Origin of the sequence: Paenibacillus sp. IHB B 3084, from assembly GCF_001447315.1 — a bacterium.
Lineage (GTDB): Bacteria > Bacillota > Bacilli > Paenibacillales > Paenibacillaceae > Paenibacillus.
In genome coordinates, this window is the sequence record NZ_CP013203.1 from 5,030,721 (window position 1) to 5,088,391 (window position 57,671).

Sequence of the window (57,671 nt, forward strand, 5' to 3'; positions counted from 1 at the left end):
TCTCAACGAAATTCATACAGGAATAATTATGCTAACCCTCGGTTTATGTTCACTTATCAGTTCTCCTCTCGCAGGACGCTGGATCGACAAATCTGGAACGCGGCTGGCTTTAATCCTTTCTGCAGTGTTAATGACATTCGGGTCCGTATTAATCATCACCTTGAATGAAGCTTCGCCGATGTCCAGTGTAATCCTCGCCTTGGCTGTATTTGGTATAAGTAACGGATTGAATAGCGTCGGCATGCAGGCTGCCCTGTTCAAGAGCACACCAAAAGAAATGATTGGTGTCTCCTCGGGTATTTTTAATACTTCGCGATACCTCGGTACCATTTTGTCGTCACTGTTAATCGGAATCATCATGGGAGATACGTTCAGTGTAATGGGAATCCACTTGCTAGGGGTCATCCTTACGGTATTTGCCACATCTTTGATCATCATGAACTTACGTCCCCAGCGATCCTCGGGCACGCAAGCGTTATAGTTCGGACATAATCAGGATTCAACGTCGAATTAGAACCGCCGCAATGGCGGTTTTTTTGTTTTGAGCTATTTAAAACATCGGATATTCGTCCAACCCTTAGGTGTGGAAGGTAGTCACTTTTCACTTATGATGCCTGTTTAATCAAACAGTCACTTTTTTTAAACGAAATTTAAGATACGCATTAATACAGTGTAAAGTCGGACTAAAAAATATCATGTTTGCACCCAGAGAACTCGGGATATTAAATGAACGGGAAGTGCGCGATACAGCACTGCGTTTACTTGAGCGGGTTGGTACCAAGTTTGCTGTGCGTGCGATTTCTGAGGGTCTGCATAAAGAGGAGTATGCCAACAATATTCGTACAACAATTATATCGCCAGGAATGTTTACGACTGAAATAACAGATCAATCACAGATGTGAATTTCAAACCTGTCGTTGAAAAAATGTAGGAAGGCGCAATTGATGTAGAAAGCATTGCTCGTTCCATTGCATTTGCGATTGAACAACCTTCGGATGTAGCTATTAATGAAATCTAAAAAGAATACTGTCTGCTTAGAGATGAGAATTTGTATAAACGGATAAAAAATCTTTTTGAAATAAAAGGGTACAGTTTAATTTTGGAAAATCCGCACCATGCTGACTCAGCTTGGTGCTATTTGATGTTTTCAGGCGTATGGAATATTTTTCTTCCATTCTGACGACAATGGTTAGCAGCACGCGAATAGGCTGGAGGACTACATAACGGGCTCCGGTGCTTTACGCCAATATGTTGAGGAGGGAACCGATTGTGAAGAAAAAAGTGGTAGCGTTCATCCTGGCTTGTCTGGTGGCCTTGACTGCAGTCCCCGTCGGCGGTTGGGCCGAGGAAAGCAAACCTGAAAGCAAGCCCAAGGAGGGTTCTGCGGCTGAGCTTGCTCCCGAGGCTCTCTCGGCGATCCTGATGGATGCGGATACGGGTACAGTCATCTATGAAAAAATAGCCGTGAAAAGCTTCCTCCGGCGAGTATTACTAAAATTATGACCATGCTGCTGACGATGGAGGCTATTCATGATGGCAAACTCAAGCTGACCGACAAAGTACGGGCCAGCGAATATGCGGCTTCGATGGGGGATCGCAAATTTTTCTGGAGCCGGGAGAAGAAATGACCGTCGATGAGATGCTTAAAGGAGTCGCGATGGCTTCCGGTAATGATGCTTCCGTGGCGATGGCTGAGAAAATTGCGGGCTCTGAGCAGGCTTTTGTCGAATTGATGAATGCCAAGGCGCAGCAGCTTGGTTTAAAGGATACCCATTTTGCCAATTGCAATGGTCTGCCGGTAAAAAATCACTATTCTTCTGCGCATGATATTGCAGTCATGAGCCGTGAACTGCTGAAATATCCCCAAATTACGAAATATACAGGAGCGTATCAGGACTATTTACGCAAATCCTCGGCCAAGCCGTTTTGGCTGGTGAATACGAATAAGCTGGTTCGCTTTTATACAGGAGCGGACGGGCTGAAAACTGGCTACACAGGGGAAGCGAAATTTTGCCTTTCCGCTACGGCCAAGCGTGATGGTATGCGTGTAGTCGCTGTCGTACTTGGCGAACCGAATACCAAAACACGTAACAATGAAGTATCCTCCATGTTCGATTATGCATTTTCCCAATACACGATGAAATCAGTGTACAAGCCGGGTGACCTGCTGGGAAGCGTAAAAGTCGAGAAGGGAGTACTGCCGGAGCTGAAAATTCAGGCAGATCGTTCCTACAGTGTGCTGGTGAAAAAGGGTGGAACGAAAGATACGCTGCGTCATGAGCTGCAACTCGCCCCAAGTCTGAAAGCTCCTGTCCGTGCAGGTGATCCGGTTGGCAAGTTGGTTGTCTATCAGGATGGTAAACGGCTCAAGGAGTTTAACATAACCTCACCCGTGGCGGTGGAGAAGGCTGGATGGTGGAAATTGTTTAAACGTACCATGTCGAACCTGTTTTCTTTGTAGATTTTAAGGGGTTTTCTTCTAGTTTTGTCGGAGGGCAGGAATCGTCTGCGGGTGCGTAGAAATCCTTGTCCAAGACCGGGAGGAGAGTGAGTAAGCATGAACCTGCAAATTGAAATGGAGCATCACCGGGGGTGTTGATTGTAAGACTGTCCGGTGAGCTTGATCACCATACGTCGGACATGGTCCGTATGCAAATGGATGAAGCGATTCAGCGTCGCCAATGCGAGCATATCGTGCTCAGCCTGAAAAATCTTCAGTTTATGGACAGCTCCGGCCTTGGCGTTATCTTGGGACGTTACAAGCTGATTAAGCAAAAGGGCGGCAAGATGGCTGTCTGCGATGTCAATCCGCCGGTACACCGACTGCTGGATATGTCAGGCTTGTTTAAAATCATGCCTGTATATGAAAACGAGGGAAATGCGCTCACGGAACTGGAGGTGGTGTCATGAGAGAAAGTACGGGAAACAATTTCATGAGCTTGCAATTTGCCGCCAAATCCGAGAATGAAGCGTTTGCCCGCGTCGCTGTCGCTGCCTTTATTTCCCGGCTTGATCCGACGATGGACGAGCTGAGCGATCTGAAAACCGTGGTGTCCGAGGCGGTAACGAACAGCATCATTCACGGCTATGACAGCGATCCGTCCGGAGTCGTGACGATCAAGGTAGGGATTGAAATGGACGTGGTTACACTGGTGATTGAAGATGCAGGAAGAGGGATCGAGGATCTGGAGCTGGCGAAGCAGCCTCTGTATACCTCCAAGCCTGAACTGGAACGCTCGGGCATGGGTTTTACCATTATGGAAAATTTCATGGATGAGTTTGAAGCAGTCAGTGAGCCGGGCGGAGGCACGTCGGTCCGGATGAAGAAAAGGATTGAATCCAAGAAAGCTTTATATAATTAGGGGTTGATCCTATGGAAGCAGGAGGAAAAAAAACTTCGAACAGCTATTTGGAGGATGCGGAAGTCAAACGGCTCATTGCACGGAGTCAATCCGGTGATAATGATGCCCGTGAGACGCTGGTCAATAGTAATATCCGGCTCGTATGGTCTGTCGTGCAGCGCTTTATGAACCGGGGATATGAACCTGACGATCTTTTTCAGATCGGCTGCATCGGTTTGTTAAAATCGGTGGACAAATTCGATCTAAGCTATGAAGTCAAATTTTCAACGTATGCGGTCCCGATGATTATTGGGGAAATTCAACGTTTTCTGCGCGATGACGGCACGCTTAAGGTTAGCCGCTCCCTCAAGGAGACGGCCAATAAGGTCCGCAAAATGAAGGACGAGCTGTCCAAACGGCTGAACCGTTTACCTACGATCAAGGAAGTCGCAGATGAACTGGGAGTTACACCAGAAGATGTTGTTTTTGCCCAAGAGGCTAACAAGCCGCCAACCTCGATTCACGAAACGGTGTTCGAAAATGACGGCGATCCGATTACGCTTATGGATCAGATTGCAGATGAATCGCAGGAGCGGTGGTTCGACAAGCTGGCGTTGAATGAGGCTATCGGGGGGCTGACTGAGCGGGAAAGGCTCATTGTATATCTGCGTTATTATCGCGATCAGACCCAATCAGAGGTCGCAAGCCGACTTGGTATTTCCCAGGTGCAGGTATCGCGGCTGGAAAAAAAGATTTTGCAGTCGATTCGTGATCAGATTGCTCAATAATACGGTGAGGATTGCTAAATCCTTATGCTACGTAATTCAAAAGGGTATTCCCAAGCCATGTTAATGGTCAGGGGTACCCTTTTTTGCGTGGAGAAAAAGAAAGTGCACAGAATATGTTTCTTGGCTTCGCCTCATACTAACCAGTAATTACGAGGATAAGGAGGGGATCGGATGACTCATAATCCGGCTCCTACAGTGGCTCCCATAGTCTATTTACGTCTCCGCAGTCGTGTACGCATGTTAAAGGGGCATGACTTGCATTTGGGGGATGTAGCCCATCTGCTGGCAGATCCCGAATGGGAAAACGAGCTGCTGGAGCTTGTTCTCAAGCGGCCGCAGCAGCAGGACGGTAATCTGATACTAGTGGACATGCTGCAAATCATTTCGAAAATTAGAGAACGCATTCCGGGTGTCGTCGTGGAATCTCTCGGCAAGCCGCATGTGCTTGTGGAAATCGTGGAGAAGCCGCGTAAGCCATCCAGAATATTATTTGTTCTGGTGTGGGTGCTTCTGTTCTTTGGCTCTGCGCTCACGATTATGAATTTTCACGCTGACGTCAGCATGATGGAGGTACAGGTTCGGATTGTTGAGATGATTACCGGACACAAGGATGAGCATCCATATCTGTTTCAGATTGCGTATTCGATCGGTATTGGCTTCGGCATGATTGTGTTCTTTAATCATTTATTCAAAAAAAAATGGAACGAGGAGCCGACGCCGCTGGAAGTGGAAATGTATCTGTATCAGGAAAATGTGGATCAGTACGTAGTGGCGGAGGAATATGAAAAGATGGCCCGCATGCATACGAAGGATAAGCGCCGATGATGATGTATGTACAGGGTGCACTTCAGATCATTTTAGGCATCGCCGGAGGCGTTGCGGTGGGTGGTGGCGTGATCGCACTTTTTATTGTGCTGGATATGATTCCCCGGCTTGCACAGCTTACCCGTACCTATAACAAATCACGAGCATACGAAAAATCTATGATTTTAGGTTCAGTGGTGGGAACGGTATCCGATTTTTGGAATATATGCTTGCCGTTGCCGGGCGTACTTACGTGGATACCGGGGTTGTTTTGCGGAGTGTTTATCGGTTTACTCGCCGCAGCACTGACGGAGGTACTGAATCTCTTGCCTATACTCGCCAAGCGGCTCCATATGACCGTGTATATGTTTGGCCTGCTGATGGCGATGGTGCTGGGTAAGATGACGGGTTCGTTTTTTGACTGGTTCGTATACAACCGATAAAAGGAAAGTGAAGGGGGCAAGAGATATGGAGCATAGACCGGATCAAGAGCATCAGGAGGAAGGAGCCATCGGAAGGGAAGGTTACACTGCTGGGGAGGAAGAAATGAGTCCGTGGAAAAAAAGGCAGGCACAGGAGTCAGAACGTTTTAAGCACAAAAAAGAGAGTGAGCGTTCTGATAACGTAGAGGAATCCGTCCGCTATTGGCAGGGTGAGGATGATATTTCGCCGAGAATGAAGGATAATCGGGATACGCTCAAAACAGTAATCGGTCTGGGGGAGACCTTTGATGTCGTATTCAGGGAGATGACACTAGGCGGGCGACATATCGGCTATCTGTTTCTGAATACCTTTGCCAAGGACCTGGTCATGATTGAAGTGCTGAAGCGGCTCACCTATCTGACACCGGATGATCTGTCTACAGACGGACTGCAATCGTATTTTGAAAATTATATTCCGCATATTCAGGTGGAAAAGACAGACAAAATGTCGGTTGTCATCAACAAGGTGCTGACAGGCTATAGTGCCTTCTTTATGGAAGGTGAGCGCTTTTCGATCATTTTGGACACCCGTAATTACCCGGTACGTAATCCCGAGGAACCGTCACTGGAGCGCGTCGTACGTGGTGCCCGTGACGGCTTTACAGAGACGATGCTGACAAATGTGGGATTGGTTCGTCGCCGCTTGCGGGACCCCGGGCTTAAATTTGAGGCGATGCAGGTTGGCCGCCGCACCCGGACAGACGTATGCTTGGGCTATATTGATGATATCGTGGATAAAGTGATGGTGGACACGGTACGCGATAAAATTAAAAACGTCAATCTGGACGGCATCCCGCTGGCGGATAAGCAATTAGAGGAGACGATTATTAATAAAGGCTGGAATCCATATCCATTAGTGCGGTATTCGGAGCGACCAGATGTTGTGGCTTCGCATATTATGGAAGGCCGACTCGTTATTTTCGTCGATACCTCACCCAGCGTGATGATCTTGCCCACCACCTTTTTTGACCTGTGTCAGCATGCGGAAGAGAATCGGCAAACGGCTTTTATGGGGAGCTATTTGCGCTGGGTTCGCTTTATAGGGATTTTTGCCTCGATGTTTTTGCTTCCGATGTGGCTGCTTATGGTCATCAATCCCGAGCTAAAACCGGCGTTTCTTGATTTTATCGGTCCTCAAAAGGAAGCTCATCTGCCGCTGATCGCCCAGTTTATCATTGTGGAGTTGGGGGTCGATCTCATGCGCATGGCGGCTGTCCATACACCGACACCGCTGGCTTCGGCGATGGGCTTGATCGCCGCCATTTTGGTCGGGGATATTGCGGTCAAAACGGGACTTTTCGTCAACGAAGTTGTGCTGTATATGGCTGTGGCTGCTATCGGGATGTTCGCAACGCCGAGCTATGAATTGGGATTGGCGAATCGGCTAATCCGGCTGGTTTTGCTGATCGCTGTGGCTATTTTCCACGTTCCGGGTTTTATCGTAGGCACGACACTGATCATTTTGATGCTGACGCTGCACCGATCATATAATTCTTCCTATCTGTGGCCGTTCATTCCTTTTAATGCCAAGGCGATGGCTTCCATCTTGTTCCGTGTGCCTGTACTGAGTTCGACTAACCGTCCGTCATCTAACAAAACGCGGGACAATACACGCATGCCGGGTACGGATGCAAACACGGATTCGAACTCTGGCAACGGGCAGGAACATTAATATAAATGATCTGTATAAAAATCCATTCTTCTTAATGCTTTTTTTGCTATACTGGTGTTAACATTCGATGGAATATGACTTGCTTGTTCCAGAAAGAGAGGCGCCAGAACATGTATTTGCATGGAAGCAGTAAAATTAACAGCACTGGACATTTGGAGATTGGCGGATGCGACACGACCCTTCTGAAGGAGCGCTTTGGAACACCGCTATATATTGTAGATGAACAGTTAGTACGCCAGCGTTGCCGGGAGTTTATAGAAGCTTTTCATGAAACCGGGTTGAAGTTTCAAGTCGCTTATGCAAGCAAAGCATTTTGCGTAATGGCGATGTGTGCTTTGGCTGCAGAAGAAGGGATGTCGCTCGACGTCGTTTCCAGTGGAGAGCTGTTCACCGCGCTGCAAGCTGGATTTCCGGCAGAGCGAATCCATTTTCACGGCAACAACAAAACACCGGAAGAAATTGAAATGGCGTTAGATGCGCAAATTGGTTGCTTCGTGGTCGACAGCGAGATGGAGCTGCATTTGCTTCAGGCCCTTGCCTCCGAGCGGAAACAGCAGGTAAATATTTTATTGCGGGTTACACCGGGGGTTGAAGCACATACGCACGAATATATGGCCACAGGCCAAGAGGATTCAAAGTTCGGTTTTGACATTGCGAACGGTACAGCAAGCCATGCGGTGGAGCAGGCTATCAGGCTAGATCATCTGAACCTGCTGGGGGTACATTCCCATATCGGATCGCAAATTTTTGAAGTGAACGGCTTCCAAATGGCTGCCGAACGGGTTGCCGCTTTTTCCAGAGAAATCAAGGAACAGCTTCAGTTTTCTTTCAAGGTTATTAATCTGGGTGGGGGATTTGGCATTCGTTACACAGAAGAGGACACACCACTGAAAATTTCCACCTATGTACAGGCTATCGGCGAAGCGGTAAAAACTCATTTTTCCGGGCTGTATGACGAGCTTCCTGAAATCTGGATTGAACCGGGACGGAGCATTGTAGGCGACTCCGGCACCACCTTGTATACCGTGGGCAGCCTCAAGGATATCCCACAGGTGCGCAAGTATGTCTCGGTTGACGGCGGAATGACGGATAATCCGCGTCCAGCGCTATATCAGGCGAAGTATGAAGCCATGCTGGCTAACCGGGCGCACGATGCGAACGAGGAGACGGTATCCATTGCGGGCAAATGCTGTGAAAGCGGCGATATGCTCATTTGGGATGTGGAGCTGCCGCGTCCGACCAGCGGGGATTTGCTCGCTGTTGCTTCAACCGGAGCCTACAATTATTCCATGGCGAGTAATTATAACCGGATACGTCGACCAGCGGTTGTATTTGTAAACAATGGTGAGGCCGAACTGGTGGTACGCCGGGAAAGCTATGAGGATATCGTTCGGAATGATGTCGTGCCACAGCGTTTGGTTCGTGACCAAGCCAGTTCATCGGTTCATCCCAACGCCAAGATTACGGTTTCTTCCTGATTTTGAATACGTGTGACGAAACAGGCCATTCATCCGGAGTGATATACCGGGGACAATGGTCTCTTTTTTTGGACAAGGCTTTGCTAAGCGCGGCAATTCATAGTAAACTGGAACTTGATGCTATTTAGCTTTCAAAACAGGTTGAAAAGGAGCTACAAACAATGAAAAAAGGTAGAATAGATCTTGAAAACGGCGGTATCGTCGAAATTGATTTTTTTCCAGAAGAAGCGCCAAACACGGTTGCTAACTTTGAAAAGCTGGCAAACAGCGGTTACTACAACGGCTTGAGCTTCCACCGCGTTATTCCAGGCTTTGTTGCCCAAGGTGGTTGTCCTAATGGAACAGGCACAGGCGGCCCTGGCTACACGATCGACTGCGAAACAGCTACGAACACAACGAAGCATGCCAAAGGCGTTCTGTCCATGGCGCATGCAGGCCGTAACACAGGCGGAAGCCAATTCTTCATCTGCTACGCTCCACAGCCGCATTTGGATGGAGTACATACTGTATTTGGTCAAGTGACCAAAGGTATGGAATTCATTGATGCTGTAAAACAAGGCGACAAAATGAAAGAGGTTAAAGTATTTGACGCGTAATATACCGTTAAATGCATGATCTTTTTCTTAACGTTACACCTAAGCCGTTCTGTCTTTGGACAGGGCGGCTTTTTGTTGTCTTTTGTTTGACAGTTTGCTGATTTTCGCATTCACGCAGGTCTTAAAGTGAAGAAGATCACATTCGAAAAGTAAGTGTTGTGATAGCCTTTTCATAAGAATGCATTTTCCATTTTTTTATATGAGTATTCAAGCTTAGTAAGGGTTGCAAAAGAAGGGGGTTTATCACATTGTCTATTTTAACGAGCACAAATCGACTCGGATTTTTTGAAATCCGGCTGGAGTCCATTGGTGGACTCGGCGCTAATCTGGCTGGTAAAATGCTGGCTGAAACCGGGGTGCTTGGTCTGGGGCTGAATGCTTCAAATTTTTCGTCATATGGTTCGGAAAAGAAGGGAACCCCGGTCAAAAGCTTTGTCCGTTTTTGTGATCCCGGGGTGGATATCCGCGATCACAGTCCGATTGAGCAACCGCATGTGGTAGGCATTTTCCATGAAACGTTATACAAAACGGTAAATGTCATCAGCGGACTGCCAGCGGATGGGATTGTAGTGGTTAATTCTACACGTCCAGCAGAAGAAATACGGGCTGATTTGGGACTGGTATCCGGTACATTAGCGGTGGTGGATGCGATGGGCATCGCCCTGGAGGAGCGGACCAAGCTGAATACGTCCATGCTGGGTGCGCTGTTCCGCGTCTGTGATTTTTTAGATCCGGAGGCGATGAGATCGGTTATTCGCAGTACTTTTGAAAAGAAAAATCCACAGTTGGTGGAGCCTAATTTGCGTACGTTTAACCGTGGTTTTGAAGAAATGGAACTGCACGTATATCCGGTTACTGATGACGCGCAGGATCGGGTTTTTGAACGTCCGCAGCCTTTACTGGGGTACGAAACGCAGCCATTGGGGGGCGTTATTGCGACTCAGGGGAACAGCATGACGAGAGATGTTAGTGGTTCACGTCAGGGGTATGTGCCTGAATATGAAGCTGATAAATGTACCCATTGTGCCAAGTGTGATTCGATTTGCCCGGATTACTGTTTTGTATGGGAAGAGCAAGCAGACAAACGCGGAAGAATGATTCCATTTTTGCAAGGGATTGATTACCAGTATTGCAAAGGATGTCTGAAATGTGTAGATATTTGCCCATCGGGGGCATTAAGCTCGCGTCGCGAGCAATGGGGATGGGCGGAACAGAATCGAGTTGCCCACCAATTTCCGGTATATGAAGGAGGGCGTGCGTAATGGCAAAACTGGAGGAAGAACTCAAACAGACAGGCGCCGCGCAAGTGACAACGTTCGAATCCGGTAATGAAATGGCAGCTACGGCGGCTGCGCAGATCAATTATCATATGATGGGATATTTCCCGATTACTCCATCTACCGAGGTAGCGCAGTATCTGGATCAGATGAGAACGAGAGGGCAGCATAATATTAAGCTGGTTGCAGCAGACGGAGAACACGGATCGGCAGGGATTTGTTATGGAGCAGCCGCAGCGGGAGCGAGGGTTGTGAACGCCACTAGTTCGCAAGGTTTCCTGTACATGCTGGAGCAGTTACCTGTTCAGTCAGGTACTCGTTTTCCAATGGTTATGAATCTGGTGACACGTGCTGTCAGTGGTCCCCTGGATATTCGCGGGGATCATTCGGACCTGTACTATGGTTTGAATACAGGCTGGGTCATTTTGACGGCAAGTACACCACAGGCTGTGTATGATATGAACATCATGGCACTAAAAATCGCAGAGCATAGCGATGTTCGGCTGCCTGTAATGGTTGCATATGACGGTTTTTATACGTCCCATCAAAAACGTAAAGTGCAATATTTTGCCGATGCTGAGACCGTGCGCGGTTTTGTAGGTCCTAACCCGAACTTAAATTATCCGAATATTACGGATTTTGATCATCCTGTTACCGTGGGCGCGCATATGAACGGCGATGACCTGACGAATAATCATGTTCAGCTGTCCGAAGCACTGAAGCTGTCAGAAGGAGTATATGAGCAGGTAGCAGCAGAATATGCCGCTTTATCCGGTCGGGAATACCCGATTTTGGATCTGTATCATATGGAGGATGCTGAGGTCGCGGTATTCCTGTTGAATTCGGCGGCTGAATCGGCCAAGGATGTGGTGGATCAACTCCGCGCGCGCGGGATTAAAGCTGGTGTGATACGTCCGAATATCATCCGACCGTTTCCTGCCGAGCAGCTTCGCGAGGCATTGCGCCATGTCAAGGCGCTGCTGGTGGGTGAACGTGCGGATTCGTACGGCGCCGATGGCGGTAATTTGACGCACGAAATCAAGGCGGCCTTACAGGAGGACCCGCTGAATCGGACACTCGTGTTGAGCCGTATCTTTGGCTTGGGGGGCAAGGATTTTTATGCGGAAGATGCAGAGGCGTTCTTCCAGCTTGCGATTGAGGCGGCAGAGGCCGGACGAGCGGAGAAGCCCTTTGATTATTACGGAATTAATCTGGGTTCACCGGACAAGGTGATGCCGCAAGTTATGCAGCCGCCACGGGGCGATGCGTACCGTACGGGTCTCATTCAGGTTACGCCGGATGAGGTGACCGGGAAGCTCAAGGTCAAGGTACCGCCGCTGCGTTCGCTGACGACCAAACCACGCCGTCTTACGCCGGGTCATGGGGCGTGTCCAGGCTGTGGAGCGCTGTCTGCGCTGGAGCTGTTTTTCAAAGGCATCGAGGGAGATATCGTCGTGCTGTTCCAGACCGGTTGTGTATACGTGGTCACGACAGGTTATCCGTATACATCACACAAACAGCCGATGATTCATAATCTTTTTCAAAATGGGGCTGCTACGCTCTCTGGAGCGCTGGAGGCTTACATGGAGATGAAGCGCCGCAATGAAATTAAGATGGCGGATGATCCGACCTTTATCATGATCAGCGGTGACGGTGGGATGGATATTGGTATGGGTTCTGCGATTGGTGCGGCTCTGCGTAATCATAAGCTGATCATGCTGGAATATGATAACGAGGGGTATATGAATACAGGTTCACAGCAATCGTACTCCACTCCGCTCGGTCACATGACCAGTACGTCGGGTGTAGGCAAAATGCAAAAAGGCAAGCAGGGGCATCACAAGGATACGGTGCAAATTATGGCTGCCTGCAATATTCCATATGCCTTCACGGCAGCCGAAAGCCATCCGCAGGATATGCTGCGTAAAGCGGCCAAAGCACAATGGTATGCAAATAACGTGGGGACCGCCTATGGTAAAATCCTGTGCGCCTGCCCGCTGAACTGGAAATCCGAGGATAGACTGGGTACCAGCATTGTGGGAGCTGCTGTGGAGTCTTGCTTCTTCCCGCTGTACGAGATTGAGCAAGGCAGTACGACGATTACGTACAATCCGGAGGACAAGGGAAAACGGATTCCAGCCGCAGAATGGCTCAAATTAATGGGCAAAACAAAACATCTTCTTAAGGAAGAAGCCACGCTGGCTACCTTTGAGCAGGAGATTGAACGCCGATGGAATATTCTGAAAAAGAAACATGAAATTTCGGAGCTATAATCCAGTTTTTTGCATAATACACTTTGAACATTGTTATAAGATGTTGCGGTACCGGTTCGATCAAGATTCTTTGCGCTTGTTGCGCGAAGAATCTTTTTTGTCGTTTATGGGATGAAGCATAAAAAATCAGGTAATGATTTCCGATATAGGAGTGGAGGCCTACGTGAAACATGTTGAATTAGTGCTTTCTCTGAATTTTAAGATGCAATGAGGTGCAGGTATGATTAAGCTGAATACAGTTGAGATAATCGAAATTATAAAGAAGCAAATACCCAAGGTCATGAATATCACGCCAGTGGAATTGAAATTTACGGATGACTTTGGACGGACTTCGCTGGCAGCGACAGATCACAAATTTACGCTGACGAACCAGCACTATTCAGCCAAGGTGATGGATTGTGTGCTGGAAACGCAGGTGCGTCCCATTTTAATGTGCGAGATTATTTATTTTCTGAAATGCGAGTTTATCGACGGGCATGTTGATGTACGGCTGGATTACGATATATGCACGGAGGGTGGCCGCGGACCAACCGCTTCAGCGGTCATTACGTTCGATCATGCTACGCAGCTCGGGATCGAAGAACTGGCCGATCTGATTGATCTGGCGCTTCACATGAATGATAGAGCCTGGTTTGAAGAGCTTTCCAGCCAATATGTCAAAACAAAAGCAGAAGCGTCTATCAGATAACTTGCTTTTTTTAGAAGTCGGTGCTAATATACGTAACAAGTTTAATGCTAATTCAATTGAATAAAGCAAGATCCTTCGGGGCGGGGCGCAATTCCCCACCGGCGGTGATGACGTGTCTGTAAATCGCTTCTGCGATGAACAGCGCGGCTTAGTCCGTGACCCGGATGCTGAGCGATCAGCAGAAGGTGGACCTGGTGCAATTCCGGGACCGACAGTATAGTCTGGATGGGAGAAGGATACGAAGCGCATGTGCATGACATGTGCCGATTTTTAGCATACGTAATGGTACGTACGGCTTATTTCGTTGCAGGTAGCAAACGGAAGATTGCTTGTTCTACAAGCTTTCGTTTTCGCACGCGCTCTGAGCGTATTTAGTTGTATGGTCAGTCATGCTTTCTATTGGCAAACTTATCATTCATGTGGTCTCAGGATGTATATGGACTGCGCTTGTATACTGAAAATTCGACTCTCATCACCCCCATGACGGATATTATCCGGACTGGGGGGTTTTTGCGCTTATGCCTGATGAATTAGGGATAAACTGAACTTTAGATGGGAAGGAGTGAAGGCATGTTTACCGGATTGGTCGAGGAAGTGGGACGCATTCAGCAGATTTCCAGAAGTGGAGAAGCGATGGTGCTGGGCATTGCGGGTTCTGTGGTATTGGGCGATTTGAAAATAGGAGACAGTGTTTCCGTGAATGGTGTTTGTCTGACCGCAACACAGGTGGGTACTAAGGATTTTAAGGTTGATGTGATGCCTGAAACCTACCGCAGCAGCAATCTGAAAGAGTTGAAATCCGGTAGCCGGGTCAATCTGGAACGGGCTATGGCGGCGAATGGCAGGTTCGGAGGGCATATCGTGCAAGGACATGTGGATGGAACGGGCACGATTCGTCGGGTGACATCAGACCAGAATGCGGTTGTGTACGAAGTTGCACCTACAGATCAGGCAATATTCAAATATATTCTTCTCAAAGGCTCGATTACACTCGACGGCATCAGCTTGACGGTTGCCCAGCGCACAGGAGATACCTTTGCCGTATCTATCATCCCCCATACCTTATCTGAGACGGCCTTGCAGGCCAAACGTGAGGGAGACACCGTCAATATTGAATGCGACATTTTAGGTAAATATGTGGAGCAGCTTTTGAATTACGGAAGATCAGCGGCGATGGAGGAAACGGAGAAAGCTCCTATGAGTCTGGATTATTTGGCGAAACACGGCTTTGCCTGATGCCACAAGAAATAAGGAGGAAAGCGTAATGGAAAGCGGAAGAAGTGAGAGCCATTCAAATATAGTGGCTGACGTAGTGGAATATGGTGTGTTGGAGCAGGAAGTGGAAATTCGTCTGGATTCCATTGAAGAAGCGCTGGAGGATCTAAAAAACGGTAAAGTCGTGATCGTGGTGGATGATGAGCAACGGGAAAACGAAGGCGATTTTATCGCTCTGGCTGAAAAAGCGTCCCCCGAGGTCATTAATTTCATGATTACCGAAGGCCGCGGGTTGGTCTGCGTACCGATTACAGGGCAAAGAGCCGAGGCACTGGAATTGCAACCGATGGTGGAGCAAAATACAGATTTCCACGGCACAGCCTTTACGGTGTCGGTAGATCATAGAGAGACCACAACGGGGATTTCAGCAGCCGAGCGTTCTTTGACCGTGCGTGCGCTGGCCGACGAGACAGCCACAGGGGGCGATTTTCGCAAGCCTGGTCACATGTTTCCGCTGATCGCCCGCGATGGGGGTGTTTTGCAGCGTGCGGGTCATACCGAGGCGGCTGTCGATCTGGCCCGACTCTGCGGCTCCAAACCCGCCGGGGTCATTTGCGAAATTATAAAGGAAGATGGGTCCATGGCCCGAGTACCCGATTTGGCAGTGATCGCCAACCGTCATCATTTGAAGCTGATCAGTATTCAGGATTTGATTGATTATCGTCGTCGTATGTCATTGTAAATAATTTAAAAAAGAGAGGTTGATTCATATGGCACGTTTTCTGGAAGGTAATCTCGTATCGGATGGTTTGAAGTATGGTATTGTGGTAGGCCGGTTTAATGAGTTTATTACAAGTAAGCTGTTAAGCGGTGCAATCGATGCGCTTCAACGGCATGGAGCGCAGGAAGATGAGATTGATGTAGCCTGGGTGCCAGGTGCTTTTGAAATTTCACTGATTGCTCAAAAAATGGCTGCAAGCGGTAAATACGATGCCGTTATTACGCTGGGTACGGTGATCCGTGGTTCTACCTCGCATTATGATATCGTCTGCAATGAGGTAGCCAAGGGTGTGGCGGCAAGCAGTCTGAAAACAGGCGTGCCTGTTATTTTCGGTGTAGTGACGACGGAAAACATTGAGCAGGCTATTGAGCGTGCAGGTACGAAGGCTGGTAATAAAGGCTGGGATTCTGCACTGGCTGCGATTGAGATGGCGAATCTGGGCAAGCAGTTTTAATTTTGCGAATACCTGAATTGAACGACATAACTATAGCAGGAAAAAGGGATTGGATTGTTAAGCAAGGCGATGACGTATATACTACAGAAAGAGGGATTGATAAAGTCGAGCATAAGTGCTAACGGGGAAAGGTATTGTTGAATGATGATTGGAGTAAGGCAGGGGGAAGCACATTGACAGTCGTAAATTACAAGCTGGAAACATTCGAGGGTCCGCTGGACCTGCTGTTGCATCTGATTGATAAGGCCGAGATCGATATTCAGGATATCCCGATTAGTGATATTACCGATCAGTATATGGCTTTTTTGCACAGTATGCAGGAGCTGGAGCTGGACATTACGAGCGAGTTTCTGGTGATGGCGGCGACGCTCTTATCCATTAAGAGTAAATTGCTGCTTCCCAAGCCACCTGTAATGGAATATGATGATTTGGATTTTTATGAAGAAGAGGATTATGATCCACGGGATGAACTGGTTCGCAAGCTGGTGGAGTATCGTAAATATAAAGGGATTGCCCGCCATCTGAGTGAGCGTGAATGGGAACGAAGTCTGATCTATGGCAAGGAGCCGGAGGATTTGAGCGCATACCTGCCCACCGAACCCGCCAATCCGGTGCATGGGCTGCATGCAAGCGATTTGGTCGCGGCTTTTCAGCGTGCGCTGCGCAAAGCAGAACGACGTACGACGGTAACCCGTATTCACCGGGATGAGATTTCGGTCAAGGACCGTATTCGGCAGGTCATCGGGGCGTTGGAGATGGTAGGAACGGGGGGACGGCTTCTGTTCTCCAAGCTGATGCATGAGGATATGTATCGGCATGAAGTGGTAGTCACCTTTTTGGCTATCCTCGAATTGATGAAAATGAAGCAGATTTTCTGCTATCAGGAGAAGCTTTTCGATGATATTGTAATGGAGTGGAGAGGGGATTTACGGGTTAATGGATTATCTGAAGCTGAAATCAATTATTGAGGGGCTGCTGTTTCTCGCGGGAGAGGAAGGGTTGTCCGCCAAGCAGATCGCCGACATTGTAGAGCAGCAGCAAGAACTGGTTGAAAAGGGTCTGGAGGATATGAAGCAGGACATGGAGCAGGGAGGAAGAGGTCTGCAAATTGTCCGTATCGCCGGGCACTATCAGCTTGCAACCTTATCCGAACATGCACCTTATTTTGAAAAGCTCGCCTACTCTCCGGCACGTGCCTCGCTGTCGCAAGCGGCCTTGGAGACACTTGCCATTGTGGCCTACCGCCAGCCCATTACAAGAGTTGAAATCGAAGATATTCGCGGTGTCAAATCTGAGCGGGCCATACATACTCTGGTCAACAAGGAGCTTATTGAGGAAAAAGGTCGGGCTGAGGCTATCGGACGGCCGATTTTGTACGGTACGACGAAGTCATTTTTGGATTATTTTGGTCTGGGCTCTTTGGCGGATTTGCCGCAGCCTGAGCAGTTTGAGGACTCGGATAATTTGGAGGAAGAGACACAATTGTTGTTCGAACGTTTGGAGAGTAATCACCCGGATATGAACGATACGGAATCTTGATGCCTGACAGGAGCTTGTTTTACAGGTTTCTCTTCATTGTTAAAGGTTCGAAATTTAGAAAACAGCCAGTCCTTGCGTAATGGGGCTGGCTGTTTAGCGTTTCAGGATGCATGTTTTCCGGGTGAAGGGTCATACTATTTTTGCCATGGTATATCTATGTAGAAAAAAGGAAGGGAGGACTCGCCAGTGTGGAAATGGATCGGTATCGCCATCATCGTCGTCTTGTTACTTGTGCTGGCTGTTCTGCTCTCCCGTATCCGATTGAAGCTGGATATTGCCAAGCATGATAATGATGACCGGGCGCATCTGGAGATCAGATTTCTGTACGGGTGGATTAAAATAAACTATGACATTCCGGCTATTCTGCTGGCAAGTTTGCAGAAAGGGCTACTCTATCGACTCGATCGCAACAAAAACATACATAAAACCGATGCTTCTATTGACAGCGGCACCATCGATAAAGAGAAAATCAAGCTATTTATACACGATATTCGGATTCTGCTGAAAGGAACACGCTCCTTTCACCGATGGATACGTCATACGCTATCCCATGTGAAAATGTCGAAAATGGAATGGTCCACCAATATCAGTCTTGCTGATGCTGCTTATACGGCTACCTCTACCGGTATTCTCTGGGGACTGAAAACGTCACTGATCGGTTTTGCCTCCAGCTTTGTGCGCATGAACTGCACGCCCAAGCTGTTTGTTGTGCCCTATTGGGTAGATCGCCTGCGTTTTACTACCACTTTGACCTGTGAGGCAAGTATTTCACTAGGTTATGTCGTTTATTCGATGCTCATGTTGGCTTACCGCATATGGCGCGTACCGGGCGGTCCAGAGGCGTGGAAGCGCGTATTCTCCAAGAAACCTGAGAATCGTCAGGTCAGCAGTGAAGAGTAAAGAGCGATGGAATCCATCCTTCTCTGAACTTAGGGTAGCACAAAAATACTCTTGATAATATTGTCGAATTTTATCGAATATCTTGATTTATTTATATAATGTCGATAGAATTAGTCGTAATTATAGCAGAGAGATTGTGCGTAACAAGAGGAGGCAGTAAAGGTTGGGCGATTCATGGAGATTAGGGATTGATATTGGGGGAACATTTACGGATTTAACCATATTGGACAATCAGAACGGCAAGCTATGGGGAGTGAAAACTCCAACCATTCCGTTGGACCCTGCACAGGGGATTGCAAATGGATTAGCCTTGTTGAAAGAGCGTGGCATCAAGCCGGAGGACATACATTACTTCGTGCACGGCACTACAATAGGTCTAAATACGTTACTACAGCGTCGCGGTGAGGCGATTGCACTCATCGTAACCGAGGGATTCCGGGATTTGCTGGCTCTCCAGCGTTTACGGCTGCCGATACCATATGATTTTCGTTCCAGACTGCCTGAGCCGCTTGTGCCGAGAGAACGGGTCTTTACGGTAAAAGAGCGCATGCTGCATGACGGTACGGTACATACCTCATTAGATTCTGATAGTCTGGATCAAGCGATTCGCGGGGCGCTGGATTCCGGGGTGAGCGGGGTAGTGGTTTGCTTCCTGCATAGCTATAAAAACCCGCAGCATGAGCAATTGGCTGTTCAGCGGATACGTGAGATCGCTCCCCAGTTGGGTGTGAATGCGTCTTCCGCCTTGTGGCCTCAGATGAGGGAATACGAGCGGGCGGCTATGACGTCCGTTAACTTGTATATTCAGCCAAACGTCCAGCGTTACTTTGAAACGCTTCGTGAACGTTTGAATGAAGAAGGAGTTCAGACGCAACCTTTTATTACGCAATCGAATGGCGGTATTATGGATATTGGCACAGCTGCACAGGCGCCAGTACGAACTTTGTTTTCCGGACCCGCCGCAGGGGTAATCGGTGCAGTACAAGCCGCAAAATCTGCAGATATTGCCAATGTCATCACTTTTGATATGGGGGGCACGAGTGCCGATATTTCCATTATTGAAGCCGGTAAGCCTACATTCACACAAACCAATCAGTTGGCAGGGATGCCGATTATGCTACCTTCCGTTTCGATGTATTCGGTAGGGGCAGGCGGCGGTTCCTTTGCCTGGATTGACAATGGAGGGCTGCTTAAGGTAGGACCGGAGTCAGTCGGTTCGTCTCCGGGGCCTGCCTGTTACGGCACGGGGGAAAGAGCTGCTTTGACGGATGCGTTTCTTTTGTGCGGATATTTGAATTCGGATAGGTTCGCCGCAGGGCATGTACAGCTTTTCCCTGAACGTTCTGCGCAAGCAATTCGTCCCATTGCCGAGCACTTGGGAACAGATGAACGAATGGCCGCCGACCGAATGATTCAGGTAGCTGTGGCGAATATGTATGCAGAGCTAAGCGCGGTGATGGAGCAGCACGGCTTTGATCCACGGGAATTCAGTCTGCTTGCCTTTGGCGGCGGCGGACCGGTAACGGCTAATTTTTTGGCAGAGGAAATTCAGGCACAGAGTGTTCTGGTTCCACCGAATCCCGGTACGTTGTGTGCGCTAGGAGCACTGTCGGCTGATTTTGCCTATGATGCAGTATTATCTTTACAGCAGCGGTTTGATGAGTATCCTTCCGATTCGCTCGCACGTGAATTTGATGTTTTGGCAGAACAGGCGCGGCAGTGGCTTGATCAGCAGCAGGTGGAGGGGCTGGAAGGGATCGCACTTCATTACTCGATGGATGCACGTTACAGCGGACAAGCCTTTGAAATTGAGCTTCCGCTGGATCGCTCCATGCTGGAAGACGGAAACGGTGAACGGATTGTCACCGCTTTTCACGAACTGCATCATCGTCAATACGGGCACAGTGATCCTTCTGCCGTATTAGAGTTGATTAACCTGCGGGTACGGTTGGCAGGCCATACGATTAAACCTCAGATTGCCTCCATTCCAGAGGCGACGGATCAAATTCAGCCTTCGGGAACACGACGTATTGTCTATGGCGGAACGGATTATACCGCTGATGTATACGCTCGTACCGAGCTGCGTGCAGGCCATCGGTTCGAAGGACCAGCTATCGTCGAACAGGATGACACAACCGTTCTTGTGCTGAACGGCTGGTATGGCGTGACGGATCCGTCCGGCAACCTGATTTTGAAACGAAAAGAGGTATGCGGATGAAGACAGATCCGGCAACACTGGAAATCATGCGAAGTTATTATAATGCGATTGCGGCGGGAATGGGCCACATTATTGAACGGACATCGTTCACGACATTTGTGAAGGAGTCGGCGGATTTTGCCACTGCCTTAGCGACGCCGTCGGGAGAGTTTTTTGTTTACCCAAAAACTGTTGGTGTAACTATATTTTTGGGTTTAAGCTTACAGCGTGCAGCAGAGGCGTGTGAGCCGCTGGAACCGGGCGATATTATCATTACCAATGAGCCGTATTCCACCGACGGATTGGCGACACATTTGCCAGATGTTCATGTATTCAAACCTATTTTTGTGGACGGTGAGCTGATATCCTACGCCTGGGCATTTGTTCATTGCAGTGATGTAGGCGGCCTGGTACCCTCCAGTATTTCGCCCGAGGCCACGGATATTCACCAGGAAGGTTTACGTATACCTCCGGTGAAGCTTTATAAGCGTGGTCAAGCCAATGCGGACGTCCATTTGTTTCTGAATGCGAACAGCCGGGCGCCACAGCTCAATCTGGGTGATTTTAATGCGATGGTGGCTGCTGTCAATACAGCCGAACAGCGGATGCATACGCTGGTGAACAAGTTTGGTGTCCAAGCCGTGAAGGACAGTATGCAGGACCTGATGGATCAGGGGGAGCTTCGTGCCCGCAAGGTCATCGAACAAATTCCCGACGGCACTTACAGCTTTGCTGATTATCTGGACGATGATATGGTTTCGGATACCCCTGTGCGTCTGGCCGTGTCGGTTGTGGTCAAGGATGGAAGCATTACGCTTGATTTTTCCAACTGTGATCCACAGGTGAGAACGGCATTTAATCTCGTGACGAACGGGAAAAAGCATTCGTTTCTGTTCCAGGGATTAATCAACTATATTATTAGTTCTGATCCGTTTATTCCGGTTAACGGAGGTATTACACGACCCATTTCGGTCATTGCACCGGCGGGTACGCTGGTTAATCCGGTATATCCGGCTGCGGTGGGCGTGAGGCATACGATTACGATGCGGTTGTATAACGCTGTGCTTGGGGCGCTTGCAAAAGCTATTCCAAATGAAATCCCGGCGGCGGGTGCCGGGCAATCTGCGATTGTGGTGTTGTCCACCCCTGACGTTTTGAGTGGTTCGCGTAATATGGCTGTAGTTCAGCCGATGGGCGGTGGAGGCGGAGGTCACAGTGACATGGAAGGAGCGGACGGAATCGATCATGCTTCCGGTTTTCTCCGAAATACCCCGATTGAAAGTCTGGAGCAGCACATTGAAGTGCTGGTTCATCGCTATGAATTGTTGGAAAACACGGCAGGTGCCGGACTGCATCGCGGGGGTCACGCCATCCGACTTGATTTTGAGATTCGGGAGGAAGGTTCGATAGTAACGGCTAGAGGCATGGAACGTCTCCGCTTTCATCCTTGGGGACTGGCAGGCGGACAAGCCGGTTCCTTGGGACAGGTCACATTGAACCCCGGCCGTGCGAATGAACGAAAACTACCCAAAATTAGTGTACTTCATCCGGAGCCAGGCGATGTGGTCAGCATTCAGTCTCCAGGTGGGGGCGGCTGGGGCAGTCCGTTCAAGCGCGATCCCCAAGATGTATTGGAGGAAGTGTGCGCTGGTCTACTCGGGGTGCAGCAGGCAGAGAACTTATACGGCGTTACCGTTCAAATACAAGATGGTGCGTGGGTAGTGGATGAAGCATTGACGCGCCAGTACCGGGCTGGCAAGACTGCGGAAGTCACGGACTTGTGGGATTTCGGGAGCGCAAGAGAAGCCTATGAAGCTGTCTGGACATCCGAAGCAAGCGACCGCCTAGCGCAGTTGCTCCAACAACTTCCGCCGACTCAACGTGCTATTCGCAAGCAGTTGGTTCATGAACGTGCTGAACAGATTTATCCGCAGCAGAAGCTGTCCGCCGAGTCGATTGAGCAATTGTGGCAGGATTTAATGTAGAAGGTATTTTATTATTCATAAAAGGTGGTTATGTCCATGAAAAACAAGAGAAATTTACATTTGCTTCCCTATTCCTTAGCTTGGCGGTCCTCATTTCTGCTTGCGGCAATCAACAGAGCGGAGCGGGAACCGATAATCAAGCCAGCGGCGAGCTGCCGAAAACGAACAAAGTGGTCATTGGTGTGTCCGGTGGAGATTGGGAAAAAATATCCGTAAAGCAGCATTGGATCAATTTCAAAAGGATACCGGGATTGAAGTGGAGGTTGTCACGGGTACGGATGCCGAATGGTATCCAAAGCTGAAAGCGGGCAATGGTAAAAATGCAGCTTATGACGTGCTTGTTCTGCAACCGGACACCATTCAACGGGCAGCAGATTCCAATTTGTTGCAGCCATTGGACACTAAAAATGTTCCTAATCTGGCTGATTTATACCCTTCTGTTGAGGAACGGTTCACGAAAGACGGCAATGTATACGCGGCAGGCTTTAGTATGGGGCAATTAGGACTTATTTATCGTAAAGATTTAGTTAAAACCCCGCCGACCAGTTGGCTGGATTTGTGGAATCCGGAATATAAAGGCCATGTTGCAATATCCTCGCCGACTTATTCTGCTGGTTTGCAGTTCTTCTCCGGTCTTGTTAATGCCTTGGGTGGCAAGGAGAGCAACCCTGCTGACGTCGATAAAACCTTTGCCAAACTTGCAGAGCTAAAACAGAATGCTACCGCGTTCCCGGATAACTCCGGTTCCATTCAAACCTTGCTGGAGCGTGGGGATGCGTGGGTTGTACCGTTTTGGGACGGTCGCGCGTTTGCTATGCAAAAAGCTGGCTTGAATGTTGGCTTCACGTATCCGAAGGATGGACCGGTTGCTGCTGTGGCGAGCTGGGTTATTCCGAAAGGAAGCCAGAACCTGGCAAATGCCTATAAGCTGGTTGACTATTTGTCCAGTCCTGATGCACAGAAATCATTCTCTGATCTGTCTCTGTACGGTATGACCAATAAAAACGTAAAGTATAGTGATGACTTGAAAAACAAAGTACAAGTCGGCGAAGAAGCCTACAAAAAGCTGAAATGGGTTGATTATACGACAGCTACCCCTAACTTGGCAGATTGGACCAATCGCTGGACACAGGCATTGGGGGCAGCAAGTGAGTGGGATTCACATTGATGATGTGAGCCGCCAATTTGGAGATTTCACGGCTCTGGAAGAGGTCCAGCTACAGGTTCGGGAAGGGGAGTTCTTCTCCCTTCTCGGACCTAGCGGTTGTGGTAAAACGACGCTGCTGAATATGATTGCGGGTTTTCTGGACCCCTCCACGGGACGAATTCTTATTGGAGAACAGGATGTGACTGGACTGCCTCCTTATCGACGGGGTTTGGGTATCGTATTTCAGGATTATGCGTTGTTTCCCCATCTTTCGGTGTTTGATAACGTGGCCTACGGCCTGCAAATACGCAAGCTGCCTAAAAAGAAATAAAGCGCCGTGTCGACGAGACACTGGCACTTGTCCAGCTCTCATCCATGGCAGACCGCAGACCTCATCAGTTAAGCGGAGGACAGCGGCAACGGGTGGCGATTGCGAGAGCCTTGGCTATTGAACCCTCTGTATTGCTGCTGGATGAGCCGTTAAGCAATCTGGACGCAAAGCTGCGCAAGGATATGCAGACAGAGCTGCGGACGATTCAACGCCGGACCGGAATCACTACTATCTTGGTCACACATGATCAGGAAGAGGCGCTCAGCTTGTCCGACCGTATCGGTATTTTGGGGCATGGACGTCTTCAACAGGTTGGTTCTCCACTGGAAATATATCGACAGCCAGCTAATCGGTTCGTAGCAGATTTTATCGGACAGGTGAATCTGTTTCATACCTGTTCAATGGGGGATGCAGCTTCGGGAGGCAATATACGCCTTCAGGTCGAACATTATGAGCTGGCCAATGGTTCTCCGTTAATTCTGGAAACGGCTGTGCCGGATTCTGTGGAGGCAGCTACGTATATGCTGCGTCCAGAGAGGATACGGATTTCCTTCATACCCGGAAGTGAAGCTCAGCCCAATCGCACACCGGGAATCATTCAGCATGTCAGCTATGCGGGAGATCAGGTAAGGTTAAAAGTAGCTCTTCCCGGTAAAGGGGAGCTGCTAGTCGTTGCTCCTGATCCTGTATTCCCGACTCTTCCGGTACAGGGAGACCGGTGTGAATTATACTGGGCTGCTGAGGATGTCATTCCTCTTCCGACGGAAGGAGGGTAACCATGGCACGTACAACTGCTGTTCGACGTACGAACTCATTTTATTGGCTTTTGCTTACCCCGGCGCTGCTCTTTCTGACAGCTTTTCTGGTTGCTCCGTTCATTATGCTGATTGTACTCAGTTTTCGGGAAGTAGATAGTTTATTAAATGTGCTTCCTACGTATACGTTGAATCAGTATATCCAGGTGTTTACGACAGGCGCATATATGACAACCATCCGGTCAACATTGGGTGTTGCGTTGCTGACGACAGTCATTTGTATTGTCCTGGCTTATCCGGCGGCATATCTGCTGGTACGAACCGAGAAACCGGGCATACGCACATTCTTTTATATTCTGCTGATTTCGCCCTTGTTGACCAGTGTGGTGATTCGTACGTTCGCATGGATTGTCATTCTGGCTCAAAATGGTCTGCTGAATGCGGTGCTGCTCAAGCTGCACCTGATTGATCAGCCGTTATCGCTTTTATGGAGTATGAAGGCTGTCATTATCGCTTATGTGCAGGTTATGCTGCCATTCGCAGTACTGCCTATTGCAACGTCCATGGGAGATATTCAGCCCAAGCTGCGGCAGGCATCCATGAGTTTGGGAGCTGGGCGGATTCGAACCTTTTTCCGGGTGACGCTTCCGCTTACGTTGCCGGGAATGTTGTCTGGTGCGGCTATTGTTTTCTCGCTTGCAGCGGGTAGCTATATCACGCCATTGCTCGTAGGCGGTCGTCTACAGCCCCTCCTCCCGCTGGCGATTTATCAGCAGGCCGTGCAGGTATTCAATATGCCATTCGCTGCCGCCCTGTCTGTAACGCTGTTGCTGCTGGTCGGTATTGTGGTTGCCCTGATCGGCTGGATATCGAAGAGATGGGAGGCCAGGCTGCATGACTGATTCTTCAAGCAAGGCCTCAGCTCCTGTCGTTAACAACATGAACAAGGCCGATCGACCACCGCAGCGAAAACGCAAAATATCGGTGCTGACAACTCTAATTTGGGCGGCTGGTATTCTGGTGTATCTATTTCTGATTTCACCCATTCTGGTTATTTTCCTGTCTGCCTTTAGTCCGACGGAGTATCCGCAATTTCCGCCGACCTCTTTTTCAGTAAGATGGTTTCACTCGTTGTTTACAAACAGCGACTGGGCATCGGCATTACAGGTGAGCGGTGTGCTGCTACTTATCGTCACACCGTTAACCGTCATTTTGGGAACGGCTGCTGCTTATGCTCTGGGTCGATTAAAGTTTCGAGGTCGGGAAGCCATTCAGTCTCTTATGCTGTCACCGCTTATGATTCCGCAGGTTGTGCTGGGGATTGCGTTGCTGTATGAGTTTACATCCCTGGGGCTTATTAACTCTTTAACCGGGCTGGTCATTGGGCATATGGTTGTTGCCTTTCCATACGTAGTCCGCACGGTGAGTGTCAGTGTATCCGGGCTTGATCCCAAACTGGAATCGGCTTCGATGAGCTTGGGAGCGGGAAGACTGAAAACTTTTGTAAGAATCACGATTCCGCTGATCAAGCCGGGGATTATCGCAGGTACGGTGTTCTCCATCGTGGAGTCTTTCGGGGAAGTGTCGATCAGTTTATTTGTATCCTCACCTGGAAATATAACCGTGCCTGTGCGGATTTTTAACTATATTGATCAGACATTTGATCCATCCGTCAACGCCATCTCCGTTTTGTTCATAGGAGTTGCCGTGCTGGCTATTATTATTATGGAGAAGACAGTCGGATTAACGAAAGTGATGTAAGCATGAAGAAAAGGAGGGCAGGCGAAGGGCGTAAAGCCCTTGAGCTTGTCCTCTTGCTATGTAGAAATGAGAAATGAACAGTTGAAGGAGTGGAGAAACTAACATGGAACATGAAACATGGATTGCACAAGCAGAAGCCATAAAAGAACAGGTTGTGGAGTGGCGCAGACATTTTCATCGTCACCCGGAGCTTTCTTTTCAAGAGGTTCAAACGTCTGCATACATTGAAGAACAATTGAGAGGCTTTGGAAACCTGCAAATTTCACGTCCGACTCCAACAAGCGTCATGGCCCGACTTAAGGGTGAACAGCCTGGCAGAGTACTGGCACTGCGCGCTGATATTGATGCATTGCCATTCATGAGGAGAATCAATTCGAATTCGCCTCTCAGACCGACAATGTGATGCATGCCTGCGGACATGATAGTCATGCGTCCATTTTGCTGGGCGTGGCGAAATTCTTTCAGGGGAAAACAGTCTATCCGTGGAGAGGTGCGCTTTATATTCCAGCATGCGGAAGAACAAGTACCAGGTGGGGCAGAGCAGTTGGTAGAAACAGGTGTCATGGACAATGTAGATGCCATATTTGCCCTACATCTGATTTCCTGGCTGGATACGGGAAAAATCGGGTTGCTGGCAGGCCCGGTCATGGCGGGTAACGATGCCTTTGATATAACGATTACGGGCTCGGGGGACATGCGGCTTATCCTCATCAAGCAGTTGATGCAATTTCGGTAGCAGCACAGGTCATTGTCAATCTTCAGCATGTGGTGGCCCGCCATATTGATCCGCTGTGCCCTGCGGTTTTGTCGCTCACACAAATTCATGGGGGTTCCGGCTACAACTCATTTCCCGAGCAGGTGAAGCTTGGGGGTACATTCCGCTCCTTCGATCAGTCAGAACGGAACCGTATGCCGGGATTGATTCATCAGATTATAGATGGGTAGCAACTGCCCATGGAGCAACCTGTGAGCTGGATTACCAGCCGGGGTATCGGCCACTGTATAATGACACGAAACTGGTGGAATTCGTGCGTGAGGCGGCTGTCGATTACTTTGGTGCTGATGTGCTGGAACAAATACAACCTACACTGGGAGCCGAGGATTTTTCTGCCTATTTGCGGAAGGCACCGGGAGCCTTTATTTACATCGGATCACGCAATGGGGCAAAAGAAAGTGACTTCCCGCATCACCATCCGCGATTTACTGTGGATGAGGACGCTATGGAAACGGGATTAAAGATGCTCCTGTTGTTGGTTGATCGGTGGCAGAACACACAGAATCTTCTTGACTAAGGGATTACGAATCGAATGACATGACGTACATATTTCCTTGAACCCCTGCGCACACTAGCGAAAGAAAAGGCAGTCTACACTTGAACAAAGCAGAGGAGGAATAATCATGTCAGATCACCCGATTCAAGGGCTCATGCAAATCGCGATGGAGAACATCAAAGCCATGGTGGATGTGAATACGATTGTGGGAGACGCGGTGGAAACACCCGATGGTTCCGTTATTTTGCCAATCAGTAAGGTAGGATTTGGTTTCGCAGCTGGGGGAAGTGATTTTAACGTAGATGAAGAGGCGCTTCATACTTCCTCGGCGTCGGGTAATCATAGCGGGAAGGAAGGACATCCTTTTGGTGGCGGTAGCGGTGGTGGTGTATCTATTCACCCGATTGCTTTTCTGGTTGTCGGCAAACAGGGGGCACAAATCGTTCCATTGGACAATCAAACGCATCTGATTGAGAAACTCATCGACTCCACACCATACCTGATTGATAAGGTTCAGTCTATCTTCCGGAATGCAGGCGGAGACTTGCATACTCCACCCCCACAGGTACCTGTAGATGTCACTACTGATCACAGTCACTCTGGCCCGGCTTATTTGTAACAGTTATTGAATAGGATTATTTGCACAGGAGGGTATTCCAAAGTCAGCTATTGGCTAAGGAACACCCTCTTTTTTACATACACCCAGCCATCATAATTTTATGCACGAATATACTGTCTTCCACCGATGCTCGCATGTATACGAGGAGTGTGCACGTGTAAAGGGCTCAGCTCAAGTTCTTCTTCCCGGTTTCCCTCAGGGGCAAACTGTGACAGATAGACAAAATCGGGGTATATCACTTCATTTGTCAAATAAGCAGAAGTGGTGGACCCAGGTCGCCGATGATGATTGAGAGAGTCGATGATGCCTTCCGCTGTGTGGATGCCAATCCCGTGACCATAAAACGAGTTTTCCCTTAGCTTGATAACGTTTTCTCCTTTCCACTCCGGCGTTTTGGGTGATACATCGGGATTGTTAAAATACAGGATATCACCAGGAACGGCCTTGTGAATCCCCTGCTCCTGTATGAGTCTGAGATCACTGTCATAGTGCCAATCATACAGCAGCATATCGGCAAAAATCCGGTTAAATTCACTTTCCAGAATGGAATCCAGCACTCCTTTGTAGAGCACAATGACCATAGCTGTCGCACACTCAAAGGCATATTTATGCCCATTTACAAAAATATCCCTGATCCCCTGCGCTGGTGTAACACCTGCTTTAATCTGAAATCCGCCATTTTCCGTCAACTCCCAAAATTGCGCGTTGCTGCGTGCGGTATCAAAGGCGGCAAAGGATACACCGCTTCGATTCAAGGCTTCCGCTGCCTCGACAATTCGGCTTCTTAAGATCGTTTCAAACTGTTGCCGCTGCATGTTGTACCTCCATTCATTCATTCATTCATCATGTTTAGTAACTATTATATATATGTAAGCAGGAGTGGAAGTTGCCTAGTTTGCTTCAAAAAGTATGCGGAAGAGAGGGACGATACACCATATCCCTAGAGGGATTTTCTGCTATAAAGGTGGACATACTTTGAACAGCTTGGACATAGAATGGTACAAGACTTGTTCAAAACCGGAGGAATCCAAATGTTTAAAAGAATGCCAAAAATCCACGCGGGTAGCATCCGATTTTTTTCAAAGACACACACATTTGTGTTGCCGCTGGCACTGCTGCTCGTCCTGACATTGCCGCTCACATTGCTGAATCCTCAGCCTGCTCGGGGAGCAGTGAAGAAGGAGGAAGTTCCACCAGCTTTGACTACACATGCTCAAGCTTCCTCTCTTATTGATGTCACATCAGGAAGAATCATATATTCCGCCGAGGGTGACCGGGAGCTACGCATCGCCAGTCTAACCAAAATCATGACCGCGATCGTAGCCATTGAACATGGACGCTTGCAGGATCGGGTAAAGGTGAGTCCGACGGCTTATGCCAAAGAGGGTTCCTCGCTTTTTCTCCAAAAGGGTGAACAAATGACACTGGAAAATATGTTGTACGGCTTAATGCTTCGTTCCGGTAACGATGCGGCTTCCGCCATTGCGGAGCATGTGGGGGGGACGGAAGAAGGATTTGTTCATTTGATGAATGAGAAGGCGGTTCAGCTTGGACTAAGCCATTCTCACTTTGCTAATCCGCACGGACTGGATGCCGAGAGACACTATTCCTCTGCCAATGATATGGCCCGGCTTACCGCTTATGCACTGCATAATCCAACCTTTGCTCGCATTGTGAAAACGGAGTTGAAAAAAGCACCCAATCCGAATGAATCTTGGGATTATTCATGGCATAACAAGAACAAGATGCTGAGGCTCTATGAGGGAGCTGATGGTGTGAAAACGGGTTTTACGAAAAAAGCGTTTCGCTGTCTGGTCAGCTCAGCCACACGGGACGGTCGCCAGCTTGCCGCTGTTACCTTGAATGACGGAGACGATTGGAATGACCATGCCCGCATGCTCGACTACGGTTTCCGATACTATCCGCTCATTCCGATTACGGACAAGCAACAGCCGATTGATGGTTACCCGCTGCTTACAGGCGCAAGCTTTGCCTATCCTTTGCATGATGGGGAGAAGGTGCAGCTGCACAAAAGACTGGTCCTGTATAAAAAGTCCAAGTCTAACAGAGCTGACGTATCCTTCGGTTTGCGGGGACGTGTCGAGTTCCTGCTGGAAGGTAAGCTTATTGGCTCCGTTCCTGTGTATGAAAAAGGCAGTAAGCTGCCCGCCCGGAGCACAGTACAGCCACAACAGGAAATTCCGACGGCACAAGCTCCTGCAAGCCGTGGTAACCAAGAGCGCACCTGGGCGAGCGGATGGAGCGATATTTTAAGAAAACTGTTCAGAGCATAGGGATTGCGTCACATTCATCGGTGAAAGGGAGGGATCGGTCTTGATTCATCTCATATGGGTGGCCCTGATTTGTATTGGATTTGTGTTTGCCGCCGCACAGGGAAATATTGAAGTGGTGACCAAGGCGGCATTTGACGGGGCGGCTACGGGTGTCACGGTATGCTTTGGACTGATTAGTGTGCTTGTGTTCTGGATGGGCATGATGAAGCTGGCGGAAGATGGGGGGCTTTTGCAGAAAATATCCAAACTGCTCGCCCCGCTAGTTGCTTTTCTGTTTCCTGATGTCCCGCGTAATCATCCGGCTATGGGGTATATCTTGTCCAATATGAGCGCTAATCTGCTCGGCTTGGGAAATGCAGCGACCCCGATGGGCATCAAGGCGATGCAAGAACTGCAATCGCTCAATCCCGACAAGCAGACCGCTACGCCCGCTATGTGTACGCTGCTCGCGTTGAACACGGCCAGCATTACGCTTATTCCGACCACACTGATTGCAATTCGTCTCAATTATCATTCCGCCAATCCGACCGAAATCGTCGGGACGACGCTGGTGGCGACTGCGATAGCCACCTTTGCCGCGATTGCGGCGGATCGCTGGTACCGTAGCCGGGAGTTGCGCCGCCCTCCAGCCAGTCCACCGTCCACATCATCATTGCCGTCGCAGAAAACACAGGCACCACAAGCTACGCCAGTATCTGCGTCCTCTCCGGCTACGCCGCCCGTTTCTTCACCTGCCGTTCCGCGATCAGGAATGACGGCTGCCAAGGGCAGAAACACCACTTGGAAAGGATGAGGGAGGCATGCTTTATTTCATTAATCTCGTATCGACTTGGGCCATTCCGGTTATTCTTGCCTTTATTCCTTTATATGCATATGCCAAAAAGGTGCCAGTCTACGATTCCTTTGTGGATGGAGCCAAAGACGGCTTCTCCACGGCCATCAGCATCATTCCTCATCTCGTAGGCATGATGGTGGCTATCAGCATTTTTCGGGCGTCCGGCGCTCTGGATTACTTGATATCCTGGGTAACGCCCTGGATCAAAAGCTGGGGCGTACCCGGTGAGGTACTGCCATTAGGACTGTTGCGCCCGTTGACGGGCACCGGCTCGCTTGCGTTTACAACGGATCTGATCCGCACGTATGGCCCGGATTCCATGATCGGTCGTATTGCCTCCACGATTCAGGGCAGCACGGACACGACACTCTATGTGCTGACTGTATATTTTGGCGCGGTAGGTATCCGAAATGGACGGTACGCCTTGAAGGTGGGACTGTTTTCAGACGTAGTCGGTTTTGTGGCAGCGATTGCGATTTGCCTGCTTGTATTTTGATTCCTGCATTGATTTGTGAACGGGGCTTGTGATTTTGTTCATGGATGGGTATCATTAGCATGAGGTGAATTAGCGAACATGGAAAGATTGCAGAAAATATTGGCTCAGGCTGGCGTAGCTTCCCGACGTAAATGTGAGGAGCTTATTCAGGCGGGCAGCGTGGAAGTGAACGGGGTTACCGTAACAGAGCTGGGAACGAAGGCAGACCCTGATCAGGATATAATTACAGTAAAGGGCAGACCGATCAAAACCGAGAAAAAAATCTACTTAATGATGAACAAGCCTAAAGGCGTAATTACGAGCGCTTCCGATCCGGAAGGCCGTAAAATCGTGTCCGACTATCTGAAAGGCGTTAAGGAACGCGTCTATCCGGTAGGTCGTCTTGATTACGATACTGAAGGGCTGTTGTTGCTCACCAATGACGGCGAGTTCGCCAATCTGCTCACCCATCCGAAGCATCATGTGCCCAAGACGTATGTGGCGACAGTCAAAGGCGTTCCACACGGAACCGAGCTGGACAAGCTGAAAAAAGGAATCGTGCTAGAGGACGGTATTACCGCGCCTGCTGAGGTGGAATACAAGGATGTGGACCCGAACGGCAAGGAGTCTGTGATCCAGATTACTATTTATGAAGGCAGAAACCGTCAGGTCAGACGGATGTTTGAGGCCATTTCCCATCCGGTTATCAAGCTTAAACGGATTGCTTTCGGCGATCTTCTGCTGCAAAACCTGAAGCGCGGTCTGACGAGGCCCCTTACTAAGGACGAAATCAACCGTCTCATTCAACTTGCACAGTCAGACAACACGAAAAAGAAACGGACAGGACGGGGGTCATAACCCCGGCCTTTTTGGTGTAAAGAGAGCTGAATGAACAGAGCAAGGTTTGACCGGACACGGGAAAATAGTAAAATAGAGAGAATGCTTTTTTTAGCGAAGGGGCTGGGAATATGTCAGAACATAGCAACCGCATATTAATTGTAGATGATGAAGAACGCATTCGCCGCCTTCTGCGGATGTACCTGGAAAAAGAAGGATACGAAATTGATGAAGCTGAGGATGGCGAAATTGCGCTCCAGAAAGCGACTGCAAGCGATTACAGTATTATTCTGCTCGATGTGATGTTACCGGGCATGGATGGAATTGAAGTTTGCACACGTCTGCGTCAGACCAAAGCTACACCTGTAATCATGCTGACCGCCAAAGGCGAGGAAGTAAACCGCGTACAGGGCTTTGAAGTCGGAGCCGATGATTATGTGGTCAAGCCCTTTAGTCCGCGTGAGGTGATTTATCGGGTGAAGGCGATTTTGCGCCGTTCGTCGGAAACTGCTTTTTTGACCAAGGAGACGGTGCCGAGCAACAGCATTGTTTTTCCGAATCTTATTATTGAGCATGATGCGCACCGTGTAAGTGCAGGCGGGATTGAAATCAGTCTCACACCTAAAGAGTACGAGCTGCTGCATTATTTGGCTGTGTCGCCGGACAAGGTGTTTTCGCGCGAAGAACTGCTGAAAGACGTATGGAATTATGAATTTTTGGTGATCTACGAACGGTGGATACGCATGTCAAGCGGCTTCGTGAAAAGCTGAACAAAGTATCGCCGGAGGCAGCGGCTATGATTACGACGGTTTGGGGCGTGGGCTACAAGCTGGAGGTTCCAAAATAACGTGAGCTTCTGGAGATCGCTGGTAGGCAAGCTATGGATCACCATCATTTGTCTTGTAGGCTGTGTGCTTATTTTTCTGGGACTTTTTTTGTTGCCGTATATCAACAGGAATTTTGCGGCTTATGAATCGACGGAAATTAAGCATTTGTTCACCTATACATGCATTGTCGGATTTTTACTGACGACTTTTTTTGCTCTGTTTCTTTTTACTAAAATTACGCAGCCCATGCAGCTATTGATTCAGGCGGCGAATGCGATCCGTGAGGGAAGGTATGATACGCGGCTTTCGCTGGTAACGAGTGACGAGATTGGCGAACTGGCGAAAACTTTCAATCATATGTCTACGGAGCTGGAGGCGACGATCCGCAGTCTGAATGAGGAGAAGAATCATCTGTCCAGCGTGCTGAGAAGCATGTCTGATGCTGTTATGACCTTCGACAGAAGCGGGCAAATCATTTTGACGAATCCGCCTGCGCAAAGTCTGTTGGATAGATGGAAAACCTGGAGTGGCAAGAGCACGACCAGGAGGAATTCGGAGTGTCTGTACCCGGGCCATTGCTGCCGTTGTTCCATACCGTTATGGACAGGGGAGAGGACGGCGGCGACTATATTCATGTAAAACAGGGCTCCTGGTCGGTGCAAATGGCACCGTTGTACACAGATAATGTAATTCGTGGCGCTGTGGCTGTGCTCAGAGACATCACGGAGGAAGTCAAGTTGGAGAAAATGCGGAGCGATTTTGTGGCCAATGTATCCCATGAAATCCGTACACCGCTTTCCATGATGCAGGGCTACAGCGAGGCCTTGCTCGATGGAATGGCTGGCTCACCGGAAGAATCCGAGGAACTGGTACGCGTCATCCATGATGAATCGTTGCGTATGGGAAGGTTGGTCAAGGATCTGCTTGATCTGGCCCGAATGGAGGCAGGTCATACAGACATGCATCGTCAGGAAGTGGATGTGAATGAACTGATCGAGCGTGTTCATCGTAAATTTACGGTGCGCTCAAAGGAACAGGGGCTGACGCTCGATTATCATGAGCAAGGCCAGCATTTACTGCTGCCCGAAGCAGATGAAGACCGATTGGAACAGGTACTGACCAATTTGCTGGATAATGCGTTCAGGCATACGCCCGGTGGAAAAAGTGTTACCATTAGTGCCGATCGGATTTTGGGGGAACGGCATGAGCTGATCCGCATTCGGATTAAGGATGAAGGTGTGGGCATTGCCAGCGAGGATCTGCCTTATATTTTGACCGCTTTTATAAGGCGGACAAGGCCAGAGTGCGGGGAGTGGACAAAGGAACCGGTCTGGGGCTTGCGATTGTCAAAAATATTGTGGAGGCTCACGGAGGCTCTGTCACTGCTGCCAGCGTATTGGGAGAAGGGACGGAGTTCACTATTTTGCTGCCGACCTCCAAAAAATAAAGTCGGGCTCTGCAACAGGGCTTATAAGCCAACAGCAGAATATACCCCGGTTCGCAGGCATCCTCGGAAGAGGGTGCTTTTTGTTGAAAAATCAACATTTATCTTGTTCAACGTGGAACATTCAGCTTCTCAGAACAGGTAGGTCTAATGCTGGTCACGGATATGGGGCGTGAATATATAAAAAAAGACGCCCGGTTCGCCGGGCGCCTCTCTGATTAGGCAAAGCATGTTAACATTATTCAGCACTGCTGATAGCTTAATCGAGTACCACTTCTTGAGCGGTATTCAGTTCCGGCAAGCCAACCAGTTGGATCAGCACGTCTTTAGGAACGGCTTTATCAACAGTCAGAATCATGATGGCTTCACCACCGACAATTTTACGTCCTACCTGCATGGAGGCGATATTCACGCCGTTCTCCCCGAGCAGAGTGCCGACACGGCCAATAATGCCGGGTTTGTCATTGTGGGAGATAAGCAGGAAATGCGCTTCTGGTGCCACGTCCACCGGGAACTGGTTCAACCGGACGATACGTTCGCCATAGCCTGCGAGCAGGGTACCCGCTACGCGTTGCTCCTCGCCGCTTTGCGTTTTGAGCGTGACGGTAATCAGGTTGGTAAAGCCCTTGGTAGCCGGAGCCTGAGACACGACAAGATGGATGTCACGTGTTTTGGCAAGGTGGACCGAGTTTACAATGTTAACATCGCTGCCCAGATGACGACTGAGCACACCTTTCAAAATATAACGTGTCAGCGGCTGTGTATCTACAGAAGACAGATCACCTGCGTAATCCACCTGGATTTCACGTACAGCCTGATTTGTCACTTGAGCGGCAAAGCTGCCCAGCTTCTCGCCAAGCGAGAAATACGGCTGCAATTGCGTCATCACGTTGGATGGCACCGGAGGCATGTTGACCGCATTTTTGAACGGCTCATCACGCAAAATGTGCAGCACCTGCTCGGATACGTCGATCGCTACATTTTCCTGAGCCTCTACTGTGGATGCACCCAGATGCGGTGTAACGATAATTTTCGGATGGCTCAGGAAAGGGTGATCCTGTGCTGGCGGCTCCGATTCGAATACGTCAAAGGCTGCGCCGGCAACGATGCCTTCATCAATGGCTTCAACGAGAGCCATTTCATCGACAACGCCGCCGCGGGCACAGTTGATGATACGCATCCCTTTTTTCATCACTTCAAACTGCGGACGGGCAATCATATGCTTCGTTTCCGGTGTTAACGGTGTGTGTACCGTCATGAAATCTGCGTTGCGGATAATTTCGTCCACACTTGCCAGCTTGATGCCCAGCTTCTCAGCGCGCTCTTCCGTCAGAAACGGATCATAGCCGAGAATGCTCATGCCGAAGGCTTTGGCACGTTTGGCTACCTCGCTGCCGATGCGTCCCATACCGAGTACGCCAAGCGTCTTGTTACGCAGCTCAACACCGAGAAACGTTTTACGATCCCATGTACCGCCGATGGTTTTAGCATACGCCTGTGGAATATGACGCGCCAGAGCCATCATCATGGCAAAAGTATGCTCACATGTCGTAATCGTGTTGCCGTCAGGGGCGTTAATGACGATAATTCCGCGTTGTGTTGCTGCTTCCAGGTCGATGTTATCCACTCCGACACCGGCACGTCCGACAACCTTGAGGTTCTTGCCTGCTGTCATGATACGTTCGGTTACCCGGGTTTGGCTACGAACGAGTAGTGCATCATAGTCACCAATAATTTGAACCAATTCGTCCTCGCTAAGACCTGTGTTCTTGTCCACCGTGACATCGTCTGCATCCATCAGTTGCTGGATGCCCAGGTCACTGATCGGATCGGATACTAACACTTTAAACATTTTGGTTTCCTCCTCAAAGTTAACTTCTTTTATGGACAGGATGTACTTCAAACTGAAATACATTCCATAAAGAACGTGGAAAAACTTGAAATGCTTCTGAAAAAAACAGAAGATCGCGGACAGCACTAACGTGATAACGCATTGACGCAGAAAAGGGATGAAATAGCATTATGCATCTAACTGACGGTTAAAAAGGTCATATGCAGAACCGCTTGGCGGTTTCCGGGCATCAAAAAAACTCCCGTATCACATACTATCTCCATAGTAAGGGACGAGAGTTTATCGTGGTACCACCCTAATTCGCAGCCGTTTCGCAACGGACTGCCTTCAGCGGTCATAAATATGACCGAAAGGATAACGGTTTTCTGCCGATTGCATCTAATGCCGGGATATCATCCCAAGGCTTCGGTGCAATAACTCAGGAGCGCTGAAAGTAGTTACTTCGCCACCGGCTTCCACCCAAGCACCGGCTCTCTGAGGACGAAATCAATACCTTTTCTCCATCATTGTTGTTGTCGCTAATAATTTTTTCATAATGTATCATGGCTTACATGGACATGTCAATAGGACATGTGACATGTGTGGACACCGGGCTAGATACATAGCTATAGAATGCGGAATAATAAGATTTAAGCCTTCTTGAATCCGTCCGACTTTTTGGCTATGATGCTTAAGAAGACTATGCAGAGGACTAACTAACTATGAAAAAGCTTAAAGTGAAATGGAAAAGAGCGCATATTCATGAATTGAATGACCGCTTGCTGCTTTACAATTTGTATCTAACCCAGGGGCTGACCCTGTTGGTCGGCGCCATCTGGATTATTTTTCAGAAAAGAAATGTGCTTGAGCTATTTGTGTGGCCAAACAGTTTGCATGTTTTATGGTGGGGACTGGGACTGGCAGCGGCTATGCTGCTGGTGGACCTGCTCCTGTCGCGGGTGATGCCCGAGGATGCTATGGATGACGGGGGCATTAACCAGATGCTGTTTCAAAACCGCCCGATCTGGCATATTGTATGTATAGCAGCCATCGTTTCAATCTGTGAAGAACTATTGTTCAGAGGGGCGATTCAGTACAGCTTTGGACCTTACTGGACAAGTATCTTGTTTGCGGTCATTCATATCCGGTATTTGCGTCATTGGATTCCGACAGGCTGGGTTTTTCTGAGCAGTTACGGTTTGGGCTACATATACATGCAGACCGGTAGCCTGTGGGCGCCGATCATTTGTCATTTTGTGATCGACCTCATATCCGGTTTGGCGCTACGTTTTCGGAGGTATGAAGCATGAATCAGGAACTTAGCAGAGTGCAGACTTATGGCAGCCGCCGAAATGGACGCAAGAGCAAGGAAGAAAACAGTCCAAAACCGGTTCGCTCCCGTGCTTCACGGCCCGCACCGGAATTAGTTCAAGTTGCTGCTGCACCGGAAGTTGCTGTGACCGTGGAGGATGATGCTCCTGTCAGCGAGTACCGGACACGGGCAGAAATGTTTCCGTCCCGTCGTATCCGGGTGAGCAAGTGGTTTTTGAATTTTTTGAGTACACTTTTTGTGCTCATTACAGCAGCATTGCTGTGGTGGGGCATCAAAGGGGCACCTTCCATTAGTGAAATGTTCTGGTAATGATAAGCCTGTGTCATCGCTTGTACTTACGCCAAAAGAGCCTCCTTACCCGCTTGTGACTTGCGGGAAATGGAGGCTCTTTTGCAATCGTTCAGGATCGAAAATAGAAGTACGAACACAAGGGCCTGTTAGCTGGCAGGGACCTCAATGCTTTGGGGATCGACAAATTGGTAACCCTTTTGCTCCAGACGAGTCAACAGACTATCCAGCGCTTCTACGGTCCAAGGTAGCTCATGCATCAAAATATTGCTGCCCGGATGTAATTGTTCTGTCACATTTTTGAGAAGTGCATCGGTTTTATTCGGCTGACTCTTTTTCATCGTCCAATCAAGCGAACCGACGGACCATGTCATGTACAAAAGTCCGTTTTCTTTGGCAACTTTGCGGCTGACATCCCCACCTGCGCCATGAGGAGGACGGAAGAACACCGGCGTTTGACCCGTTGTATCCTTAACAATTTTTTGCACCGATTCAATTTGTTTCTTCACTTCGGCCTCGGATTTGTTCTTTAGCACGATGTGATCCCAGCTATGGTTGCCGATGGGCTGCCCACGGTCATGAATGAGCTTGAGCAGCTCAGGGTGCTCCTTCACGCGGTAACCGTTTACGAAGAAAATGGCTTTCGCCTTGTGCTTGTCCAGTATGTCAATGATTTTGTTGATCATGACCGCTTCCTTGGGACCGTCGTCAAAGGTCAGCAAAACAACCCTTTTCTCAGCCCCTTGCTGGTTAGGGATCACGTTGTAAGCCTTGTCCAAATGGTACGTTTTGTTAACGTTAGCCGTAGCCGTTGCATTTGTAGCCTCGTTGCTGTCGGCGACGGTCTTGCCAGTTTGCGGCGATGTTTGGGCCGTTGAGTTGTTACCATGATTACTGCCTGCTTGCACACTGCTGTTGGTTGGGGAAGAAGCTGCGCCCTGCCCTTTGTCTGTGTTGTCACTGGTTTCAGACGTTGCCGGGGTCTGGTTATTGCTTGTGGCTGCCGATTCCGGCTTGGCCGCAGTGCAAGCACTTAGCAGCAGACATGCGGTCAACAAAATGGCTGCTGTTTTTGTACCCATTAATTCATCTCACCTTCCTGTATTTATACCGTATGAGTTTGTCTCTGCTGACGAACACTATGCTTGATTCTACCACAAAGGGAGGTTCTAATTGTGAAAACATCTTCATTTTTCCTGGGAATCGTTTTGGGCGCAGTGGCGAGCACTATGATCTCCCGTAACCGCAGTATGTTAGGCTTATCTATGGACATGGATGGGAAGAAAGGCGGTAATCTGGTACAAAAAGCCCGTACCAAAATGATGGACGCGGCGTTCCCCGGAATGGGTGATATTACGCTTAATAAGCAAGACACCCATAAGGATCACGATCACCGTTCCACAACAGATAAAACAGCTCATAGCGCCCATACAGCCCAAACTAAAGAAGAGAATATGAAGCTGATTAAAGATTTTATCAGCACCAGTCCCGATGTTAAGCGTGAGGTCGAGCAAATCCTGAAAGAAACTCATACAGCCGTACCGGGTTTGTAACCCGGAACCCTCTATCCCGAATCATTTTGCGGCTTTTTTGTAAAAGCCGTTCAAATGATTCTTTTTTTTATCATTTTTATTGCGTGCATTTACGATTATAAAATGATAACATGATTACATAGAACCATTTTCATCACAGGCACCATAAATGCATCATAATCTGTTAATAACACTCGGCTGCCAGGAGGAGGGTCCAGTATGAAAATAGAAAGATTAAGCCAGGACAAGATACGGATTTTCCTTACCTTTGATGATTTGAGCGAACGCGGTATTCAAAAAGACGACATGTGGCAAGAGATTCCAAGAGTCCATGAGCTGTTCACCGAAATGATGGATCAGGCATATAGTGAGCTGGGCTTCGACGCCACGGGACCTCTAGCTGTCGAAGTATTTGCGCTTCCTGCTCAGGGCATGGTAGTTATCGTCACTCGGGGGAAATACGATCACCAACAATATGGCTCGGGTCCTGATGATGAGCTTCCGGAGGAAGTATATGAAATGGAAGTTACGCTGGAGCACAGCGATTCCATCGTCTACGCGTTTAGCGATTTCGAAGTACTCATAGAAGCGGCTCACATGCTCCGTAGCAACACCACGGATGCAGGTAAGCTGTATCATTATAGAGGAAAATGGATTCTGCATTTGGAACCGGAAGAAGTGGAAGAGCCCAAGCTTGCGGCCTTGATCGCGGTTCTTGCTGAATTTGGGGAAGGCTCATCCGTAACACCGGCAATGCTGGAGGAGTATGGCAAGCTGGTCATTCCTGAACAGGCGATTGATGTCATCTGCACTCATTTGACAGCCGCTCTTAATGAGGCTTAAAGAAAAGTAATATCGAAGTGACTTTGTCGGCTCTGCGCTGAATGCAGGGCCGACTCATTTTATGGAGGGATGATCGGTGCTTCTGTTTCTGTTTTAGCGGCAGCAACTGCGCCGGGTCTCGCCTTATTAATGTATTTTTACTTGAAGGACAGATATGAATCCGAGCCGCTGCACATGGTCATCAAAGTGTTTTTGCTCGGCTTTTTGGTGGTACTGCCTGTCATGATTTTTCAACGCGGGCTGCTGCTTTGGCTGGGGATCACACGTTGATCCAGGTGTTCGGCATTTCGGCCGGAGTAGAAGAGTTTTTCAAATGGTTTTTGCTGTACCACATTATATATAATCACACCGAGTTCGATGAACCTTATGACGGTATATTGTATGCCGCCGCAATCTCGCTTGGATTTGCAACCGTTGAAAATCTGCTGTACGCATGGGCGGGCCACGCTTCTGTTAGTATGATGCTGATGAGATCATTGCTTCCGGTATCTGGTCATGCAATGTTTGGAGTCATGATGGGCTATTACATGGGGAAGGCCAAGTTTGCAGAGGACTGGAAAAGCAAATATATGTTGCTTCTGTCATTGGTGCTTCCATGGTTCTGGCATGGAATATACGACCTGATTCTGACGACAATTTCGCATGACTGGATCTGGTTTATCATTCCTCTGATGGCATTTCTCTGGTATGGAGGGATGGCGAAAATCAGTCGGGCCAACAACCGATCTCCATTTCGACTATTCAAACGGGAGGAAAAGGTTAACATGTAACAATTTGGGGCACACTGATCTGACAAACCTGTTAGAGAAAGAGGTGTCTTTTTTTTGCGTATTAAAGTGAGAATACATTGTAAAAGGTGTGGTGAACGTTTCGTGCTGAGAGGACGGATGGAGCAAGGGCGTGTTCAGACCGGCTTTAAGCGCTGTATCTGCGATAACTGTGAGTTTATTGTCGAAGTTATGGAAAACCATGCATAAGAGAGCATTCTTCTTGTCACACTATCGGTAGTGTACTTGAAGAAAGGAGACTCCCAATATGTATAGACGACTTAGTACTGTAATGTTTCCGATTGTTACCCTGATTATGATAGGAGCATTTGTGTGGGGTTATCGGGAAAGCCAGATGAGAAAGAGGTGTCTCTTCAGGCGAATAGCATGTCCATTAAAGCGGAAAATCAATATCAGCGTGCGTTTCATGATTTGTCGTTTCATATGGATCAGTTGCATTCACAACTCGGGAACGCTATTGCAGTTCACAACACGTCACACGCCATGCACCGCAAATGTCTGATGAATGTATGGAGAATTACGAGCGAGGCTCAAAATGAGGTCAACCAGTTGCCGCTCAATGTGATGCCTTTTAATCATGCCAAGGATCTGTTGTCGCATCTATCTGCATTTGCGTATCAGACATCTGTCCGTGATTTGGATCACGAGCCTTTGAATGAGAAAGAATTATCGAATCTGAAAACGTTATACACTAATTCCAAAGAAATTTCGAAAAATATGCACGAAGTACGGCAAAAAGTCCTCAGCAAAAATTTGCGTTGGATGGATGTCGATACAGCGCCAGGCTCCCAGACCGGGCCTAAGGACAACACCATTATTGACGGCTTCCAATCCGTAGACAAAAAGTAGAGAATTATAAGGAGCTGGATTGGGGACCATCCGTAGCTAGCATCTATGACAAGCGTTCTGTGAAGAAGCTGAGTCTTCCTGCTGTGAACGCGGAGCAAATTAAGCGGAGTGCGGCTGAATTTACCGGGAAACCGGAAAGCCAAATTCGTGTCCATGAAAATGGTAAAGGCACGGAATGGGCATCTTATACAGCTACCCTGTATAACAAACAGAAACCCGTAGCCACCATGGATTTTACCAAAAAAGGCGGCAAGCTTATTTCTTACCATGATATGAGAACGGTTGGGCCGAAGAAATCAACTCGCAATGAGGCGGTTCGCTATGCGAGTGAGTATCTCCAACGTAAGGGATATCCAGGGATGAAGCCTGTTTCTTATGATGAAAGTGGAAATTTAGCCAACATCACATTTGCCACTCAAAAAGGGGATGTGATCATCTATCCAGAAAAAATCACAGTTAGATCCGGTCTCGATAACGGGCAAGTGATCGGTTTTCAATCGAGTGACTACGTGTACGAGCACAGCCATCTCCGCCGTATTCCGAAGGCTAAGCTGGATGTGAAGGCAGCACGTGCGAAGCTGAACCCTGAGTTTCGTGAAACTTATCACCGGAAAGCACTGATTGAAAATGAACTGTCCAAAGAGGTTCTGTGTTACGAATTTGGCGGGAAAATCAACGGTTCCATTTACCGAATCTACATTAACGCTGATACGGGGATGGAAGAAACGATTGAACAAGTTAAAGATTCGGACGAACCGGCTTCAGCAAGTCATGTTTAATTGCAAATAGGATAAATACGTAAAAATGAACCATTAGTCACGCTAAACCTCCTTTATGAAGGAGGTTTTTTGTGCTTTTGACATAGGTATAACAAATATAATGTTTAAAATGGGTACAAAGTCGTGGTATTATATACCTTATTACAGCTTTTAAATGGACAAGGATGGTGGGCGGTTTGTTTCCTGAAATTAATGATGTGCTATACATACAAGTGGCTGGTACCGATCATACGGACGAACATTTTGAATTTAAGTCGCGTATTGCGGAAGAGGAGTCCCAGAACTTTCTGATAGAAGTACCCATGTCTCAAACGAGCGGCCATCTGAAAAAACTGTTTTTGGGAGAAGAACTGTCGATATTTTTTATGAGCGAGGGCGGGATAAAAAACTATTTCAATACCCACGTTACCGGCTTTAAAGAGGATGTGCTCCGGATGGTCCGCATTCACAAGCCTGCCCCAGACAGTATCAGTAAAATTCAGCGTCGAAATTTTCTACGGGTCCAGGCCAACCTGGAAATAGCGGTGAAGTATGGATCAAACGAATCAAGGTTTGTAGCTGAGACGCATGATGTCGGCGGTGGAGGCGTTTCTTTTCAGACTCAAGGCTCGCATCATCTGGAAGAAGGTGAATCATTGTCCTGCTGGATTCTGGTCCCTTATAAAAATGGAACTCAGGAGCATGTCCCGTTCCAATCCGAAATTGTACGTATTCAGCAAATGGAAAACGGTCGCAGGATGATCATGCTGAAATATGAGGAAATTGCTGACCAGGAGCGTCAAAAACTGATTAAATATTGCTTTGAGCGTCAGTTGGAATTCAGGGGGAGATAGCATTCATCCCGGTTTATTCTTTTTTTGTTAACCTGCCGTTCATTTTGCATCAACTCTGAATGTGTGGTATAATTTTCACGTCGCAGGCAATGCCTGCTTTTTTCTTGAGGTTAGGTTAGGAGGAATTACCCGTTGGCAAGGCAGCATGGATCTTCAAGTAATAAAATAAATGTAGCCATTGATGGACCTGCTGGTGCAGGGAAAAGTACGGTGGCCCGCTTGGTAGCGAAAGCACTTTCTTATGTTTATGTAGATACCGGAGCGATGTACCGGGCAGCAACGTGGTACATGATGTGCAAGGAAATTCCGGCGGAAAATGTAGAAAAAGTGCTTCAATATGTGCCTGAGTTGGTGATTGAATTAGTACCGGACCCTACAGGCCAAAAGGTTTATTGTAACGGGGAAGATGTAACGACAGTGATTCGTTCGATGGAAGTGACAGGCAAGGTGTCACAGTATTCGAGTATTGCGGGGTTACGTTCGCGTTTGACTGAAAACCAGCGTGAAATGGCCGCACGTAAAGGTGTCGTTATGGATGGTCGCGATATTGGAACTACTGTGCTTCCTGATGCTGAAGTCAAGGTGTTTATGACCGCAAGTGTTCAGGAACGTGCCTCTCGCCGGTTTAAAGAACTGAGCGGAGCTGATGATATCACTCTGGAGCAGCTCGAACGTGACATTGCGGCGCGTGACAAGCTTGATGAGGAGAGGGAGGTATCCCCGCTTCGTTGCAGTGACGACGCTATCGTGCTGGATACGACCCATATGGGCATTCATGATGTCGTCGATACCATTGTATCTTACTGCACCACGGCGAAGGATGGAGAGATCAGACAATGATATATGCTGTATGCGTCCGTATTTTGCGTCTCATATACCGCTTTCTGTTCAGACTTGAGGCGGTAGGCAGGGAAAATGTTCCTGCTGAGGGTGGAGTACTGTTGTGTTCTAATCATATTAGTAATCTGGACCCTCCTACAGTTGGCATTTTGCTGGATCGAAAGGTTCACTTTATGGCGAAAGCCGAGCTATTTAATACTCCTGTACTTGGTCCGTTAATCGACAAGCTGGGAGCTTTTCCGGTCAAACGCGGTGGTGTGAGCAAGGAATCCATTAAGCTGGCTTTGACCATTTTGCGTGACGGCAAGGTTATGGGGATCTTTCCCGAAGGCTCCAGAGGAGCCGGGGGAATCGGTAAAAAGGGTGCTGCCAGCTTTGCGCTGCGTAGTGGAGCGGCTGCCGTTCCGGTCGCCATTGTTGGTGATTACAAGCTTTTCCGTAAAACGAAAGTGATATACGGCAAACCTGTTAATTTGGATGCTTACCAAAAAAGTGCTGTTATCGAAGGAGATCCGCTTGAGCTGGCAACAGAAGAGATTATGTCTCGTATTCGTACAATGCGAGAAACCGGCGAGCCTACGAATAACTGAAAGGCTTGCATGAATTGTGTCTAATCTCGGAAAACTAGAACAGAAGTTTAACAATGTTTTGAACTCTGCCATGCGCAGGTTTAAATAAATGGGTTTTTTTGAATTGAGGAGGGTATTGACATGTCGGAAGAAATTAAAAATCAAGAAGCTGCTGAAGCGGCAAATCAAGACGAGCTCGATCAAATCGTCTCCCTGAAAAAAGGTGACACCGTTAAAGGTACAATCGTGAAATTGGAAGATAACCAAGCGGTAGTAAGCATTGGATATAAATACGATGGAATTATTCCAATTCGCGAGTTGTCTTCTGGTTTGGACAACGCAGAAGAAGCAGTACAAGTAGGCCAAGAGGTTGAAGCTAGAATTATTAGCATCGACGATGGCAAAGAAAAACTTGTCCTGTCCAAACGTGCAATCGACAGTGAAAATGCTTGGGAAAAGCTGGAGCAACTGTTTGAAAGCAAAGAAGTATTTGAAGTGGTTGTTAATGATGTCGTTAAAGGCGGCATCGTTGTAGACGTGGGTCTGCGCGGATTTATCCCTGCATCCATGGTAGAACGCCATTTCGTTGAAGATTTCAGCGATTATAAAGGCCGCACATTGCGTGTTGTCGTAAAAGAGCTGGATCGTGAGAACAACAAAGTGATCCTTTCTCAAAAAGACGTTCTGGAAGCAGAATTCGAAGCCAACAAGCTTAAAGTAATGGCTGAGCTGAAAGAAGGACAAGAAATCGTGGGTACGGTTCAACGTCTCACTCAATTCGGTGCTTTCGTTGACGTAGGCGGCGTGGATGGTTTGGTTCACGTATCTGAAATTGCGTGGACTCATGTCGACAAACCTTCCGATGCGGTTTCTGAAGGAGAACAAGTAAAAGTGAAAGTCCTGAAAGTGGACCCTGAAAAAGGAAAAATCAGCCTGAGCATGAAAGCTGCACAGCCTGGTCCTTGGGAATCTGCTGCTGGACAATTTAACAATGGAGACGTTGTAACAGGCGTTGTTAAACGTCTGGTTAACTTCGGTGCATTCGTTGAAATCGCTCCTGGCGTGGAAGGTTTGGTTCATATCTCCCAAATTTCCCACAAACACATCGGAACTCCACAAGAAGTTCTGGAAGAAGGACAAGAAGTTAAGGTTAAAGTTCTTGAAATGAGTCCTACTGAAAAACGTGTTAGCCTGAGCATTAAAGAAACTGAGGAAGCTCCAGAAGCTGCTCCAAGAGCAGAAAGAGCGCCACGTGCATCCCGCGCGCCTCGTGAGGAACTGAACAATCCGAACGTTTCTTTGAACAATTCCGGTCTGAGCATTACGCTTGGCGAACGTTTTGGCGATAAACTGAACAAATTTAAATGAGTTTGAATCAATACACTTTATAAGCATAACGTACACCATCGGCGGACCCAGAGGGTTCGCCGATTGTTGTTACGTGACAATATCGCTAACAGGCATGTTTTTTGCTATGATGATAGCGGAAGAATTGACAGGAGGAGTGAATTTATGGCAAGACCCGTTGTGGCTATTGTCGGTCGTCCGAATGTGGGTAAATCCACGATTTTTAATCGGATTATCGGGGATCGTTTATCCATAGTGGAAGATAAGCCTGGAATCACCCGTGACCGTATTTACGGTATATCGGAGTGGAACGGTAAATCCTTCAGTATTATTGATACTGGCGGCATTGAGATTGATGGAGAAGATGAAATCTTGAAATCCATCCGGATGCAAGCTGAACTGGCTATAGAAGAAGCAGATGTGATCGTATTTATGAGCGATGCGAAGGCAGGGATTACGCAATCTGATGAAGAGGTAGCCCAAATGCTGTATCGTTCGGGCAAGCCTGTTATTGTGGCTGTAAACAAGGTGGACAATCTGGAACGTGCGGATCTGATTTATGAGTTTTATTCCTATGGATTCGGCGACCCCATTGCCATTTCCGGTAGCCACGGTATAGGTATTGGTGACCTGTTGGATGCGATCACGTCCAATTTGCCTGAGCTGGAAGAGGACATTTATGATGAAGATGTTATCCGTGTTGCCTTGATCGGCCGCCCGAACGTAGGTAAATCCTCGCTCGTTAATGCCATTCTGGGAGAGGAACGGGTTATTGTTAGTGACATTGCAGGTACAACGCGTGATGCAATTGATACGCCTTTTGAAAAAGACGGTCAGAAGTATGTACTGATCGATACGGCGGGTATGCGTAAACGTGGTAAAGTATATGAGACAACAGAAAAATATAGTGTGATGCGTGCCATGCGTGCTATTGAGCGTGCAGATGTCGTGCTGGTCGTTATTAACGGCGAGGAAGGCATTATTGAGCAGGATAAGCACATTGCCGGTTACGCTTATGAAGCGGGTAAAGCTTCGCTGTTTGTTGTGAACAAATGGGATGTCGTGGACAAGGACGACAAAACGATGCGCCAGTTTGAAACAAAAATTCGCGATCACTTTCTGTTCATGACCTATGCTCCGATTGTGTTCTTGTCTGCGAAAACAAAGCAGCGCTTGCAAAAGCTGCTCCCTGTTGTTCAGCATGTGGCGCAGCAGCATGTCTTGCGTATTCAGACGCATTTGCTGAACGATGTTATTTCCGATGCGGTTGCGATTAATCCTCCGCCAACTGACAAAGGGCGCCGTCTGCGTATTAACTATGTGACTCAGGTTGCTGTTAAGCCGCCTACGATGGTTGTATTCGTCAATGATCCGGAAATGATGCACTTCTCTTACGAGCGTTATCTGGAGAACAAAATTCGCGCCGCCTTCAACTTTGAGGGAACTCCAATTCGTATCTTTACACGGCGCAAGTCTGACGAAAGTTAGGAGCGAATAGGTTGATTTTACAGATCATTGCCATCGTACTCAGTTACTTGCTTGGCTCTGTCAGCTTCAGTCTGCTGTATGGGAAATTAAAAGGAATCGACATTCGCCAGCATGGAAGTGGTAATGCCGGCGCGACGAATACGCTGCGTGTGCTAGGAAAAGGCCCTGCCATTCTGGTACTGCTGCTGGACGTACTTAAAGGGATTGTTGCGGTGCTGATAGGGCATTGGCTTGGCGGAAATTCATCCTGGTTACCGGGTTTGTGTGGCATTGCGGCGATTGCAGGCCATAACTGGCCGGTATATTTCCACTTTCGCGGAGGAAAAGGTATTGCTACCGCTATTGGTGTATTGGTCTCAATTGCCTTAGTCCCCGCATTGTATGCCGGAATTATTGCGATTCTTGCAATCGTAATTACGCGCTATGTATCCCTTGGCTCGCTGATTTTTGTCATTTTGACACCTTGGATTTTACTGGTACTTGGTTATGCATGGCCGCTCTTCTGGACGGCTCTGGTCATTTGTGTGTTTGCTGTGTGGAGACACCGCACCAACATTGCCAAGCTGGTACGGGGGAAAGAAAACAAGCTTGGCTCCAAAGGAGGAGATCGTCTTGTCTGAGAAAATAGCTGTGCTGGTCGCGGGCAGTTGGGGAACAGCTCTGGCTTCCGTCCTTGCGGCCAATAACAACGATGTCTCTGTCTGGACGAGAAACGAACAGCAAGCTGCTGAAATCAATGAGAAGCATACAAATGAGCATTATTTACCTGGTTCTGTCCTGTCTGAACGGATTACGGCTACAACTGATATGGAAGCTGCGGTGTCTGGTTCCAAAGCGGTCATAATCGTAGCTCCTTCCGCTGCTGCGCGTCAGGTGGCGCGTAGTCTGAAAGCATTCTTTACCAAGGATATGCTGATTGTCCATGCCATAAAAGGCTTTGAAACGGAAACACTTAAGCGTATGTCCACGGTGATTTCAGAAGAGTTGGAGGTCGTGGAGGGTGATATTTCCGTATTGTCCGGTCCGAGCCATGCTGAAGAAGTGGTGCGGAAATGCCCCACGACGGTTGTAGTAGCCTCGTCTAATGAGAAGGCAGCACAGGCTGCACAGGAGCTGTTCATGAACTCCTATTTCCGCGTATATACGAACCGGGATTTGTTGGGTGTGGAGCTGTCCGGGGCGTTGAAGAACATTATTGCTTTGGGTGCGGGTATGTCGGACGGACTAGGCTTCGGAGATAATGCAAAAGCGGCTTTGCTGACCCGTGGGTTGGCAGAGATTACCCGTGCCGGAGTGGAAATGGGAGCCAATCCTTTGACCTTTGCCGGGCTTGCAGGCATCGGCGATTTGGTTGTTACCGCAACAAGCCGTCACAGTCGTAACTGGCGTGCAGGCTCACTGCTTGGGCAGGGGCGAAAGCTTGATGATGTGCTAGAGTCTATGGGCATGGTGGTAGAAGGCATTCGGACGACAAAGGCAGCCTATGCGATCTCGCAAAAGCTGGGCGTTCAGATGCCTATCACGGAAGTGCTGTACGGGGTACTGTTTGAAGGGCGTGATGTCCGTAAGGCCGTCGAGGCGCTCATGGGTCGCGACCCGAAAACCGAAATGGAAGTCATGCCCTTGCAAACATGGGAACAGTGGCATTCGTAAGGGCTTAGATGCACATATAAAACTTACAAAAGGCTGTCTCGAAAGTAGATTTTATCTACGATTGAGACAGCTTTTTTCAGTTAGGCATAAGGCATGTCTTTTGTAAGCTTAATCACCTTTGACCTCCATCATTCATACACTGAGTTGAGTAATGGCGGAGGAGGGGAGAATGTGAATAAAAACTTTCCGAAAGATGCGTTGAAGGCCATTAACAAAAAAGGTGGCAAAAACATATCTGAAAATGCGGTGAAGAAGCTGGCAGGTACCGTGAAGGCGGACACGCTTCAAAGTGAAGCGCAGTTGCGTCAGCTGATAAAGCAGGTATCTGCGATGGCCAATATTCCGGTGTCGGAAGATACAGTAAGGGATATTGTCGGTGCCGTCAAAAAGAGCGGAATGAATCCTTCCAATATGGAAGCGTTGATGAAAATGATGATGAAAAAATAAAATTCACACTCGTTTACCGGCTGGTTGTATTCTCCGTGAACCGGACAGGTTCACGGCTTTTTTTATTATTTCAGCAGATTCTCGGCTGTTCTCTTATGCATAAAATGTCGAACTGCCATACGTAACATGTTATAATGGTGCCCAATAGGAAACGGGATGATGGACTGAAAGGGAGGAAACAATGTGAAGGAGGCTATATCTTCGCTGCGATTGAACAAGCTACCTCACGAGCTGACAGCTGCGCTGAGCAGCTTGGCGGACGGCTGGGCGTCTATTGCTGTTCCGTGGATGCTGGGAGGAAGCTGTTCGCTGCTTGTGCAGGAGGTTGAGCTGGATCGACTGCCCCGAGATATTGATATTTACGCAGATATTCACGCAGCGAAGCAGCTCCATGCGAAACCACCGGGTGTAATGATCGACCGACAGCAGGTGGATCGTAGTGGTTCGTACGTTTCATTGCTGAGCCATTATGAACTGGAGGGATTTCCAGTTGAGCTTGTGGGCGGTTTCGAGGTGCTGTGTGATGGAGCTTTATATCGATTGGAGGTCGAACGGTTGCTGTGGTCGGCTGGAATCCGGCTTGATCTGGGGCACTCTTCACTGCGTCTGATGCCACTCAGTCATGAGTTGTTATTTAATCTATTACGAAATCGCTCCGACCGATATGAGGCGATAGCGGACGCCATGAAGCGTGATCCGCAGCGACATATAGCGGTGCTGAATCAACTGCTGATCAGCAACATTTGGACAGATGACCAACTGGGTAAGCTGCAAGAGCTTTTGCCTTGGCCCGAGCTGCATTCCAAAAGCTGAATAAGGCTAATTGGCAGATTTCGTGGTTGCTACAAGAATGGAGGACCGTTCATGGATGTGCATATTACGTTTAAGCCGTCAGGCAGGCGCGTACAGGTCGGTCAAGGCACGACATTGCTCCAGGCCGCACGTAAAGCGAACGTGTATATTCCAACCCGTTGTGATGGAAAAGCGGCCTGTCTCATGTGCAAGGTGCATATTTCACAGGAATGGGCTGTACACGCAGGCCAGCCAAGTGATGCAGAGCGTCGCAAGCTGGGACCTTTGCTGGATGAAGGCATCCGCTTGTCCTGTCAGGCTCGCGCCCAGAGTGATGTTGAGGTGACGATACCGGAGGATAGGCTCAAGGCGGCTGTTCGGCGACAGCTTGAGCGTCAGGCGCAGGAAGACGAACTATGGTGAAGCTTTCATCCTAAAGCCTAAACTCAAAAGAATAAGAAACAAAGGATGTTATCCGACGACTTTGATGCTTATACCCCTAAGTGAACGCTCAAAAAAGTGTTCTCAAAATGGGTATGAGTTGCTTAGAGAGTCAGAGAAACATCCTTTTTTTATTATAAATCTAGCGTCGAAGTCATGGGGAAACCCTGCTACGCATATATTAGGTGAGTGGACCCAAACGTAAAATATCGTTTTGCAGTAATCGCTGTGACGAACTCTATTTTTTTCAAAAACCTGAACATATTTTACGGAGGGGATACATATGATGGTATCAGTCCAAATGCATGTACGAGTTTACGCCGTTTCGCCGATTCCATCAGTCTCCTGAATCTCGGCGGCGGACGACTTCCGGGCATTTTAAAGGCTGTTCTGCCGCATCTGGGATCAAGCAGTTGGTTGAACACGAAGCGGATGCTCTTTAAGCATTTTTCCTTCGGAGACTTTTGAGGAGGGGATTTCATTGGAGAAAGTGGACATTTTTAAAGATATTGCCGAACGCACCGGAGGAGATATTTATCTAGGGGTCGTCGGCGCAGTCCGAACAGGTAAATCAACTTTTATCAAGCGGTTTATGGAGACAATTGTTCTGCCGAACATCACAAGTGAGGCGGACCGTGCCCGCGCCGTAGATGAGCTGCCACAAAGTGCGGCAGGGAAAACAATCATGACGACGGAGCCTAAATTCGTACCGAATAATGCTGTCCAGATCAAAGTAACGGAAGGACTGGATGTGAATGTCCGTCTGGTCGACTGTGTAGGATACGCAGTAGAGGGTGCGAAGGGGTACGAGGATGAAAATGGCCCACGGATGATCTCCACGCCATGGTTTGAAGAACCGATTCCGTTTCAGGAAGCGGCGGAGATTGGCACGCGCAAGGTCATTCAGGAGCATTCGACGCTCGGTGTTGTCGTTACGACAGACGGCACGATTGCGGAAATCCCGCGTAGCTCTTATGTAGAGTCGGAAGAGCGAGTCATTGAGGAGTTGAAAGAAGTAGGCAAGCCGTTTGTGCTGGTCATCAATTCCACGCATCCGCGCAGCGATGAAACACTTCAACTTCGCAGTGAGTTGGCGGCCAAGTATGATATTCCTGTCATGACGCTCAGTGCGGCTACGATGACAGAAGATGATGTTACAGGCGTGCTTCGTGAAGTATTATATGAATTCCCGGTGCATGAGGTGAATGTGAATTTGCCGAGCTGGGTTATGGTGCTGAATGAAGATCACTGGCTGCGCAGCAATTATGAGAATTCCGTCCGCGATACGGTAAAAGACATTCGACGCCTGCGTGATGTAGACCGGGTGGTCGGCCAGTTTATGGAGTATGAATTCATCGACAGGGCCGGTCTGAGCGGGATGAATATGGGTCAGGGTGTGGCGGAAATTGATCTGTTCGCACCGGATGAGCTGTACGATCAGATTTTGGTTGAGGTGGTCGGGGTAGAGATTCGCGGCAAGGATCATTTGCTGCAAATGATGCAGGATTTTGCCCATGCCAAACGGGAGTATGACCGCTTCGCCGAGGCGCTGGAAATGGTCAAGACAACGGGATATGGCATTGCTGCGCCGTCGTTGTCCGAGATGGCACTAGACGATCCGCAGTTGATTCGTCAGGGTACAAGGTTTGGTGTGCGGCTCAAGGCAACAGCACCTTCCATACACATGATCCGTGTCGATGTGGAATCGGAATTTGCTCCGATTATCGGAACAGAGAAGCAAAGTGAGGAGCTTATGCGCTATCTGATGCAGGATTTTGAGAATGATCCAATCAAAATTTGGGAGTCAGACATTTTCGGACGTTCTCTGCATTCCATTGTACGGGAAGGCATTCAGGGCAAAATCGCCATGATGCCGGACAATGCACGCTACAAGCTTCAGGAAACGTTGGGCCGCATTATTAACGAAGGCTCAGGCGGTCTGATTGCCATCATTCTTTAAGTGTAAGTAAATAAAAATCGTGTAAGAAACAATAACGCAGAGAGCTAACCGCTCTTTGCGTTATTTTGATATGTAATTGTCGTATTTTGTCATAAGAGATCGGAAAATATTTTATATTCATAAAACCTATTTACATACTTGGTTTAACGCGATATATTAAGTATCAAATTTGAATCATTTTGTTGAATGAACGAGGGGGAAACGAAACATGAATATCCAAAAAAACAAGAAGCTAGGACTAGGAGCTATGATGCTGCTGGTGCTGGTTTTGCTGGTCACTGCATGTGGCGCGCCGAAAACAGAGAGCGGTGCTCAAGGGACAAGCAGTACAGGCTCGAACACAACAGATGCCAAAACAGACAGCTTAAATTTAAAAGGCAAACGGGTTGCATTAATTATGGAGTTTAACACAGGCACGTTCTCTCAGCAGTATGTTCAGGGCGTGGAAGAGGAAGTTAAGAAATTTGGAGGCACACTGACCAAGTTTGTAGCAGACAACGACAAGGCAAAAATGGCCTCCTTGCTTGATAGCGCGATTAACCAGCAGTTTGATGTCATTTTGACAGATCATGGTGATGCGTTACTGGAAACAGGGTTGAAAAAAGCGGTTTCCCGCAATATCCCGGTTATCGTCTTCGATGCTGCGGTCAACGTTCCGGGGGCTGTCGTGCTTTCACAGGATGACCAAAGCATGGCTGAGCTGACGCTGGAGCAAATGAAAAAGGATATCGGCGGCAAAGGTAACATTGTAAAAGTGTGGGTTGCTGGGTTTGCACCGATGGAGCGTCGTCAGGTTGCTTACGATAAGTTCTTAAAAGCCAATCCGGATATTAAAGAAATTGCAACTTTTGGCTCAGCTCAGAATCCGGCTTTGGACACACAAGCCAAAATGGAAGCTGTGTTGAAACAATATCCTAAGGGTGAAATTACAGCGGTCTGGACTGCTTGGGATGAATTTGCTAAAGGGGCAGCACGCGCCATCCAGCAAGCTGGACGCACGGAAATTAAAGTCTACGGCATTGATATGAGTGACGAGGATCTGCAAATGATTCAGGACCCGAAAAATCCTTGGGTAGCTTCGGCGGCTGTAGATCCGACAGATATCGGACGTGTACAAGTTCGCTATGCATACCAGAAGCTGCACGGGGATAACCCGGAGGAGCAAGTGGTACTGAAGGCGGTATACGTGCAGCGTGAAGCATTGCCAGATAAGCAAATTTCCACATCCGAGCTGTCTCAATATGTAAAGGGATGGGGCCAAAGCGAGCAAGGCTACAAGGATTGGATGAAAGAATATGAAACGGCCAAATAAACTTTAAGATAAAGCACAAGGCGCGCTTCGGCGCGCTTTTATCATAAGCAGGCGTGAGGGAGGTACCATGAGTTCACAAGTGTATACACTGGAAATGAAGAAAATCAGCAAACAGTTTGCTGGTGTGGATGCGCTACGGTCCGTGGATTTTACGGTGCATGGCGGCGAAATTCACGCTCTGCTGGGCGCAAACGGAGCAGGTAAAAGTACACTGATGAAAATTTTATCCGGCGCGTATCGTTCCGATCAGGGGAGCATTGTTGCAGGAGGCAAGGAACTGAGCATTGGTTCGCCGTGGGAGGCGAAGAGAGCGGGAATTCACTGTGTCTATCAGGAAATTGATTCAGCGCTTGTGCCGCAACTGAGCGTTGCGGAGAACATTGTCCTGGATGATTTGTCTGCACCTGAAGGACGCTGGTGGGCTGCGCCGGGTTCCATGCGCAAACGTGCGCGCGAGGCGTTGAAACGGCTGGAGGCAGATATTGACGTAAGGCAATACGTATCTGAGTTGACGTTGGCAGAAAAGCAGCTTGTGCTTATTGCACGTATTTTGACTCAGCAAGCGAATACGATCATCTTCGATGAGCCTACAGCGCCACTCAGTGAAGAAGAAACGCGGCGTTTGTTCCGCACTATTCATACGCTCAAGGCAGAGGGCGTTGCATGTATTCTTATCACCCACCGATTGCCAGAGGTCATTGAACACAGCGACCGCGTTACGGTGATGCGTGATGGAGAGCGAGTGTTCACCGGTGCATCCTCCGATTTAAATGTAGGCGACATCGTTACCTATATGCTTGGTAAAACATTTGAGGAAGAATTTCCGAAAACAGATGCTCCTATCGGTGAAACGGTGCTGGAAGCCAAAGGGCTTCACAAGGGATTACGTGTTCACGGTGTCGATTTGGAGGTCAGACGCGGGGAAATCTTGTCTATCGTAGGTTTGGTCGGTGCGGGCAAAACGGAGCTGTCCCGGCTTCTTACAGGCGCGGATAAGCCCGATAAGGGGAAACTGGTCTTCAAAGGCCGTTCCATTCGTCTGAGAGAGCCTGCGGACGCGATAGTTCAGGGGATTGTGTCCATACCTGAGGAACGGCGCAAGCAAGGTGTATTCATCGAAGAGACGGTAGAACGAAACCTTAGTCTTCCGCTATTAGGCAAGTTGAGTGTACTTGGTTTTATCAGTCGTCGCAAAGAACGTACGAACGGTAGCGAAGTCGTTGCTTCCCTTGGCATTAAGACGCCATCTCTGCGTCAGAATGTTAAATATTTGAGTGGCGGGAATCAGCAAAAGGTTGCGATAGGTAAATGGTTGCATTCCGGGGCAGATGTGTTTGTTTTTGACGAGCCGACCAAGGGTGTGGATATCGGGGCGAAAAGTGATATTTTCCGTATCATTGGTGAATTGGCTGCTCAGGGAAAAGCGGTCATCTATTTAACCTGTGAATTTGCTGAGGGTATCGGCATTGGTGATCGAATTGCAGTGATGTATGACGGAAAAATAATAAAGGAATTTGCGCGGGGCGAAGTGGAGCAGGAAGAGCTTCTGTTGTATGCCAGCGGCGGTGAAGAGGTGCATTCATGAAGGAAAAATGGTTAAACGTCTCATTTCGTTATGGGGCTGTAGTCGTAATTATGGGTGTGTTGGCGTTTTTTTCAGCCACATTGCCCTATTTCTGGACGTACGACAATTTGATGGACATTCTTGGCTCTATTGCGATTGTGACTTTTGTCGCAATTGGTGTGACATTGTCTCTCATCGTGGACGGTTTTGATCTTTCCGTCGGTGCTACGGTATCTCTGACTACCATTGTTTCAGCTTCGCTGATGGTCTGGTATGAGCAGCCCGTTGCGGTGGTCATTATTGTATCTCTGGTTGTCGGTGCAGTCGTGGGACTACTGAACTCATTACTGATCGTAAAGCTTCGTATTCCCGATTTGCTGGCAACCCTTGCAATGATGTATATTGTAAGCGGGATTCATAAAACGTACGCTCAAGGCTACACCATTTATAATCATATGCAGTTTCCTGATGGCAGCAAGGCGCCAGGGGAAATATCTCCTGCTTTTCTTATTTTGGGACAAGGCAAATGGTTGGGGATCCCGATTTCGGTTATATTGCTTCTACTGGCGGTAGCGGCGGTGCATATTTTCTTAACTTACACAAAGCATGGGCGTCAAATGTATGTGACCGGAGGGAATGAGGAAGCTGCTCGTTTGTCGGGCGTACGGGTAAAAAAAGTTCGTACACTGGCCTACGTCGCTTCAGGCGTATTTGCAGCCATTGCCGGTATTTTGTATGCTTCGCGAGTAGGATCGGGCCAAATTGATGCGGGTTCTCCCTTGCTGATGGAGGCGGTGGCGGCAGTTTTTGTCGGCTTTTCGGTTTTGGAGCGGGGAAACCGAATGTCATCGGTACATTTATCGGTGCGGTTTTGATCGGGGTATTGGTGAACGGTCTGACTATGATGAATGTGCAGTATTTTGCTCATGATATCGTCAAAGGAATTGTGCTGGTGCTCGCGCTGGCCGTCACTTTTTATGTGCTAAACCGTCGCCGTACTTGAAATTGTCTGTGGACTGTATTACTATAAACCTTGTTCCACGCAAGAAGGGTGCCATAAAACGCCAGTTTCGGCGATATTGTCTCTATATTGCGGAGGTTAGGTATATTCTATGT

The 57,671-nt window shown here is 48.4% G+C and carries 47 protein-coding genes, 11 pseudogenes, 1 riboswitch and 1 other annotated feature (1 of these 60 only partly in view); of the genes and pseudogenes, 55 read left to right on the plus strand and 3 right to left on the minus strand.

Features of this window, described 5'->3' with window-relative positions; genetic code table 11:
• From ASL14_RS23550 to ytfJ, 28 genes and pseudogenes are all read left to right on the plus strand, one after another.
• Nucleotides 1-481: pseudogene (locus ASL14_RS23550) on the plus strand (MFS transporter) (it extends 904 nt beyond the left edge of the window).
• 202 nt (nucleotides 482-683) lie between these two features.
• A pseudogene (locus tag ASL14_RS29685) lies at nucleotides 684-1,018 on the plus strand (hypothetical protein); the annotation flags it as partial.
• 251 nt (nucleotides 1,019-1,269) lie between these two features.
• Nucleotides 1,270-2,461 (plus strand): annotated as a pseudogene (locus ASL14_RS23560) (D-alanyl-D-alanine carboxypeptidase family protein).
• A 96-nt stretch (nucleotides 2,462-2,557) separates the two neighbouring features.
• Nucleotides 2,558-2,910: pseudogene (gene spoIIAA, locus ASL14_RS23565) on the plus strand (anti-sigma F factor antagonist).
• Entirely contained in the window at nucleotides 2,907-3,362 is a 456-nt protein-coding gene (gene spoIIAB, locus ASL14_RS23570; protein ID WP_134913783.1) for an anti-sigma F factor, read from the plus strand. The pseudogene spoIIAA and the gene spoIIAB overlap by 4 nt, the downstream one beginning before the upstream one ends.
• An 11-nt stretch (nucleotides 3,363-3,373) precedes the next feature.
• Nucleotides 3,374-4,129: an RNA polymerase sporulation sigma factor SigF gene (gene sigF, locus ASL14_RS23575; protein ID WP_134913785.1), complete on the plus strand. Its 756-nt coding sequence runs from the start codon at nucleotides 3,374-3,376 to the stop codon at nucleotides 4,127-4,129.
• Nucleotides 4,130-4,300: 171 nt separating this feature from the next.
• Complete coding sequence (locus ASL14_RS23580; RefSeq protein WP_134913787.1) at nucleotides 4,301-4,954, plus strand: stage V sporulation protein AA; 654 nt, start codon at nucleotides 4,301-4,303, stop codon at nucleotides 4,952-4,954.
• Nucleotides 4,954-5,376: a stage V sporulation protein AB gene (locus tag ASL14_RS23585; protein ID WP_134914619.1), complete on the plus strand. Its 423-nt coding sequence runs from the start codon at nucleotides 4,954-4,956 to the stop codon at nucleotides 5,374-5,376. Before ASL14_RS23580 ends, ASL14_RS23585 begins: the two co-directional genes overlap by 1 nt.
• 25 nt (nucleotides 5,377-5,401) lie before the next feature.
• Nucleotides 5,402-7,087, plus strand: coding sequence for a spore germination protein (locus ASL14_RS23590; protein ID WP_134913789.1), 1,686 nt, complete (start codon nucleotides 5,402-5,404; stop codon nucleotides 7,085-7,087).
• A 110-nt stretch (nucleotides 7,088-7,197) separates the two neighbouring features.
• Nucleotides 7,198-8,565 (plus strand): diaminopimelate decarboxylase, encoded by a 1,368-nt coding sequence (gene lysA / locus ASL14_RS23595; RefSeq protein ID WP_134913791.1) that lies wholly within the window; start codon nucleotides 7,198-7,200, stop codon nucleotides 8,563-8,565.
• Nucleotides 8,566-8,726: 161 nt separating this feature from the next.
• Nucleotides 8,727-9,161, plus strand: a complete 435-nt coding sequence (locus ASL14_RS23600; RefSeq protein WP_014282150.1) for a peptidylprolyl isomerase — start codon at nucleotides 8,727-8,729, stop codon at nucleotides 9,159-9,161.
• 248 nt (nucleotides 9,162-9,409) lie between these two features.
• On the plus strand, nucleotides 9,410-10,423 hold the full coding sequence (locus tag ASL14_RS23605; protein WP_134913793.1) for a 2-oxoacid:acceptor oxidoreductase family protein: 1,014 nt from the start codon (nucleotides 9,410-9,412) through the stop codon (nucleotides 10,421-10,423).
• Nucleotides 10,423-12,711, plus strand: coding sequence for a thiamine pyrophosphate-dependent enzyme (locus ASL14_RS23610; protein ID WP_134913795.1), 2,289 nt, complete (start codon nucleotides 10,423-10,425; stop codon nucleotides 12,709-12,711). Before ASL14_RS23605 ends, ASL14_RS23610 begins: the two co-directional genes overlap by 1 nt.
• A 220-nt stretch (nucleotides 12,712-12,931) precedes the next feature.
• Nucleotides 12,932-13,399 carry an IDEAL domain-containing protein gene (locus tag ASL14_RS23615; RefSeq protein WP_134913797.1) on the plus strand — a complete coding sequence of 156 codons (468 nt, stop codon included), beginning with the start codon at nucleotides 12,932-12,934 and terminating at the stop codon, nucleotides 13,397-13,399.
• Between the two features lie 67 nt (nucleotides 13,400-13,466).
• A riboswitch (FMN riboswitch) is annotated at nucleotides 13,467-13,640 on the plus strand.
• A gap of 329 nt (nucleotides 13,641-13,969) precedes the next feature.
• Nucleotides 13,970-14,635: a riboflavin synthase gene (ribE, locus tag ASL14_RS23620; protein WP_134913799.1), complete on the plus strand. Its 666-nt coding sequence runs from the start codon at nucleotides 13,970-13,972 to the stop codon at nucleotides 14,633-14,635.
• A gap of 28 nt (nucleotides 14,636-14,663) precedes the next feature.
• Nucleotides 14,664-15,356, plus strand: a complete 693-nt coding sequence (ribB, locus tag ASL14_RS23625) for a 3,4-dihydroxy-2-butanone-4-phosphate synthase (protein WP_269465361.1) — start codon at nucleotides 14,664-14,666, stop codon at nucleotides 15,354-15,356.
• 28 nt (nucleotides 15,357-15,384) lie between these two features.
• Nucleotides 15,385-15,849, plus strand: coding sequence for a 6,7-dimethyl-8-ribityllumazine synthase (ribH, locus tag ASL14_RS23630; protein WP_044646811.1), 465 nt, complete (start codon nucleotides 15,385-15,387; stop codon nucleotides 15,847-15,849).
• 173 nt (nucleotides 15,850-16,022) lie between these two features.
• Nucleotides 16,023-16,817 carry a segregation and condensation protein A gene (locus ASL14_RS23635; protein WP_025685827.1) on the plus strand — a complete coding sequence of 265 codons (795 nt, stop codon included), beginning with the start codon at nucleotides 16,023-16,025 and terminating at the stop codon, nucleotides 16,815-16,817.
• The gene (gene scpB, locus ASL14_RS23640; RefSeq protein WP_134913801.1) at nucleotides 16,786-17,388 is read left to right on the plus strand and encodes an SMC-Scp complex subunit ScpB; all 603 of its coding nucleotides are present in this window, start codon (nucleotides 16,786-16,788) and stop codon (nucleotides 17,386-17,388) included. Before ASL14_RS23635 ends, scpB begins: the two co-directional genes overlap by 32 nt.
• A 186-nt stretch (nucleotides 17,389-17,574) precedes the next feature.
• Nucleotides 17,575-18,288 carry a DUF2953 domain-containing protein gene (locus ASL14_RS23645; protein WP_134913803.1) on the plus strand — a complete coding sequence of 238 codons (714 nt, stop codon included), beginning with the start codon at nucleotides 17,575-17,577 and terminating at the stop codon, nucleotides 18,286-18,288.
• A gap of 163 nt (nucleotides 18,289-18,451) precedes the next feature.
• Nucleotides 18,452-20,506 carry a hydantoinase/oxoprolinase family protein gene (locus ASL14_RS23650; RefSeq protein WP_134913805.1) on the plus strand — a complete coding sequence of 685 codons (2,055 nt, stop codon included), beginning with the start codon at nucleotides 18,452-18,454 and terminating at the stop codon, nucleotides 20,504-20,506.
• Complete coding sequence (locus ASL14_RS23655) at nucleotides 20,503-22,470, plus strand: hydantoinase B/oxoprolinase family protein (protein ID WP_134913807.1); 1,968 nt, start codon at nucleotides 20,503-20,505, stop codon at nucleotides 22,468-22,470. The genes ASL14_RS23650 and ASL14_RS23655 overlap by 4 nt, the downstream gene beginning before the upstream one ends.
• A 196-nt stretch (nucleotides 22,471-22,666) precedes the next feature.
• Nucleotides 22,667-23,638, plus strand: a complete 972-nt coding sequence (locus tag ASL14_RS23660) for an ABC transporter substrate-binding protein (protein WP_223264098.1) — start codon at nucleotides 22,667-22,669, stop codon at nucleotides 23,636-23,638.
• A pseudogene (locus tag ASL14_RS29010) lies at nucleotides 23,619-24,724 on the plus strand (ABC transporter ATP-binding protein). The gene ASL14_RS23660 and the pseudogene ASL14_RS29010 overlap by 20 nt, the downstream one beginning before the upstream one ends.
• A gap of 2 nt (nucleotides 24,725-24,726) precedes the next feature.
• The gene (locus tag ASL14_RS23670; RefSeq protein ID WP_134913809.1) at nucleotides 24,727-25,605 is read left to right on the plus strand and encodes an ABC transporter permease; all 879 of its coding nucleotides are present in this window, start codon (nucleotides 24,727-24,729) and stop codon (nucleotides 25,603-25,605) included.
• A 37-nt stretch (nucleotides 25,606-25,642) separates the two neighbouring features.
• Nucleotides 25,643-26,464, plus strand: coding sequence for an ABC transporter permease (locus ASL14_RS23675; protein WP_134914621.1), 822 nt, complete (start codon nucleotides 25,643-25,645; stop codon nucleotides 26,462-26,464).
• A 103-nt stretch (nucleotides 26,465-26,567) separates the two neighbouring features.
• Nucleotides 26,568-27,756 (plus strand): annotated as a pseudogene (locus ASL14_RS23680) (amidohydrolase).
• A gap of 106 nt (nucleotides 27,757-27,862) precedes the next feature.
• On the plus strand, nucleotides 27,863-28,354 hold the full coding sequence (gene ytfJ / locus ASL14_RS23685; protein WP_134913811.1) for a GerW family sporulation protein: 492 nt from the start codon (nucleotides 27,863-27,865) through the stop codon (nucleotides 28,352-28,354).
• Nucleotides 28,355-28,452: 98 nt separating this feature from the next.
• Here the strand turns inward: ytfJ and ASL14_RS23690 are convergent, their stop codons facing one another.
• Complete coding sequence (locus ASL14_RS23690) at nucleotides 28,453-29,169, minus strand: protein-glutamine gamma-glutamyltransferase (RefSeq protein WP_134913813.1); 717 nt, start codon at nucleotides 29,167-29,169, stop codon at nucleotides 28,453-28,455.
• 216 nt (nucleotides 29,170-29,385) lie between these two features.
• On the opposite strand from ASL14_RS23690, the gene ASL14_RS23695 reads away from it, so the two are divergent.
• The 6 genes and pseudogenes from ASL14_RS23695 to ASL14_RS23720 form a co-directional block, all read left to right on the plus strand.
• Nucleotides 29,386-30,648 (plus strand): D-alanyl-D-alanine carboxypeptidase family protein, encoded by a 1,263-nt coding sequence (locus tag ASL14_RS23695; RefSeq protein ID WP_134913815.1) that lies wholly within the window; start codon nucleotides 29,386-29,388, stop codon nucleotides 30,646-30,648.
• A gap of 40 nt (nucleotides 30,649-30,688) precedes the next feature.
• Complete coding sequence (locus ASL14_RS23700; protein ID WP_134913817.1) at nucleotides 30,689-31,441, plus strand: nucleoside recognition domain-containing protein; 753 nt, start codon at nucleotides 30,689-30,691, stop codon at nucleotides 31,439-31,441.
• A gap of 7 nt (nucleotides 31,442-31,448) precedes the next feature.
• Entirely contained in the window at nucleotides 31,449-31,979 is a 531-nt protein-coding gene (locus ASL14_RS23705) for a spore maturation protein (protein WP_025685820.1), read from the plus strand.
• Nucleotides 31,980-32,057: 78 nt separating this feature from the next.
• On the plus strand, nucleotides 32,058-32,816 hold the full coding sequence (locus ASL14_RS23710; RefSeq protein WP_025685819.1) for a pseudouridine synthase: 759 nt from the start codon (nucleotides 32,058-32,060) through the stop codon (nucleotides 32,814-32,816).
• A 110-nt stretch (nucleotides 32,817-32,926) separates the two neighbouring features.
• Nucleotides 32,927-33,642: pseudogene (locus tag ASL14_RS23715) on the plus strand (response regulator transcription factor).
• A gap of 1 nt (nucleotide 33,643) precedes the next feature.
• A pseudogene (locus tag ASL14_RS23720) lies at nucleotides 33,644-35,086 on the plus strand (ATP-binding protein); the annotation flags it as partial.
• Between the two features lie 239 nt (nucleotides 35,087-35,325).
• Here the strand turns inward: ASL14_RS23720 and serA are convergent.
• Nucleotides 35,326-36,918, minus strand: coding sequence for a phosphoglycerate dehydrogenase (gene serA, locus ASL14_RS23725; RefSeq protein ID WP_134913819.1), 1,593 nt, complete (start codon nucleotides 36,916-36,918; stop codon nucleotides 35,326-35,328).
• Nucleotides 36,919-37,182: 264 nt separating this feature from the next.
• Nucleotides 37,183-37,434: a binding site (T-box leader), on the minus strand.
• Between the two features lie 185 nt (nucleotides 37,435-37,619).
• On the opposite strand from serA, the gene ASL14_RS23730 reads away from it, so the two are divergent.
• Both ASL14_RS23730 and ASL14_RS23735 read left to right on the plus strand, forming a co-directional pair.
• Nucleotides 37,620-38,207, plus strand: a complete 588-nt coding sequence (locus ASL14_RS23730) for a type II CAAX endopeptidase family protein (protein WP_134913821.1) — start codon at nucleotides 37,620-37,622, stop codon at nucleotides 38,205-38,207.
• Entirely contained in the window at nucleotides 38,204-38,539 is a 336-nt protein-coding gene (locus ASL14_RS23735; RefSeq protein WP_134913823.1) for a hypothetical protein, read from the plus strand. Before ASL14_RS23730 ends, ASL14_RS23735 begins: the two co-directional genes overlap by 4 nt.
• A gap of 128 nt (nucleotides 38,540-38,667) precedes the next feature.
• Here ASL14_RS23735 and ASL14_RS23740 read toward each other — a convergent pair whose 3' ends face one another.
• On the minus strand, nucleotides 38,668-39,600 hold the full coding sequence (locus tag ASL14_RS23740; protein ID WP_134913825.1) for a polysaccharide deacetylase family protein: 933 nt from the start codon (nucleotides 39,598-39,600) through the stop codon (nucleotides 38,668-38,670).
• 93 nt (nucleotides 39,601-39,693) lie between these two features.
• Between ASL14_RS23740 and ASL14_RS23745 the strand changes: the two genes are divergently transcribed.
• From ASL14_RS23745 to ASL14_RS23835, 19 genes and pseudogenes are all read left to right on the plus strand, one after another.
• Nucleotides 39,694-40,071: a hypothetical protein gene (locus ASL14_RS23745; protein ID WP_134913827.1), complete on the plus strand. Its 378-nt coding sequence runs from the start codon at nucleotides 39,694-39,696 to the stop codon at nucleotides 40,069-40,071.
• A gap of 198 nt (nucleotides 40,072-40,269) precedes the next feature.
• Entirely contained in the window at nucleotides 40,270-40,893 is a 624-nt protein-coding gene (locus tag ASL14_RS23750; RefSeq protein ID WP_134913828.1) for a genetic competence negative regulator, read from the plus strand.
• Nucleotides 40,894-40,962: 69 nt separating this feature from the next.
• Nucleotides 40,963-41,663, plus strand: a pseudogene (prsW, locus tag ASL14_RS23755) (glutamic-type intramembrane protease PrsW).
• 265 nt (nucleotides 41,664-41,928) lie between these two features.
• A pseudogene (ypeB, locus tag ASL14_RS23760) lies at nucleotides 41,929-43,309 on the plus strand (germination protein YpeB).
• A 176-nt stretch (nucleotides 43,310-43,485) separates the two neighbouring features.
• Nucleotides 43,486-44,142, plus strand: coding sequence for a flagellar brake protein (locus tag ASL14_RS23765; protein WP_134913830.1), 657 nt, complete (start codon nucleotides 43,486-43,488; stop codon nucleotides 44,140-44,142).
• Between the two features lie 132 nt (nucleotides 44,143-44,274).
• Nucleotides 44,275-44,982 (plus strand): (d)CMP kinase, encoded by a 708-nt coding sequence (cmk, locus tag ASL14_RS23770; protein WP_134913832.1) that lies wholly within the window; start codon nucleotides 44,275-44,277, stop codon nucleotides 44,980-44,982.
• On the plus strand, nucleotides 44,979-45,572 hold the full coding sequence (locus ASL14_RS23775; RefSeq protein WP_134913834.1) for a lysophospholipid acyltransferase family protein: 594 nt from the start codon (nucleotides 44,979-44,981) through the stop codon (nucleotides 45,570-45,572). Before cmk ends, ASL14_RS23775 begins: the two co-directional genes overlap by 4 nt.
• A 120-nt stretch (nucleotides 45,573-45,692) precedes the next feature.
• Nucleotides 45,693-46,919 (plus strand): 30S ribosomal protein S1, encoded by a 1,227-nt coding sequence (rpsA, locus tag ASL14_RS23780; protein ID WP_134913836.1) that lies wholly within the window; start codon nucleotides 45,693-45,695, stop codon nucleotides 46,917-46,919.
• A 144-nt stretch (nucleotides 46,920-47,063) separates the two neighbouring features.
• A complete protein-coding gene (gene der / locus ASL14_RS23785) occupies nucleotides 47,064-48,386 on the plus strand; it encodes a ribosome biogenesis GTPase Der (RefSeq protein ID WP_025682256.1) in 1,323 nt (440 codons plus the stop codon).
• Between the two features lie 11 nt (nucleotides 48,387-48,397).
• Complete coding sequence (plsY, locus tag ASL14_RS23790; RefSeq protein WP_134913838.1) at nucleotides 48,398-49,006, plus strand: glycerol-3-phosphate 1-O-acyltransferase PlsY; 609 nt, start codon at nucleotides 48,398-48,400, stop codon at nucleotides 49,004-49,006.
• Nucleotides 48,999-50,039 (plus strand): NAD(P)H-dependent glycerol-3-phosphate dehydrogenase, encoded by a 1,041-nt coding sequence (locus ASL14_RS23795; protein ID WP_134913840.1) that lies wholly within the window; start codon nucleotides 48,999-49,001, stop codon nucleotides 50,037-50,039. The genes plsY and ASL14_RS23795 overlap by 8 nt, the downstream gene beginning before the upstream one ends.
• A 171-nt stretch (nucleotides 50,040-50,210) precedes the next feature.
• Entirely contained in the window at nucleotides 50,211-50,486 is a 276-nt protein-coding gene (locus ASL14_RS23800; protein WP_013310741.1) for a stage VI sporulation protein F, read from the plus strand.
• A gap of 183 nt (nucleotides 50,487-50,669) precedes the next feature.
• Entirely contained in the window at nucleotides 50,670-51,299 is a 630-nt protein-coding gene (locus ASL14_RS23805) for a hypothetical protein (protein ID WP_134913841.1), read from the plus strand.
• A gap of 51 nt (nucleotides 51,300-51,350) precedes the next feature.
• On the plus strand, nucleotides 51,351-51,701 hold the full coding sequence (locus ASL14_RS23810; RefSeq protein ID WP_134913843.1) for a 2Fe-2S iron-sulfur cluster-binding protein: 351 nt from the start codon (nucleotides 51,351-51,353) through the stop codon (nucleotides 51,699-51,701).
• Nucleotides 51,702-51,908: 207 nt separating this feature from the next.
• The gene (locus ASL14_RS23815) at nucleotides 51,909-52,187 is read left to right on the plus strand and encodes a hypothetical protein (RefSeq protein WP_025682251.1); all 279 of its coding nucleotides are present in this window, start codon (nucleotides 51,909-51,911) and stop codon (nucleotides 52,185-52,187) included.
• 13 nt (nucleotides 52,188-52,200) lie between these two features.
• Nucleotides 52,201-53,679, plus strand: coding sequence for a stage IV sporulation protein A (gene spoIVA, locus ASL14_RS23820; RefSeq protein WP_044646785.1), 1,479 nt, complete (start codon nucleotides 52,201-52,203; stop codon nucleotides 53,677-53,679).
• Nucleotides 53,680-53,887: 208 nt separating this feature from the next.
• Nucleotides 53,888-54,991 carry a sugar ABC transporter substrate-binding protein gene (locus tag ASL14_RS23825; RefSeq protein ID WP_134913845.1) on the plus strand — a complete coding sequence of 368 codons (1,104 nt, stop codon included), beginning with the start codon at nucleotides 53,888-53,890 and terminating at the stop codon, nucleotides 54,989-54,991.
• Nucleotides 54,992-55,058: 67 nt separating this feature from the next.
• Complete coding sequence (locus ASL14_RS23830; protein WP_134913847.1) at nucleotides 55,059-56,576, plus strand: sugar ABC transporter ATP-binding protein; 1,518 nt, start codon at nucleotides 55,059-55,061, stop codon at nucleotides 56,574-56,576.
• Nucleotides 56,573-57,558: pseudogene (locus ASL14_RS23835) on the plus strand (ABC transporter permease). The gene ASL14_RS23830 and the pseudogene ASL14_RS23835 overlap by 4 nt, the downstream one beginning before the upstream one ends.
• Nucleotides 57,559-57,671 lie beyond the last annotated feature (113 nt).

Bases quoted from the DNA above. Each gene is read 5' to 3' on its own strand.
- spoIIAB (WP_134913783.1), top strand. From the start codon at position 2,907: ATGAGAGAAAGTACGGGAAACAATTTCATGAGCTTGCAATTTGCCGCC.
- sigF (WP_134913785.1), top strand. From the start codon at position 3,374: ATGGAAGCAGGAGGAAAAAAAACTTCGAACAGCTATTTGGAGGATGCG.
- ASL14_RS23580 (WP_134913787.1), top strand. From the start codon at position 4,301: ATGACTCATAATCCGGCTCCTACAGTGGCTCCCATAGTCTATTTACGT.
- ASL14_RS23585 (WP_134914619.1), top strand. From the start codon at position 4,954: ATGATGTATGTACAGGGTGCACTTCAGATCATTTTAGGCATCGCCGGA.
- ASL14_RS23590 (WP_134913789.1), top strand. From the start codon at position 5,402: ATGGAGCATAGACCGGATCAAGAGCATCAGGAGGAAGGAGCCATCGGA.
- lysA (WP_134913791.1), top strand. From the start codon at position 7,198: ATGTATTTGCATGGAAGCAGTAAAATTAACAGCACTGGACATTTGGAG.
- ASL14_RS23600 (WP_014282150.1), top strand. From the start codon at position 8,727: ATGAAAAAAGGTAGAATAGATCTTGAAAACGGCGGTATCGTCGAAATT.
- ASL14_RS23610 (WP_134913795.1), top strand. From the start codon at position 10,423: ATGGCAAAACTGGAGGAAGAACTCAAACAGACAGGCGCCGCGCAAGTG.
- ASL14_RS23615 (WP_134913797.1), top strand. From the start codon at position 12,932: ATGATTAAGCTGAATACAGTTGAGATAATCGAAATTATAAAGAAGCAA.
- ribE (WP_134913799.1), top strand. From the start codon at position 13,970: ATGTTTACCGGATTGGTCGAGGAAGTGGGACGCATTCAGCAGATTTCC.
- ribB (WP_269465361.1), top strand. From the start codon at position 14,664: ATGGAAAGCGGAAGAAGTGAGAGCCATTCAAATATAGTGGCTGACGTA.
- ribH (WP_044646811.1), top strand. From the start codon at position 15,385: ATGGCACGTTTTCTGGAAGGTAATCTCGTATCGGATGGTTTGAAGTAT.
- scpB (WP_134913801.1), top strand. From the start codon at position 16,786: ATGGATTATCTGAAGCTGAAATCAATTATTGAGGGGCTGCTGTTTCTC.
- ASL14_RS23655 (WP_134913807.1), top strand. From the start codon at position 20,503: ATGAAGACAGATCCGGCAACACTGGAAATCATGCGAAGTTATTATAAT.
- ASL14_RS23670 (WP_134913809.1), top strand. From the start codon at position 24,727: ATGGCACGTACAACTGCTGTTCGACGTACGAACTCATTTTATTGGCTT.
- ASL14_RS23675 (WP_134914621.1), top strand. From the start codon at position 25,643: ATGAACAAGGCCGATCGACCACCGCAGCGAAAACGCAAAATATCGGTG.
- ytfJ (WP_134913811.1), top strand. From the start codon at position 27,863: ATGTCAGATCACCCGATTCAAGGGCTCATGCAAATCGCGATGGAGAAC.
- ASL14_RS23690 (WP_134913813.1), bottom strand. From the start codon at position 29,169: ATGCAGCGGCAACAGTTTGAAACGATCTTAAGAAGCCGAATTGTCGAG.
- ASL14_RS23695 (WP_134913815.1), top strand. From the start codon at position 29,386: ATGTTTAAAAGAATGCCAAAAATCCACGCGGGTAGCATCCGATTTTTT.
- ASL14_RS23705 (WP_025685820.1), top strand. From the start codon at position 31,449: ATGCTTTATTTCATTAATCTCGTATCGACTTGGGCCATTCCGGTTATT.
- ASL14_RS23710 (WP_025685819.1), top strand. From the start codon at position 32,058: ATGGAAAGATTGCAGAAAATATTGGCTCAGGCTGGCGTAGCTTCCCGA.
- serA (WP_134913819.1), bottom strand. From the start codon at position 36,918: ATGTTTAAAGTGTTAGTATCCGATCCGATCAGTGACCTGGGCATCCAG.
- ASL14_RS23730 (WP_134913821.1), top strand. From the start codon at position 37,620: ATGAAAAAGCTTAAAGTGAAATGGAAAAGAGCGCATATTCATGAATTG.
- ASL14_RS23735 (WP_134913823.1), top strand. From the start codon at position 38,204: ATGAATCAGGAACTTAGCAGAGTGCAGACTTATGGCAGCCGCCGAAAT.
- ASL14_RS23740 (WP_134913825.1), bottom strand. From the start codon at position 39,600: ATGGGTACAAAAACAGCAGCCATTTTGTTGACCGCATGTCTGCTGCTA.
- ASL14_RS23750 (WP_134913828.1), top strand. From the start codon at position 40,270: ATGAAAATAGAAAGATTAAGCCAGGACAAGATACGGATTTTCCTTACC.
- ASL14_RS23775 (WP_134913834.1), top strand. From the start codon at position 44,979: ATGATATATGCTGTATGCGTCCGTATTTTGCGTCTCATATACCGCTTT.
- rpsA (WP_134913836.1), top strand. From the start codon at position 45,693: ATGTCGGAAGAAATTAAAAATCAAGAAGCTGCTGAAGCGGCAAATCAA.
- der (WP_025682256.1), top strand. From the start codon at position 47,064: ATGGCAAGACCCGTTGTGGCTATTGTCGGTCGTCCGAATGTGGGTAAA.
- ASL14_RS23810 (WP_134913843.1), top strand. From the start codon at position 51,351: ATGGATGTGCATATTACGTTTAAGCCGTCAGGCAGGCGCGTACAGGTC.
- ASL14_RS23825 (WP_134913845.1), top strand. From the start codon at position 53,888: ATGAATATCCAAAAAAACAAGAAGCTAGGACTAGGAGCTATGATGCTG.
- ASL14_RS23830 (WP_134913847.1), top strand. From the start codon at position 55,059: ATGAGTTCACAAGTGTATACACTGGAAATGAAGAAAATCAGCAAACAG.